This is a genomic window from Paraburkholderia sp. 31.1, assembly GCF_014397645.1.
Classification (GTDB): domain Bacteria; phylum Pseudomonadota; class Gammaproteobacteria; order Burkholderiales; family Burkholderiaceae; genus Paraburkholderia; species Paraburkholderia tuberum.
Genome location: NZ_VZQN01000002.1, coordinates 115019 through 172689 on the forward strand (window position 1 = coordinate 115019; position 57671 = coordinate 172689).

A 57671-nucleotide genomic window follows, 5' to 3' on the forward strand; every position below is an offset into this window, starting at 1 on the left:
AATCTCGCCGATGTACTCGACGTACGGCAGGTCGAGCAACGGCCGGATATCGCGCTCGAAGTACTCGCGATCGGCCGCATCGACCTTGGCGGCGATACGGATCGGCATGCCGCAGCGGCCGGCGATGCGGATCGCCGTATCGACGCGCTTTTCCGGCGAAATCCGGCCGAGAAACGCGAGGTACTTCTGCTCGACCGGTTGCGGCGTATAGAGCTGCGCCGGCAAGCCGTGATAGACCGTGGTGAGCCAGCGCGCCTGCGGCAGCGGATGACGCTGAGCGTTCGAAATGGAGATCACGGGCGCGGTGTTGAACGTGTCGAACACCGGCTGCTGCTCGGGCAGATCGAGCCGGCCGTGCATCGTCGTGACGAACGGCGTGTCCTGCCGCTTGAATACCGAGAACGAGTAGTAGTCGAGGTGGAAATGCAGCACGTCGAACTCTTCGGCCTGGCGGCGCACGAGTTCCATCAACAGCATATGCGGCGCGACGCGGTCGCGAATGCCCGGATCGAGCCGCAGCGCGCGCGGCCACACCGCTTCGAGCTTCGCGCTCGTGACGGAGTCGCCGCTCGCGAACAGCGTCACGTCGTGGCCTTGCTCGACCAGCGCTTCGGTGATGTACGACACGACGCGCTCCGTGCCGCCGTAGAGCTTCGGCGGCACCGATTCGGTCAGCGGGGCGATCTGCGCAATCTTCATATTGTGTCTCCGTGAGCCGGCGGCTGGCGCGCAATCGCGATGCCGTCGGCGACGCCGAGTATGACAGCGCCATGACGTCGGAACAATGCGCGCGGTCCCTAACGCGGTCCCTAAGCGTCGCATGCATCGTCGCTACGGGAAATTATTCCCTGACATCGGTCGAAAAGCCGCAGGTCTTGCAATTGCTCGGTGCTGTTACAAGCGGCTTACATCCGGTGACACGCGGCCACGCGCCGGGTTTGCGCGGGCTTTGGGCCGTCGCCGCGCCGTCATTTGTGGCCGCCGCCCTCGCCCGACCCGCGCACTGGCATGCTGCGCAAATCCCTGAGGAAGCTGTCGCGCCACACTCCGAGATCGTTCTTACGCAGCGCGGCCATGTCGATCTCGTGACGCCGCTGGCGCGCGTCGAGCGGCATTTGCAGCGCACGTTGCAAGGCCTCGCACATGCCGATCGCATCGTGCGGATTGACGAGCAGCGCGCCAGAGAGCTCGGCGGCCGCGCCCGCGAAAATCGACAGCACGAGCACGCCGGGATCGTCGGGATTCTGCGCGGCCACGTACTCCTTCGCGACGAGGTTCATGCCGTCGTGCAGCGGCGTGACGAAGCCGATCTGCGACTCCCGAAACAGCGACATCAGCTTCCAGCGGTCGTACTGCTGGTTCAGATAGCGGATCGGCGTGTAGTCGAGCCCCGAGTAGCGGCCGTTGATGCGCCCTGCCTCGTATTCGAGATCCTGGCGGATCTTCTGATAGGTCGCGACGTCCGAGCGCGTAGGCGGCGCGATCTGCACGAGCGTGACGTTGCCGCGCCATTCGGGCGAGCGTTCGAGCAGCAACTCGAACGCGCGAAAGCGCTCGACCAGTCCCTTCGAATAGTCGAGCCGGTCGACGCTCATGACCAGCTTGCGCCCCTCGAGGCTTTGCTTCAGTTCGAGCACGTGCTGGCGGCTTTCGTAGCGCTTGGCCTGCTCGGCGATTTCGTCGGGGAACACGCCGATCCGGTAGACGCCGGTGCGCAGCTTGCGCCCGAACGCCTCGACGACGCCGTCAGCGCTCACCGTGCCGCGCGCGTGACGCGTCACGTAGTCGTGGAATGCCTGCTGGTCGGTGGCGGTCTGGAAGCCGAGCAGGTCGTAGCACGACATCGACTTCACCAGTTCCTCGTGCGGCGGAATGTTGAGCAGGATCTGCGGCGCGGGAAACGGAATATGCAGGAAGAAACCGATGCGGTTCGTCACGCCCTCGCTGCGCAGCGCCTCGGCAAACGGGATCAGATGGTAGTCGTGAATCCAGATGATGTCGTCGGGTTGGAGCAGCTTGACCAGCTTGTGAGCGAGCCATGCGTTAACGCGCCGGTAGCCCGCGTACTCCTCGCGCTCGTAGCGCGCGAGGTCGTTGCGGTAGTGGAATACCGGCCACAGCGTCGCGTTCGAGAAGCCGCGGTAGTACTGGTCGTAGTCCTTGCGCGTGAGGCCGACGGTTGCGAAGGTCACCGCGCCGTCCTGCTCGAGCATCGGCCCCGCGTTGGCGACCGTTTCGCTGACTACGTCGCCGCTCCAGCCGAACCAGACGCCGCCTGCATCCTTCAGCGCGCCGAATACGCCGACCGCGAGTCCGCCCGCCGATCCCTTGGTCTCCGTCGGCGTCGCGACGCGATTCGACACGACGATCAATCGGCCCATAGTGCATGTCCTCCGTCATTCTTGCGATGCGCCGCGACGCCTGAGCAGGCGTGGCGCGCCCGTGAACAGCAATCTGCGTGCCCGCGCATCGCCGGGCTTGTCGAGGGCGGTCGCCGTTCGCCACGCGCGATTCGCGATCCGCAACGCCCGGCTAAGCCTGCTCCTTGGTCTTCTGCGCGACCTCGCCCGCGCCAGTGCGGCCGATGCGGCTCGCCACCGGATCGGCTTCGGTATGCGCGGCGGTGCTGCCGGCTGGCGCCTGCCGGCTGCGCGGCAGCCAGTCGCTCGGGCCAGCGCCACCGGTCTCCAGCTCCGCCGACACCTCGGCACGCGCCCGCGGCAGGTATTCCGGGTAATGCCGATGAACGAAATCGAGCAGCCCTTCGCGCACGCGGCAGCGCAGATCCCACGCAAGGCCGGAATCGGGCGCGCTGACGAGCGCGCGCAACTGCATCGCGCGCTCGGTGCAGTCCGTCACCTGCAGCACCTGCACGCGACGGTCCCACTCGGGCGCGTTCTCGACGATGCGCGCAAGCTCCTCGCGCAGCGGCGCGAGCGGCATCCGGTAATCGACGAACAGGAACACGGTGCCGATGATCTGCGAGCTGCTGCGGGTCCAGTTGGAGAACGGATTTTCGATAAACCATTGCAGCGGCACGATCAGACGGCGCTGATCCCACAGCCGCACCGAGACGTACGTGCCGGTGATCTCCTCGATGCGTCCCCACTCGTCCTGGATCACGACGACGTCGTCGAGGCGGATCGGTTGCGACAGCGCGATCTGCAAACCGGCGATCAGGTTGCCGAGCACCGGCCGCGCCGCGATACCGGCGACCAGACCGGCGACACCCGCCGACGCCAGCAGGCTCGCGCCGATCTGCCGCACGTTGGGCAGGGTCATTAGCGCACCGCCGACACCGATGATCACGATCACGATCATCACCGAGCGCGCGAGTACGCGCGCCTGCGTATGGATGCGGCGCGCCTGCAGGTTATCGGCGGAATCGAGCGGATGGGCGCGGATGATCGCTTCGCCGATCGCCGCGGCCGAGCGCACCGACAGCCACGTCAGCGCGGCGATCAGCGCGATGCCGGTGATGTCGCGCACCGGTTCGATGAAGTTGAGGGTGTCGGGTGCCTCGGACCAGACCCACGCGAACGCGAGGATCACGAGGGCGAACAGCGACGGCTTGTCGATGTAGCGCAGCACGACGCTCGTCAGCGCGTGCGGCCGCGCGAGACGCTTCACGACGCGCGCGCCGAAGCGGTGAATGCCGCTCGCCACGATCGCCACGATGGCCGTCACGATCAGCGTGCCGAGCCACGTATGCAGCGGCGCGGCCGCCACGCGGTAGAAGTCGTCGATAGTAGGCATAACGGGCATCTTCCTCCGGGCTCGATGAGCGGCGGCGCGCCTGCGCGACTACTGACATCCGGGGCGCACGACCGCGCCGGGGCGTTACAACGGGTTCTTCGATGCGCCGCGGTTATCGATCAGCCCCCGCTCTTGCAGGGAAACGCCTTGCCGAGACCCAGCGAAATCGCCGTGCTCGCGTTGTAGGCCGCGGCGTTCGGGTTCTCGGCGATGTACTTGCGCACCGCGTCGGTCAACTGCGCCGAGCGCGCATCCGGCGGCAGGCAGAAGTACTGGCCGACGCGCGGACCGGTGGTGCCGCCGATCGCGTCGATCGTGTTGAAGATGCCGTCGGCCGCGCCTTCGATGTAGGCCGCGCAGGCGCTACGCGAAGCCACGTCCGTCTTGGTGCACAGCTTGTTGAGGTCGCCTCCCGTAAACGCGGCTGCCGAAAGCGGCAAGGCAAGCGCGCCGGCGAAAATCAAAGCCCGCAGCATGGTGTTCCTTTCCAGGGTTGTTTATTCACGCGGTCTTTCTGCCGCGTCCGGACGGCGCGCTACGCGGCGCGCCGAAGTCGTCATTCTGCACTGTTTTACGCGGCTGCAGCAGGCCGGCAGCCGCGCAGCTCGGGCAAAACGGCTGCAAAGCGGCACGGCATGGCGAGGCGCCTGCCGACAAAACGTCATTGCTTCTGCTGCTGCGTCTGCTGCATGCGCGCCGTGAGCCCTTCGACGACGTCCGGCTCCTTGTAGGTCTTGGCGAAATCGAGCGCGGTCATGCCGATCTGGTTTTTCACCGACAGGTCCGCGCCGTTGTCGAGCAGCAGCTTGACGGTGGAAACGTGGCCGCCGCGCGCGGCCATCATCAGCGGCGTGGTGCCGTTCGGCGAGCCCGCGTCGACGTAGGCCGAGTGGTCGAGCAGCACCTTGACGATGTCGTCGTGGCCGTTCGCGGCTGCGTAGTGCAGCGGCGCCCAGCCCTTCTTGTTGACCTCGGCGCCCTTCGCGATCAGCAGATTCACGAAGTTCAGGTCGCCGACCAGCGACGCCATCATCAGCGCGTTTTCGCCGGCCTTGTCCTGAATCTCGATATCGGTTTTTGGATTCGCAAGCAACGCGGCCGCGACCTTGTCGGATTTCTCGCGCGCGGCAATCACGAGCAGCGGGATGCCCTGATTGTCGACGCTGTTCGGGTCCATGCCCTTCGCGAGCAGCTTGTTGACGCCGTCGACGTCGTCGAACTTGACCGACTTGATCAGCGAGTCGATCGGCGCCGCATGCGCGGGCACCGCGACGAGCGCCGCGCACGCGAGCGCGGCGGCGCACGCGAGACGGCGCGCCGGCGCGAGAGCCCGGGCGGCCGACCCGGCGGACAGCGGTTGGAAATCAGCGGACGACGTCGAAATATTTTTCATATGGTACTTTAGGAAATCTTCCTATCCCTTTGATGTTACGCAGCTTTTTGGTTCAGATTCCGGCCGGCGCGGCGAGTCCGAACAGTCTGAAGAAGTTTTGCGTGGTGACGGCGGCCAGCGCCTCGTCCGGCATCTCGCGTTGCTGCGCGATGAAGCGTCCGACATAACTGACGTACGCAGGTTCATTCGGTTTGCCGCGATACGGCACCGGCGCCAGGTACGGCGAGTCGGTTTCGATCAGCAGACGGTCGAGCGGCACGCGGCGCGCGACGTCCTGCACATCGGTCGCGCTCTTGAACGTGACGATGCCCGACAGCGAAATGTAAAAATTCTGCGCGAGCGCCTGCTCGGCGATGGCCCACGGTTCGGTGAAGCAATGCATGACGCCGCCCGGCACGCCGGCGCGCTCCTCGGCCATGATGCGCAACGTATCTTCCGACGCCGAGCGGGTGTGGATGATCAGCGGCTTGCTGGTCGCGTGCGCGGCGCGGATGTGGGTGCGAAAGCGCTCGCGCTGCCACTCCATGTCGGCGATCGAGCGGCCTTCGAGGCGGTAGTAATCGAGCCCGGTTTCGCCGATCGCGACGACCTTCGGGTGCCCGGCAAGCTCAACCAGCTCGGCTACGCTCGGCTCGCGCATGTGCTCGTGATCGGGATGCACGCCGACCGACGCGTACACGTTGTCATAGCGGCTGGCGATGTCCAGTACCGACGGCAGCGTTTCAAGATCCACCGACACGCACAACGCGTGCGAGACCGAATGGCTGCGCATGTTTTCGAGCACTTGCGGCAGACGGTCCGCGAGTCCTTCGAAGTTGATGTGGCAGTGTGAATCGACAAACATGGTCAGGTCCTGCGAAAAAGGGGCTTGCGGCTGGGCGATGGCGTGGCTGGGGCCGCTTGGGACAGCTCAGGTGGCGCTGCTTGCGCAGCGTGCTCAACCGGCGTGCGCAAGACGCTTGCCAAGAATCACCAGATCGCGCTCGACGCCATCCAGCACCGCGACGCGCGGTAGCGTGCCCCATGCATCGAAGCCGAAGCCGCGGAACAGCCGCACGCTCGCTTCATTGTGACCGAACACGAAGCCGAGCACCGTATCGATGCCAAGACCCGGTGCCGCGTCGAGCGACGCCGCCAGCAGTTGCTTGCCGAGTCCCTGGCCGCGCGCGCGCTCGTCGAGATAGATGCTGACTTCGGCGGTGCGCTGATAAGCCGGCCGGCCATAAAAATCGGAAAAGCTGAGCCACGCGATCACGCGGCCCGCCTGCTTCGGATCTTCGACCACCCACAGCGGCCGCTTCTGCGGGCTGTGCGCATGAAACCACCCATGCCGGCTCTCGACGCTGACCGGCTCGAGGTCCGCGGTGACCTGGCGCGACGGGATCGTCGAATTGTAGATGGCGACGATCGCGGGCAAATCGTCGAGCGTGGCGTCGCGGTAGGAAAGGCTCATGGCGGTTGGCTTGAATGAAAAAAAGACGGCAGGCTGTCCGGCTGCGGGCTCACGCAAACAGCGCGCGATAGCCGATGAACAGTTCCTCGAACACGAGCCGCGCGTTCAACGGATGGTTTTCGACCGCGCGCTGGCGCGTGACGGTGCGCAGAAAACGCGCGAATGCATTGGCGTCGGCCTGGGTGGCGCAGCGGGTGAGCGCGGCCGACGCCTGCGGGAAATAGCGCGGCGCGCCGGCGGTGCGCTGCGCGAGCAGATCGTACATCCAGCGCTGCAGCCAGCCGAGCACGAGCGGCACTGGGAGTTTCTGCAGCGCCTCGCCACACGCGAATGCGTCGCACCCGGCGCCGGCCGCGAGCTGCTTGAGCGTCCAGTCGCGCAGCGGACGGTTTTCGTCGCTGGCGAGCGCGAGCGCGGCGAGCGGCGCGCCACCCGCTTCGGCGAGCAGCGCGCGAGCGTCGTCGACGCCTTGCGCGGCCAGCCACTGCGCGGCGGTGTCCGGCGCGGGCACGCTCATCGGCCACTGACGGCAGCGGCTAATGATGGTCGGCAGCAAACGGTCGAGGCGCGCCGACACCATCAGGAACACGACGCCCGCGGGCGGCTCTTCCAGCGTCTTCAGCAACGCGTTGGCGGCCGCGACGTTGAGCGCCTCGGCCGGATACAGCACGACGACGCGCGCGCCGCCGCGATGCGAACCGATGCCGACGAAGTCGAGCAGACCGCGGATCTGTTCGATCTTGATTTCCTTGCTCGGCGTGCGGGTCTTCTTGCCTTCGTCGCCATCGGCTTTTTCGGCCTTGTCGTCGGCGCCGTTCGCGGCGTTCGCGAGGCCGGCTTCGGCGGCGAGTGCCTCCGGCACGACGATGCGGTAGTCGGGATGATTGCCCTGCGCGAACCAGTTGCAGGCCACGCACGCGCCGCACGGCTCGCCGTTCGGTTGCGGCGCCTCGCACAGCAGACCCTGCGCGAGGTGCTGCGCGAAACGCAGCTTGCCGATGCCCGCCTGGCCGTGCAGCAACAATGCGTGCGGCCAGTGGCCGTGCAGCTGCTGCAGGCGATTCCAGTCATCGGCTTGCCACGGATAGATCATCGTTTGTCTTTTTGAATCAATCGGTTGTAGGCGCTACTTCAGATGTCGAGTGAACTTGCACGAGATTATAAGAAGCAGTTATATCTATTTCGAATCAGAGGCTTGCAATCAACTCCTCAAGCTGCTTCTGAATTCGAACGATGCTCTGCGAAGAGTCGATGATAGCGAATCGATATGGCGCTTCTTCGGCGCGGCGCATGTATTCGGCGCGCGTGCGCTCGAAAAACGCCGCCGACTCGCTCTCGAAACGATCCGGATTGCGCACCGCGCTGCGCCGCTCGTTGGCGACGGCGGGCGGCAAATCGAACAGCACGGTCAAATCCGGCTGGAAACCGCCCTGCACCCAGCGCTCGAGCGTCTCCAGCTTGTCGCGCGGCAAGCCGCGGCCGCCGCCCTGGTAGGCGAAAGTGGCATCGGTAAAACGGTCGGACAGCACCCAATCGCCGCGCGCGAGCGCCGGCTCGATCACCTCGGCCAGATGCTGACGGCGCAGCGCGAACATCAACAGCGCCTCGGTTTCGAGATCCATCTTCTGATGCAGCACGATATCGCGGATCTGCTCACCGAGCGGCGTGCCGCCCGGCTCGCGTGTCATCACGACCGGGCGGCCGCTCGGCGCGAGCTTCGCCTCGAGCCGTTCGCGGAACCAGCCCAGATGGGTGGTCTTGCCCGCGCCGTCGATGCCTTCAAACGTAATGAATTTGCCGCGCGCCATCATTGCCCTCGAATGTATTTGTCCACGGCCTTGTTGTGTTCGCCGAGGGTGTCAGAAAAGATGCTGCTGCCGTCGCCGCGCGACACGAAGTACAGCGCGTTGCTTTGCGCCGGGTTCATCGCCGCCTGCAGCGACGCGACGCTCGGCAATGAGATCGGCGTCGGCGGTAGGCCCATCCGCGTGTAGGTATTGTATGGAGTGTCGGTCTGCAGGTCTTTCTTCCTGATGTGGCCGGCGTAGCTGTCGCCCATTCCGTAGATCACGGTCGGGTCGGTCTGTAGCGGCATGCCGGCGCGCAGACGGTTGGCGAACACCGCGGCGACGAGCGCCCGGTCGGACGCCTTGCCGGTTTCCTTTTCGACGATCGACGCCATCGTCAGCGCGTCGTACGGGGTCTTATACGGCAGGTTTGGCGCGCGCGAGAGCCACGCCTCGTCGAGACGCACGCGCATCAGACGGTAAGCGCGGCGATAGATGTCGAGGTCGCTGGTGCCCTTGTCGAACAGGTAGGTATCCGGGAAAAACAGCCCTTCGCCGTTGCCGATCGACGCCTCGGGCGCGCCGATTGCGCTCATCAGATCGGCGTCGCTCATGCCGAGCGTGTCGTGCTTCAGCGCGGGATTGGCGTCGAGTTCAGCGCGCATATGTTTGAAGGTCCAGCCTTCGATGACCGTCGCCACATATTCGTTGACGTCGCCGCGCGCGATTTTCTGCAGCACCTCGTAGGGCGTGATGCCGCTCTTGAACTCGTAATTGCCGGACTTCAGCTCGCTTTGCAGCCCGAGCAACCGCGTCATCGCGATGAACAGCTCGGGCTCGACCGGCACGCCGCCGCGATTGAGCTGCAGCGCGACGCTGCGCAGGCTGCTGTGCGGCTTGACGGTGACGTCGAGTTGCGCCGGGGTCAATTCGAGTGGGCGGGTGGCCCAGTAGTATCCAGCGGCGATGGCCGCCGCGGCCAGCACAACGACGAGCGCGCCGGCGACGAAACATTTCTTCAGAAGGGACACGACAGGAAAGAATTAGCGTTTAGATGGCAACGAACTGATTTTTAACGGGAAAGTCTTGCGTCGGTCAACATTGAGACTGTGCCGTATTGCAGCCCTTTCGGCCTTTTGCGACCTGTATTGTATAGATGCGGGCACCAGATGGTCACGGCCGGAAAAAACAATATGAAATCCGCTGGCGTCGGTCTGATGCTAGTCGAGGCGTGCGCTGTCACAACATAGGTCAGAGTTTCAAAGGTTCGACAATTCCCGACCAAACGCCTTTTCGGCTCCTGCCGCTTTTGGCCGTTGTTGACAGTTTCAAACGACGGTTCAAGGGCGACCTGCACGCCGCCGCGAAAGACCCGAGCACGAGTTGCGGCAATTGGGAGACTCCACGCCCCGTTCCGCTCTGAGAATTCTTGTGGTCGCCAAGGCGGTACGACAACAACAATAGGGTTCGCATCGGAATTCATTCTTTCGGAACGCACGATCGGGTCCCGGCCATAGGTATGCCGGCTGATCTGACGTTACAGACGGGGCGCATGGCGATCGACTTCAAAGTCGGAACCGACTGGGGCTGCATGCTCCACACGCGGCAGGAATATCGCGGCAACGCATTTAGCGACGAAGCGCGAGCCGGCCGGAAGCTCATTGCCTCGGCAAGCGCATGGGAGCTTACGCATGACACGCGCCAGCTACCGCGGCTCGTCGAGTTCATGCGCAATGTGCGCGGCGGCGCGTATGCGAGCGGGGCTGCATCGGATCAACTCGCCCAGGCGCTACGGGCCGCCCTTGAGCGTGGCGATGTGATTGCAGTCGCGCCGAAGCCGCGCGCCTCACGCGGAAGCGGCGCGCCTGTCCAACAGCAGATCCGGCCGTACTATCCAACCGTTACGCCGTCGCAGCTATTCCGGAGGGCGCTGCCCTTGGTGTGTGCCGCGCGCTCATTCGAGCGCCCCAAACTGCCGCGGCTGGCCGCCGACGATGGCCTCGCGATCTGGTACGCCCGCCCCGGCGACGTCTTGCCAGATGGAACCATCGCCACGCCAGTATCGACGCCGCTCGGCGATGTGCGGCCGTTTGAGTACACCGAGGATCCGCAGTTCGGCGATGTGCAGGAACTGGCAGCGCGTGCCGTCAGTGAGATGGATGAGGCTGAGTGTTTCGCGGACTACCATTCAGACATGGAGCAGTGTCAGGTGGCCCGAGCAATGTATCAAGATCCACGCACCTATGCGCTCTGCACACAGCGAGCATTCGATAAATTCCAGGCATGCAGGGGATATTGAGATGACTAAACCGGATCGGGCTAGCGTCATTTTTTATGACGCCGATACTCAGCAATTAAAGATGTGCACAGTTTCACGGGTTCACGTGCAAGCGGCGATTGATCGAGCGCTGGCAATCACTATCCCACCGGATGCTCCGGAAAATTCAATGTTGCCAGTGACAGACGAGGACGCTCGGAAGCTTGGAGGAATGGCGATTCTGATTCAGGCAATCGCGCATCCCGAATTGCGCGAACGGCTGAAAATCACGACTGAGCAGCCGATGGACTGGGCACCGGCCAAGCCGCCCACGGAATGACAGTGGCTCGTCCGCCTTACTCAGTGGCCCCGCCGCAGCCACCCCGGCGGCGGCTCGTCTGTGACCGCGGCAGCGGACAGCAGATCCGGCACGTCGGGTGCCCGCCCATCTTGCGCCGGACCCTCTCTGGCAGAACACCCCAACATGGTCACAATATGGGCACAGCCGCAGGGTGATAACGTGCAATCCTCTGCTGCGCAAGGCTCTCGGAAAGCCTTCATTCGCCAGGGACTTGCGAAACGCGACAGGGCTGGACTGAATATAATGACTGTTTGCCTTAGCCAAAGTCAGAATTGACTGTTCCCGGAATCCATGAACACACCGCTCGTGAACGCCTCAGGTAACGCTTCCGGTCTCACTCCCGCCGCGGCGGCGCCCGCCGCCCTGCCCATCCTGCCGCGCCCGTCGGCCGAAGAATTCACCGCCGTGCTCGAGCATGGCGCGTACATGCCGCTGCCGCAGTTCGGCGTGATCGACACGACCGGCGACGACGCGGCGAGCTTCCTGCACGCCCAGTTGACCAACGACGTCCAGCATCTCGACGCCGCGAACGCGCGCCTCTGCGGCTACTGCTCGGCCAAGGGCCGGCTGCTCGCGTCGCTCCTCAGCTGGCGCAGCGGCGATACGATCCGCCTGCTGGTATCGAAAGACGTGCAGGCCGCGGTACAAAAGCGGTTGTCGATGTTCGTGCTGCGCGCCAAGGCCAAGCTCGCCGACGCGAGCGGCGAGCTCGCGGTGGTCGGCCTCGCGGGCGACGTGCGCGGCGCGCTGTCCGGCGTGTTCGACGCGCTGCCCGACGGTGTGCACGTGCAGGTCGACGGCACAGCGGGCACGCTGATCCGCGTGCCTGATGCGTTGGCGCGCCTGCGCTATCTGTGGATCGGCCCGAAAGCGCAGATCGAAGCGCTGCTGCCGTCGCTCGACGGCAGGCTAAAGCGCGTGTCGCCGGCCGTGTGGGACTGGCTCGACATCCGCGCGGGCGAGCCGCGCATCACGCAGCCGGTCGTCGAGCAGTTCGTGCCGCAAATGGTCAACTTCGACGTGCTCGGCGCGGTCAATTTCCGCAAGGGTTGCTATCCGGGTCAGGAAGTGGTCGCGCGCAGCCAGTATCGCGGCACGATCAAGCGGCGCACGTCGCTCGCCAACGTCGCCGGCGAGCTGGACACGGTGCGGCCCGGCACCGAGCTGTTCCACTCGGACGATCCGGGCCAGCCGTGCGGGATGATCGTCAACGCGGCATCGGCGCAAGGCGGCGGCGTCGATCTGCTGGTCGAGATCAAGCTCACGGCGCTCGACAGCGGCAGCGTACATGTCGGCGCGGCCGACGGCCCCGCGCTGCGCTTCCTGGCGCTGCCCTACGGGCTGCCTGCCGAAGTCTGATCGTTGGAGAGGGTAAAAAAAAAGCGGCGCAATCTGGCGCCGTTTTTTATTGACTGCTTTATTCTCGTCTGTTTTTTGCCGCTTTCGTTTGCCGCCTGCGTCGCTGCATCAGGCGGCCGCCCCATGCTCTGAACGGGAGATGCTCCCCGATGTGCCTGATCGTTTTCGACTGGCGACCTGATGCGCTCGATGGTCCGCTGTTCACGCTCGCCGCGAATCGCGACGAGTTCTTCCGCCGCACGGCCGAGCCGATCGGCTGGTGGCGCGACGCGCCGGAGGTGCTGGGGGGCCGCGACCTCGTGGGCGGCGGCACGTGGCTCGGGTTATCGCGCGACGGCCGCTTCGCCGCGCTGACCAATTACCGCGCGCCGGGCGAAATGCGCGCCGATGCGCCGACCCGCGGCACGCTCGTCAGCGACTGGCTCACGAGCGCCGCGCGCGACGCCGACGGCAATCCGCACGAGACGCCGCTCGCGTATCTGCGGCACGTCGCGCAAAAAGGCGACATCTACAACGGCTTCAATCTGCTGGTCGGCGACTGGACGCGTCGCGAGCTCGCGTGGTACTGCAATCGCGGCGCCGTCGACGCAAACAGCGGTCCCGCGCTGCTCGCGCCGGGCACGCACGGCATCTCGAACGCGGTGCTCGATACCGCGTGGCCGAAGCTGGTCAAAAAGCGCGGCGAGCTCGGCACGCTGCTCGCGCGCGATCCGATGCCGCCGCTCGAACGCCTGATCGATCTGATGCGCGATCCGCGGCTCGCGCGCGACGACGAATTGCCGTCGACCGGTATTCCGCTCGAACGCGAACGCGTCCTGTCGGCGGCGTTCATCGAATCGCCGGACTATGGCACGCGCAGCACCACCGCGCTGCGCGTCGCCGCCTATGGCGACGTGATCGGCGTCGCGGTCGCCGAGCGCAGCGACGACAACGGCTCGCACCGGATCGTGCGGCCCGGCGATTTCGAGCGCAGCTTCGCGTTCAATGTCGAGCGCGACCGGATGAGCGTGGCGTGATCGTTTGAGCACCGCCTGGCCGGCGGGGCGCTCATCGCTTCGCGATCACCGCCCTCACCCGATGCCGAATGCCGCGCGCAACGCCGCCGCGGCGTCCGCATGCGCCTGCGCGACTTCGGGCACGAAGCCGCCCATCTTGAAGAACTCGTGGATCATGCCGGCGTAGCGTTTGAGCGTGACCGGATTGCCGAGCGCACGGAGTTTCTCCGCATAGGCATCGCCCTCGTCGCTGAGCGGATCGTATTCGGCGGTCGCGATCCACGCGGGCGCAACGCCGCGAAAATCCGGCGCACCGCGCTCGCCGTCGAGCGGCGCGAAACGCCAGTCGTCGCGATCGCCGCTATCTCGCACGTAGTGCTCGAAGAACCACTGGATCGTGTCGCCCGACAGCAGGAAGCCGTCGGCGAGGCGCGAGTGCGAGTCGGTCTGCTGATGGCCGGTCGTGCCCGGATAAATCAGCAATTGCAGCGCGAGCGCGAGGCCGGCGTCGCGCGCGAGCACCGCGCAAACCGTCGCGAGCGTGCCGCCCGCGCTATCGCCGCCCACCGCGAGCCGCGTGCCGTCGATGCCGAATTCGGCCGCGTGCGCGTGTAGCCAGCTGAGGGCGTCGAAGGCGTCGTCGACAGCGGTCGGAAACTTGTGCTCGGGCGCGAGCCGGTAATCGACCGACAGCACCGCGCACTGGCCGTCGCGCGCGAACATCCGGCACAGCGCATCGTGCGTATCGACGCTGCCAACCGTAAAGCCGCCGCCGTGGTAGTACACGAAGGCAGGCAGCGGCTCGGCCCAGCCCGGCTCGACCGGACAGTACAGGCGCGCGCGGATCGTCGCGCCGTCGCGCGTCGGCACGCGCAGATCTTCGACGGAGAACATCGGCGCGCTCGCGATCTCGAGGATCGGCGCGCTTTTCTCGTACGACGCGCGCGCCGCTTGCGCGCTCATCTGGTGGTACTGCGGGCGTTTGGCCCGCGCGATCATGTCGAGCACCTGCTCGATCGTGGGATTCAGCGGCATGGTTTCGGCAACGTGGTGCGCAGTGCGCCAAGGGTTGACAAAAGCCGGCGCACCGGCCGCGCAGCCGGCCGCTACTGCGCGTTCTTCACCTCAGGCTTCAGCGACATCGGATCGGACGGCTCGCGCAACTGCTCGATATCCTCGTGACGCAGCTTCACGGTCGCCATGATGCCCGGATGCGTGATGATATAGAAACGCCGCGCGGCGATCGCCTCGAACGCGATGTCGGCGACATCGTCGGCCGTGAGCTTGCCCGACTGCACCGCGCGCTGCAACTGCTTGCCGGCCGCGATCTGCGAGCGCGTCGGCCGGTCCGCGTTGCGCAACTCGTCGGGACGCACGCGCTCGGCCTCCGCGATGCCGGTCGGCACGAAGGCGGGACACAGCAGCGAACAGCCGACCTCGCCGCCCGTGCCGGCCTGCGCGAGCTTCAGGTCGTGATACAGCGTCTCGGTCAGCGCCACCACCGCATGCTTCGACGCGTTGTAGATGCCCATTGCCGGCGGCGCCAGCAGCCCCGCCACCGACGCCGTATTGACGATATGCGCGGGCTCCTTCTGCGCGAGCATGATCGGCGCGAACGCGCGCACGCCGTGCGCGACACCCATCACGTTGACGCCGAACACCCACGACCAGTCGTTCGCCGAGCTTTCCCACAGGAAGCCGCCGGTGCCGACGCCCGCGTTGTTGAACAGCACGTGGACCTTGCCGAACGCGGCGAGCGCCGCCTGCGCGAGCGCCTCGACCTGCGCGGCGTTCGATACGTCGGTCGGCACGCCGATCGCCTCGGCGCCGGTTTCGCGCAAGGCGTCGACGGTTTGCGCGAGCTGGTCGGCGTTGACGTCCGCGAGTACGAGCTTCATGCCGAGCGCCGCGCCCTTGTGCGCGAACGCGCGGCCAAAGCCGCTGCCCGCGCCGGTGATCACCGCCACCTTGCCCGCGAATTCGAACATTCTGTGACTCCCTGGTTGAGTGGCGGCTTGCCGTTGCATGATGACGTCGCGCTCAGATCAGCTTGACCAGTTGCTTGCCGAAGTTACGGCCCTTCAGCAAGCCGATGAATGCCTCGGGCGCGGCTTCGAGCCCTTGCGCGATCGTCTCGCGATACTGCAGCTTCTTCTGCGCGACGAGCGTGCCGAGCTGCCTGAGCGCCTCGGGCCACACGTCCATGTGTTCGCTGACGATGAAGCCCTGCACGAGCAGCCGCTGCGTCAGCATCAGCGACGGATGCTTGAGCGGCAGCGGCTGGCCGTCATAGCCCGCGATGAAGCCGCACAATGCGATGCGCCCGAACGCGTTCATGCGCGCGAGCGTCGCGTCGAGCACCTCGCCGCCGACGTTCTCGAAGTAGCCGTCGACACCGTCGGGCGTGACGGCCTTCAGGTCCTGGTACAGGTTACCGGCCTTGTAGTCGACGCACGCGTCGAAGCCGAGCGTCTCGACCACATAGCGGCACTTGTCCGCGCCGCCCGCGATGCCGACCGCGCGCGCGCCCGCCGCCTTCGCGAGCTGACCGACCACGCTGCCCACCGCGCCGCTCGCCGCGCTGACGACCACCGTCTCGCCGGCCTTCGGCGCGATGATGCGGTTCAGCCCGTACCATGCGGTGACGCCCGGCATGCCGACCGGCCCGAGATACGCCGACAGCGGCACATGCGTGTCGTCGACCTTCTGCATGCCCGTGCCATTGGAGGTGCCGTACTCCTGCCAGCCGAACATCGCGACGACCTTGTCGCCGACCGCGAACTTCGGATTCCTCGTCTCGACGACCTCGCCGACCGTGCCGCCGATCATCACTTCGTTCAGCGGCTGCGGCGCCGCGTATGACTTGCTGTCGTTCATGCGTCCGCGCATATACGGATCAAGCGACAGATAGTGGTTGCGCACCCGTACTTCGCCGTCGGCGAGCGGCGCGAGCGGCGTTTCGACGAGCTTGAAGTTATCGGGCGTGGCTTCGCCTTGGGGGCGCAAAACCAGCAGCAATTGGCGATTGATCCGGGCCATGCGGTCGTCTCCTTGGGTTGTTGGGTGCTCAGTCGCTCGGACCGGGCTTCGCCGCCGGGTCGCTGCGCAGACGCTGCCGCGTGACATCGCGGCCCACCGCGAGGCGGCGCATGTATTTGAAGGTGCCGAGCGCTTTCGCGACGAAGTGGCCTTCGCTGTCGCGGATCTCGCCTTCGCAATAGGCCATCGTCGTCGAGCGATGCAGCACGCGGCCGGTCGCGCGCAACTCGCCGCGTCCCGGCTGCATGAAGTTGACCTTCATCTCGACGGTGACGACGCCGACGCCGTCGCCGGCGAGACTGCGCGCGGCCATCGCGAGCGCGACGTCGGCGAGCGTCATCGTGACGCCGCCATGCGCGACGTCCCACGTGTTCATATGATCGCGTTGCAACGGCAGCACGACTTCGCTGACGCCGTCGGCGGCCGACAACAACTGTGCGCCGAGACGGTCGATGAAGGGGCTTTCGGGCAACGATGCATGGCCCGTTCTGGATGAGGTGGATGGATCGGTCATGGCTCAGATATCAGATTTCGTAGCCGACGGCGCGTGTCGAGCGTACGGCGGGAAATGATACCCGCTATCGCGTTGGGGCATGAGCTGCCATCCGTGCCGCGAGGCGCCCCAGTCTGCGCACCGCTTCGTCGGTCAGATCCAGATCCGCACTCGGACAGCTGAGCCGAATGAAGTGATCGAAACGCCCGGCGTTCGAAAATACCGTGCCCGGCATGATGCGAAGACCGTCATGCAACGCGGCGTCGAATAAAGCCGACGACGATACGTGACGCGGCAATTCGATCCAGAAAAACATCCCGCCGCGCGGCGGCGTGAACCGCGTGCCGTCGGGAAACGATGCCGCCATCGCCGCGGCCATCCGCTCGCGCCGCAGTTGCAAGCTCTCGCGCAATCGCCGCAAATGGCGCTCGTACGCGCTCGTCTCCAGGAACCCGGCGAGCACGACTTGCGACAACTGCTCGTTGTGGCGCGACTGCGCGAACTTCAGCATGCCGATGCGCGGATGCCACCGGCCACCGTTGATCCAGCCCACGCGCATGCCAGGCGCAAGCGTCTTGTTGAACGATGTGCAATGGATCACGGTGCCATCGGTGTCCCACGCCTTCAGCGAGCGGGGCGGCGGCGCGGCATCGACGAGCTCGCGGTAGGGATCGTCCTCGATCAGCGCGATGCCGGCGCGCGCGCACAGTTCGACGAGGCTCGCCTTGTGCGCGTCGGGCATCACGCTGCCGAGCGGGTTTTGCAGGTTCGGCACCACCACGACCGCCTTGATGTCGGGATGCGTGTGCAGCGCGAACGCCAGCGCCTCGATCGCGAGGCCGGTGCTCGGGCTGGTCGGAATTTCGAGCGCGCGCAGACCGAGACTTTCGAGCGCCTGCAGCAAACCGAAGAAGCACGGCGATTCGACCGCGACCGTGTCGCCCGGCTGCGTCACCGCGCGCAACGCGAGGTTCATCGCTTCGACGCCGCCGTGCGTCATGATGATGTCGTCCGCGCCGATCTGGCTGCCGGCCTCGAGCGCGCGCCGGGCGATGATCGCGCGCAACGCCGGATCACCCTGATCGGGCCCGACGGCGGTCAGCAAGGTGGGCCGCCGGCGCAACGCGCGCACCGCGGCCTTTTGCAACGCATCGGTCGGATAGAGATCGGGCGACGCGGTCGCGCCGCCGAGATTCAGCGCGTGCGGATAGCGCTGAAATTTCGACACGAGCGCCGAAATCTCCGAGTGAATGCCGACGAACTGCGCGGCGGCGCCGGGCTGCATCGCGAGATCGGGCTCGGCGGCGCAGGGCAACGCAGCCGTCGGCGGCACGCGCACGAAATAGCCGGCGCGCGGCCGCGCGTCGATCAGCGCGGCGCGTTCCAGTTCGCGATAGCTCTCGGTCGCCGTCGCGAGGCTCACGCCGTGGCGCTGCATGAACGCGCGCATCGACGGCATGCGGTCGCCCGGGCGCAGCGCGCCGTTGCCGATCGCGCGGCGGTATTGGTCGGCCAGTTGCCGGTAAAGCGGCTGGCGCTCGGCTGGCCGGTCCGTCGAGGGACCTTGCGGTGTGAAGAGGGGTTCGCTCATGAACCGATGGTGTGGATAGTCCGCGCGCGGCAACAGATACACATCGACGTGATTCGGACCGATACAGCGTGACGAAACGCACCACTGTACCGGTTCAGATTGTCGACAGCTGCGCCTGTTTTCATCCGGACGGATTCCCTAAGCTGTGTGACACGAAGACGGTTTAAAGGAATCGGTCATGCCTGTGCGTCCATACCACGATCGCTTGTTACCCGGTGCAGAAGTGGATTGCACCGCGGCGTCGCATCTTGCCGCCGGTCAGATGGCCCTGCACGACTTGCGCGCCCGCAGTTCGATCATCGCGGTCGAAGGTGCATTACAACTCGTCTTCCGCGATCATTCGCTGGCCTGGCTCGGCAACGACGCCCCGCTCACGTCGCTCACGTTGCACGAAGGCGAGCGGTTTGTGACCTCGCAACGTGGCGTCGTGTCGATCCGCGCGACGCAGGCCGATCGCGCTGCATTCATCGTGCTGCCTGCACACGCTGAACACAGCGCACGCGGTTTCGTTCTGCAAGCCGCTCGGCGTCTCGCTTGCGTCGTGCGCACACGGTGGCGGCGCGCCGCCTGAAACGTCGCTGCGCGCGCCACGTGGCCCGTTACAATGCATGACCAACCCGCTTCGTTCGAGGTGCAGGTCATGTCATTCTTTCGCGCGCTGCAGCCGGGCCGCGTCTCATGGGTGTGGCGCCTGTTCGCCGCCGTCGTCGCTGTCACGCTGACACTCGCTGGCTGCGCGGGCCTGTTCGGCGCCGACCCGTTGCGCGTCAATGTGGCGGGCATCGAGCCGATCGCTGGCCAGGGCATGGAGATGCGCTTCAACGTCAAGCTGCGCGTGCAGAATCCCAACGACTCCGCGGTCAGCTTCAACGGCGTGTCGCTCGATCTGGAACTGAACGGCAAGCCGTTCGCCACCGGCGTCAGCGACCAGAGCGGCACCGTGCCGCGCTTCGGTGAAACCGTCGTCACCGTGCCGCTGACCGTGCCGGCTTTCGCCGCGGTTCGTCAAGCCTTTGCGCTAGCCGGCGCCGCGCAGTCGGGACAGGTTCCGTACGTTCTGCGCGGCAAGCTCGCGGGTGGGGTGACCGGTACGACGCGATTCACCGATCAGGGGACGCTGAGCCTGCCGTCGTCGGACACGGGCTCGTAATGACGCCGGCCCACGCCCGCTCAAACCACTTCGAACAAACCCGCCGCGCCCTGCCCGCCGCCGATGCACATCGTCACGACGACGAACTTCACGCCGCGCCGCTTGCCTTCGATCAGCGCATGGCCGACGAGCCGCGCTCCCGACACGCCGTACGGATGGCCCACCGCGATCGCGCCGCCGTTCACGTTCAGGCGGTCGTGCGCAATGCCGAGCTGGTCGGCGCAATAGAGCACCTGCACCGCGAACGCTTCGTTCAGCTCCCACAGGCCGATGTCCTCGACCTTGAGGCCGGCCTTCTTCAACAGCTTCGGCACCGCGAACACCGGCCCGATGCCCATCTCGTCGGGCTCGCAGCCGGCCACCGCGAAGCCGCGGAAGATGCCGAGCGGCTGCAGCCCTTCGCGTTCGGCCAGCGTCGCGTTCATCACGACGCAAGCGGATGCGCCGTCCGAGAACTGGCTCGCATTGCCCGCGGTGATCACGCCGCCCGGCTGCGCGGTGCGGATCTTCGACACGCCTTCGAGCGTCGTGTCGGCGCGAATGCCTTCGTCGCTGCTGACGGTCACTTCTTTCGTGTAAAGACGGCCGCTCGCCTTGTCGGCGACGCCGGCGAGCACCGTCAACGGCACGATTTCGTCCTTGAATTTACCGGCTTCGAGCGCGGCCGCCGCGCGTTGCTGCGAGCGCACGCCGTATTCGTCCTGGCGTTCCTTCGAGATCGAGTAGCGCTTCGCGACGTTCTCGGCGGTCTGCAGCATCGACCAGTAGATTTCCGGCTTGTGCTCGGTGAGCCAGCCGTCGGTCATCATGTGGCGGTTCATCTCGTTCTGCACGCACGAGATCGACTCGACGCCACCCGCGACGTACACGTCGCCCTCGCCGGCGATCACGCGTTGCGACGCAAGCGCGATCGTCTGCAATCCCGACGAGCAGAAACGGTTCACGGTCATGCCCGGCACGCTGACCGGCAAGCCCGCGCGCAATGCGATCTGCCGCGCGATATTGCCGCCCGTCGCGCCTTCCGGATTCGCGCAACCCATGATCACGTCCTCGACGCGCGCCGGATCGAGCTTCGCGCGCTCGACCGCGGCCTGCGTCACGTGGCCGCCGAGCGTCGCGCCGTGCGTCATGTTGAACCCGCCGCGCCACGATTTGGCGAGACCCGTGCGGGCGGTGGATACGATTACGGCGTCAGTCATGCGTGTCTCCAATTGCAGTGTCAGTAGTGGCGCGCCGGCTCACTGCCGTGCGTTCAAAAGCGCATCACCGCGCCACCTCTGTCGTTTGATGCGAGCGATGCGAGGGATACCCGCACCGCTCAATTCGTGGGCTGAAGCCGGCCGCGCTCAGCCGTTGAACCCGCGACCTTCGGCCGCTAGCTTCGCGATGCTCGGCGCGAGCTTCCACGCGTCGCCGTTCGGCCGCGCCGCATAGCGGCGAATCGCGCGCTCGACGTTGTAGAGCCCCACCGTGTCCGCGTACAGCATCGGGCCGCCGCGATGCAAGGGGAAGCCGTAGCCGGTCAGATAGACCATGTCGATATCCGACGCCTTCGACGCGATGCCTTCCTCGAGAATCTTCGCGCCTTCGTTGACGAGCGCGAACACCAGACGCTCGACGATTTCCTCGTCGCTGATCTTGCGGCGCTCAGAGTGGGTTTCCTTCGAGTACTCGCCGATCATTTCGTTGACCACGCCCGAAGGGTATGCGGTGCGATCGCCCGCCATGTAGTCGTACCAGCCGCCGCCGGTCTTCTGGCCGAAGCGGCCCATCTCGCACAGACGGTCGGCGATCTTCGAGTAGTGCATGTCGGGGTGTTCGAGATAGCGGCGCTTGCGGATCGCCCAGCCGATGTCGTTGCCGGCGAGATCGCTCATGCGGAACGGCCCCATCGCGAAGCCGAACTTCTCGATGGCCTTGTCTACCTGCGCTGGCAACGCGCCCTCTTCGAGCAAGAAGAGCGCCTGACGAACGTATTGCTCGATCATCCGGTTGCCGATAAAGCCGTCGCACACGCCCGACACCACCGCGGTCTTCCTGATCTTCTTCGCGAGCTTCATCACGGTGGCGAGCACGTCCTTCGCGGTCTCCTTGCCACGCACGACTTCGAGCAGCTTCATCACGTTGGCCGGGCTGAAGAAGTGCATGCCGACCACATCCTGCGGACGCTTCGTGAACGCGGCGATCTTGTCGACGTCGAGCGTCGACGTGTTCGACGCGAGGATCGCACCGGGCTTCGCGACTTCATCGAGCCGGCGGAACACCTGCTCCTTCACGCCCAGCTCTTCGAACACGGCTTCGACGATCATGTCGGCGTGCTTCAGGTCGTCGTAGGAGAGCGTCGAGCTCAGCAGCGCGAGGCGCTGTTCCATCACCTCGGGCTTCAGCTTGCCTTTCCCGACGGTCGCCTCGTAGTTCTTGCGGATCGTCGCGAGACCGCGGTCGAGCGCTTCCTGCTTCGTTTCCAGCAGCGTGACCGGAATGCCCGCGTTCAGGAAGTTCATCGCGATGCCGCCGCCCATCGTGCCGGCGCCGATCACGGCCACCCGATCGATGTCGCGCACCGAAGTATCTGCCGGCACGTCGGGAATCTTGCTCGCCGCCCGCTCACCGAAGAACGCGTGACGCAGCGCGCGGCTCTCCGGCGTCTGCACGAGCGCGATGAAGCATTCGCGCTCGAATGCGAGGCCCTTGTCGAAGCCGTCCTTCACACCGGCTTCGACCGCGTCGATGCATTTATGCGGCGCCGGGAAGTTCTTCGCGATTGCCGCGACGCTATTGCGCGCGAACTGGATGAAACCGGCCGCATTCGGATGTTCGATCTTGCGCTCGCGCACCTTCGGATGCGGGCCGGCCTCGGCGCCGACCTTGCGCGCGAACGCGAGCGCGGCTTCGGCCAGTTCGGCGGGATTCGCGACGACTTCGTCGAACAGCCCCGAATCGGCGAGCTTTTCCGAGAGCACCGGCGCGCCCGACACGATCATGTTCAGCGACGCTTCCAGACCGATGGCGCGCGGCAGACGCTGCGTGCCGCCCGCGCCCGGCAGGATGCCGAGCTTCACTTCGGGCAGCGCGATCTGCGCGCCGGCCGCGGCGACGCGGTAATGCGCGCCGAGGGCAAGTTCGAGGCCGCCGCCCATCGCGACGCTGTGGATCGCCGCGACGACCGGCTTCGCGCTGCCTTCCACGGCCTTGATGACGGTCGCGAGCGTCGGCTCCTGGGTCGCCTTCGGCGTATTGAATTCGGTGATGTCGGCGCCGCCCGAAAAGGCCTTGCCCGCGCCCGTCAGCACGATGGCCTTGATGGCCGGATCGTTCTGCGCGCGCTCGAGCCCTTCGACGATACCCGCGCGCGTCGACAGACCGAGTCCATTGACGGGCGGATTGTTCAGCGTGAGGACGGCCACGCCGTCATGAGTTATGTAGTCCACTGCCATCTGCGTGCCTCCGTGCGATCCATGCATTGAGGCGGCGCATGATGCGCCGCCCGTCCGGTTCATCGAGCCTGCTTATGGTCAGACTTTTTCAAGCGACGGTTCCGGGGTCAGCAGGCACGATACACCAAAAAAGAACGAACGTTCAATTTATTCCCGAGTGGGGTTTCCCCTGGACTCGGGGGTCAGCGGACAGCTGCGGCCGTCTTCGAGCGCGGACGGCAGCACGTGGTCGCGGAACAGATCGCGCAGCTTCAGCTTCTGCAGCTTGCCGGTCGCCGTGTGCGGTAGGTCGTCGACGAACACGACGTCGTCGGGGATCCACCACTTCGCGACCTTGCCGTCGTAGTACGCGAGCAGTTCGTCGCGGGTGACCTCTTGCCCCGCGCGTTTGACGACGACGAGCAACGGGCGCTCGGTCCACTTCGGATGCGCGCACGCGATGCACGCGGCTTCCGCGACCGCCGGATGCGCGAGCGCGACGTTCTCGACGTCGATCGAGCTGATCCATTCGCCGCCCGACTTGATCACGTCCTTCGAGCGATCGGTGATGTGCAGGAAGCTGTCGGGGTCGATCGTCGCGACGTCGCCGGTCGGGAACCAGCCGTCGATGAGCGGCGAGTCTTCCTTGCGGAAATACCGGTCGATGACCCACGGCCCGCGCACGTGCAGATCGCCGAACGCGGCGCCATCCCAAGGCAGCTCGCGGCCATCCTCGCCGACGATCTTCATGTCGACGCCGTAGATCGCATGACCCTGCTTTTCGAGCAGTTTGCGCTGATCGGCGAGCGGCCGCTGGCTCTGCTCCCAGGTCAGCTTCGACAAGGTACCGAGCGGCGACATCTCCGTCATGCCCCATGCATGGATCACCTGCACGCCGTAGTCGTCCTCGAGTATCCGCAGCATCGAGGGCGGACAGGCGGAACCGCCGATCACCGTGCGCTCGAGCGACGAAAACCTCGCGCCCGTTTCGCGCAGGTGGTTCAGCAGACCGAGCCACACGGTCGGCACGCCGGCCGAGAACGTGACGCGTTCGCTCTCCATCAGTTCGTACAGCGACTTGCCGTCGAGATCCTTGCCGGGGAACACGAGCTTCGCGCCGGTCAGCGGCCCCGCGTGCGCGAGGCCCCATGCGTTGACATGGAACATCGGCACGATGGGCAGCACCGAGTCGCGCGCCGACAGGTTCATTGCGTCGGGCAACGCCGCGCCGAACGCGTGCAGTACCGTCGAGCGATGGCTATACAGCGCGCCTTTCGGATTGCCGGTCGTGCCCGACGTATAGCAGAGATACGACGCCTGGCGCTCGTCGAGCGCGGGCCAGTCGAAGCGGCCGTCCTGCCCGTCCATCAGCGTTTCGTAGCACAGCACCGACGTTTGCATCGGCGGCCGATGCGCTTCATCGCACAGTGCGATCCAGCCGCGCACGCGCGGGCATTGCGGCGCGAGCGTGTCGACCAGCGCGGCGAACGTCGTGTCGAACAGCACGTACGCATCGTCGGCATGATTGACGATGTAGGCGATCTGGTCGGGGAAAAGCCGCGGGTTGATCGTGTGACACACGGCGCCGAACCCGGTGGTGCCGTAATACGCTTCGAGATGCCGGTAGCCGTTCCACGCGAGCGTCGCGACGCGTTCGCCCGGTTCGACTCCGAGCGCGATGAGCGCCTGCGCGAGTTGCTTCGCGCGCTGCTCGCAATCGCGATAGGTGTAGCGATGCAGGTCGCCTTCGATGCGCCGCGACACGATCCCGGTGCTGCCGAAATGCCGCGCGGCATGCGCGAGCAACGATGACACGGTGAGCGGCACGTCCATCATCTGGCCCAGCAGCGGCGTCGTCATAAGGCGGGGTCTCCTCGGCTTGTCAGTGGGTCGATGGATTGGCGCAAGATCGTGGCGGCGTCGAGCGCAGCAGCATGGTCCGAACGATGAAGGCGGCCGCCCAGCAGCGCCGCGGGCGCGGACTTACAATATCGGCTAATCCAGAGGCGCTCAACATGTCGTTTTCCCCAAGCTTTGCAGGGCTATCCGCAGCTTTGACGGATCTTTCCAACACACTCGCCACTCCCCCAGCCAACGCGTTCGCGCGGCTCGGCGGCACGTTCCTCACGCGCCTGCCCGCCGCGCCGCTCGACGCACCCTATCTCGTCGGCTTCTCGGCCGAGACCGCCGCGCGGCTCGGGATGCCCGAGGGTATCGAGCGCGATCCGGGCTTTATCGAGCTGTTCTGCGGCAACGCGACGCGCGACTGGCCGGCCGACACGCTGCCTTATGCGTCGGTGTACTCGGGGCATCAGTTCGGCGTGTGGGCCGGCCAGCTCGGCGACGGCCGCGCGCTCGGTCTGGGCGAGCTCGAACACGACGGCGAGCGCAACGAACTGCAGCTCAAAGGCGCGGGCCGCACGCCCTATTCGCGCATGGGCGACGGCCGCGCGGTGCTGCGCTCGTCGATCCGCGAATATCTGTGCTCGGAGGCGATGCATCATCTCGGCATTCCGACCACGCGCGCATTGTCCGTGATCGGCTCCGACCAGCCGGTGCGGCGCGAGACGATCGAAACCGCCGCGGTGGTCACGCGCGTCGCGCCGAGCTTCGTGCGCTTCGGCCACTTCGAGCACTTCTACGCGAACGATCGTGTCGACGCGTTGCGCGCGCTCGCCGATCACGTCATCGAGCGCTTCTATCCGCATTGCAAGGAGGCCGACGATCCGTATCTGGCGCTGCTCGCCGAGGCGGTGCGCTCCAGCGCGGATCTGATGGTCGACTGGCAGGCGGTCGGTTTCTGTCACGGCGTGATGAATACCGACAACATGTCGATCCTGGGCCTGACGATCGACTACGGCCCGTTCGGTTTCATGGATGGCTTCGATGCCGGCCACATCTGCAATCACTCCGATACGCAGGGCCGCTACGCCTACCGGCTGCAGCCGCAAATCGCGTACTGGAACCTGTTCTGCCTCGCGCAGGGACTACTGCCGTTGTTCGGCGAGAAGCACGACGAAAGCGTGCGCGCCGACAAGGCGGTCGAAGATGCGCAGCACGTGCTCGCCGGCTTCAAGGACCGTTTCGCGCCGGCGCTCGAAAACCGCATGCGCGCAAAGCTCGGCCTCGAACAGGCGCGCGACGGCGACGACGCGCTGGTCAACCGGCTGTTCGAAGTGATGCACGCGAACCGCGCCGATTTCACGCTGACGTTCCGCAATCTCGCGCGCCTGTCGAAACACGAAGCGAGCGGCGACACGCCGGTGCGCGACCTGTTCCTCGATCGCGTCGCCTTCGACGCATGGGCGAACGACTATCGCGCGCGGCTCGCCGAAGAGTCACGCGACGACGTTGCGCGCGCCATTGCAATGAATCGCGTGAACCCCAAATTCGTACTTCGCAACCATCTGGCGGAAACGGCGATCCAACGCGCGAAGGAGAAGGATTTCTCCGAGGTGGAACGGCTCGCGGCCGTGTTGCGTCACCCGTTCGACGAGCAGCCCGAATACGCGTCGTATGCGGGCCTGCCGCCCGACTGGGCGAACTCACTGGAAGTGAGCTGTTCGTCATGACGCGCCGGCGCGGTTGAATCGCCACGGCCGTGCCTCCAGAAAACACCGGCACGAACCAGCACAAACCCGCGAGACAAACCCGAGACAGGAACCCGACCATGAGCAACCCCGACGATCTCAAGCATGACGCCCCAGCCGTACAGAAAAGCGACGCCGAGTGGCGCAAGCAGCTGACCGACATGGAATACCAGGTGACGCGCCATGCGGCCACCGAGCGCCCGTTCACGGGCCGCTACGACGATCACTGGGAACGCGGCGTCTACGACTGCGTGTGCTGCGGCGCGCCGCTGTTCGAATCGGACACCAAGTTCGACGCCGGCTGCGGCTGGCCGAGCTATTTCCGCCCCATCAACGGCGAGGTGATCGCCGAGAAGACCGACCGCTCACACGGCATGCTGCGCATCGAGGTGCAGTGCAAGAACTGCGGCGCGCATCTGGGCCACGTGTTCGAGGACGGACCGGCGCCGACCGGTCTGCGTTACTGCATCAATTCAGCTGCGTTACAATTCGAGCCCAAGTAACGCGGCGCGGCAGCATCCCTGCCCGCCTTCGGCGCCGCATTGGAAGTGCGCGCGGCGCCCTTCCAATGCGGCAGTCCCGCTCGCCAGCGGGCACCGCGCACCTTGCACGCCAGGCGGGCGCGCTTCAACGTTCGACTCACTCTCCGACTTCCCGATCAGATAATGAAATTCCTGTTCGATCTGTTCCCGATCATCCTGTTCTTCGTCGCCTTCAAGATCTGGGGCATTTTCACGGCGACGGCAGTGGCGATCGTCGCCACGCTGGTGCAGATCGCGTGGGTGGCGTTCCGCCACCGCAAGGTTGACCCGATGCTGTGGGTGAGCCTCGGCGTCGTCGTCGTATTTGGCGGCGCGACGCTCGTGCTGCACAACGACACCTTTATCAAATGGAAGCCGACCGTGCTGTACTGGGCGTTTTCCGTCGCGCTGATCGTGTCGCAGCTCGGCTTCAACAAGAACCTCATCGAAGCGATGATGGGCAAGCAGATCACGCTGCCGCACGCGATCTGGGGCAAGCTGAACCTGATCTGGGCGGCGTTTTTCGTGCTGCTCGGTCTGCTGAACCTGTTCGTCGCGTATCACTATACGACCGATCAGTGGGTCAATTTCAAGCTGTTCGGCGCGACCGGCTGCCTGCTCGTGTTCATCGTCGGGCAAAGCCTGTGGCTGTCGAAGTACATGAAGGAGGAATGACATGAGCGACCTGTTCATGCACGCCACCACCGCCGAGCGCGCCGCGCTCATCGAGGCGCGCCTCGCGGCCGCGCTCGCGCCCGTCGAATCGATCCGCATCACCGACGACAGCGCGCAGCACGCGGGCCACGCTGGTGCCGCCGCCGGCGGTCATTTCAGTGTCACGATCGTGGCCGTCGCGTTTGCCGGCAAGCCCCGCGTGGCGCGGCATCGCATGGTGTATGATGCGCTGGCCGATGCCATGCAGCGCGGCATTCATGCCCTTGCCATCACGGCGTATACGCCCGAAGAATTTGCTTTGTTGCCCCGCTAGGAACCTTTCGATGACCTTGAAGAAAACCCGCCACTGGGTATTGCTGGCTGCGTTCGCGGCCGCACCTGCATTCGCACAGAACATCGCCGTGGTGAACGGCACGCCGATTCCGAAGTCGCGCGCCGACGCATTGATCCAGCAACTGGTTCACCAGGGACAGCAGGACACGCCGCAACTGCAGCAGGCCGTGCGCGAAGAGCTCGTGAATCGCGAAATCCTGATGCAGGAAGCGCTGCGTCGCGGGCTGCCGAACCGTCCGGACGTCAAGGCGCAAATCGCGGTCGCGCAGCAAACTGTCGTGCTGCGCGCGCTGATCGAAGACTTCGTAAAGAACAATCAGCCGACCGACGCCGAAATCACCGCGCGCTACAACGCGCTCGTCAAGGATGCGGGCGGCAAGGAATATCACCTGCACCATATCCTCGTCGACAACGAGCAACAGGCGAAGGAGCTGATCGCGAAGATCAAGGCCGGCGCGAGCTTCGAGGCCCTGGCCAAGCAGTACTCGAAGGACCCGGGATCGGGCAAGAACGGCGGCGATCTCGACTGGTCGGATCCGAAGGCCTACGTGCCTGAATTCGCAGACGCGGCCACGCATCTGCAGAAAGGCCAGATGACCGACACGCCGGTGCATACGCAATTCGGCTGGCACATCATCCGTGTCGACGACATCCGCGCCGTCACGCCGCCGCCGCTCGAGCAGGTGCGCACGCAGATCGTGCAGCAGATCCAGCAGGAAAAGCTGCAGGCGTTCGAAGAGAATCTGCGCAAGAACGCGAAGATTCAGTAAGGGTCGGCGGGCAGATTGTCTTCGGATAGTCCGCCTGGCTCAGAAGCCTGAATGCGATAAAGCCGCCCGTGGGCGGCTTTTTTGTTGCTGCAAGATTTGCAGCGGCGGCGTGCGTGGCTGCCGCAAACAGGAGCCGCCGCACGCGGGCGGCAGCCCCTCGACTCGTCAACCGAGCCAGCGACGCGCGTTCTGGAACGCGCGCAGCCACGGGCTCGCGTCCGTGCCGATCTCGCCCCAGCCCTGCGGATGCCAGCTCATCTGCACCGCGCGATGCACGCGCTCCATGTGCGGCATCAGCACCGTGAAGCGGCCATCGGCCGTCGTGACCGACGTGATGCCCTCGGGCGAACCGTTCGGGTTGAACGGATACTGCTCGGTCGCCTGACCACGGTGATCGACATAGCGCATCGCGACCGCGACCTTCGACTTGTCGCCCTGCTGCGAGAAGTCCGCAAAGCCTTCGCCGTGCGCGACCGCGACCGGAATGCGCGAGCCTTCCATGCCGGCGAAAAAGAGCGACGGCGATGCCTGCACCTCGACGAGCGAGAAGCGTGCCTCGAACTGCTCCGACTTGTTGCGCGTGAACTTCGGCCATGCTTCGGCGCCGGGGATCATCGACGCGAGGCTGCTCATCATCTGGCAGCCGTTGCAGATGCCGAGCGCGAACGTGTCGCCACGACTGAAGAACGCGGCGAACATGTCGGCCAGTTGCGCGTTGAAGCGGATCGTCTTCGCCCAGCCTTCGCCGGCGCCCAGCGTATCGCCGTACGAGAAGCCGCCGCACGCGACCGCACCCGCGAAATCGGCGAGGTTCGCGCGGCCCGCGAGCAGGTCGCTCATATGCACGTCGTGCGCGTCGAAGCCGGCGCGATCGAATGCATAGGCCGTCTCCAGATGCGAGTTCACGCCCTGCTCGCGCAGGATCGCGACGCGCGGACGCGCGCCCTTGCCAACGCCCCGAAGGAAGTCCCCTTGGGGGACGCCCCGAAGGAAGTCCCCTTGGGGGACGAACGGGGCGGCGACATCGTCGGCCGGATCGAAGCTCAGCACCGGCGTGATGCCCGGGTCGGCCGCGTCGAGCAGCGCGTCGTATTCGGCGTCGGCGCAAGCCGGGTTGTCGCGCAGACGCGCGATGCGCCAGCTCACTTCGCTCCACGTGCGATGCAGTTCGGCACGCGGCGCCTCGTAGAGCTTCTTCGCGTCGCGATAGATCTCGATCACGTCGCGCTCGTTGGTCTTGCCGATCACGTGCGAGCACGCCGACAGATCATGCTCGCGCAGCGCGGCGAGCACCGCGTCGCGATCGGCCGCGCGCACTTGCACGACGGCGCCGAGCTCTTCGTTGAAAAGCGCGCGCAGCGTGCGGTCGTCGCGGCGGCCGCTGGTCTGCTTCACCCAGTCCTTCGCGTCGCCGTAATCGGATTCGTGATGCGCGTCGAGCACGAGCATGTCGACGTTCAGCGACACGCCCGCGTGACCCGCGAACGCCATTTCGCAAACCGTCGCCCACAGGCCGCCGTCCGAGCGGTCGTGGTACGCGAGCAGCTTGCCGTCGCTATTGAGCGCCTGGATCGCGTTGAAGAAGCGCTTCAGATCTTCCGGATCGTCGACGTCCGGCACCGTGTCGCCGACCTGCTGCGTGACCTGCGCGAGAATGCTGCCGCCCAGACGCTGCTTGCCGCGGCCGAGATCGATCGCGATCAGCACCGACTCGCCGACTTCGCTCACGCGCTGCAGTTGTGGCGTCAGATGCTTGCGGACGTCTTCAACCGGCGCGAACGCGGAGATGATCAGCGACACCGGCGCGACCACTTCCTTCGCGACGCCGCTCTCTTCCCAGCGGGTGCGCATCGACAGCGAATCCTTGCCGACCGGAATGCCGATACCGAGCGCCGGGCACAGTTCCATACCGATCGCCTTGACCGTGTCGTAGAGCGCGGCGTCTTCGCCAGGCGCGCCGCACGCGGCCATCCAGTTGGCCGACAGCTTGAGTTTGTCGAGCGACGCGATCGGCGCCGCCGCGATGTTGGTGATCGCCTCGCCGACTGCCATACGGCCGGAGGCCGGTGCGTTGATGACGGCGAGCGGCGTGCGCTCGGACATCGTCATCGCTTCGCCGCTGAAGCCTGCGTAATCCATCGTCGTGATCGCGACGTCGGCCACCGGCACCTGCCACGGACCGACCATCTGATCGCGCGCGGTCGTGCCGCCGACCGAGCGGTCGCCGATCGTGATCAGGAACGACTTGCTCGCGACCGTCGGATGACGCAGCACGCTCTGCGCGACGTCCTGCAGCGCGAGGCCGGTCACGTCGACCGGTTCGAGCCTGCGCTCGGCACGCTTTACGTCGCGGTGCATACGCGGCGCCTTGCCGAGCAGCACTTCCATCGGCATATCGACTGGCTGGTGCGCGCCTTCCTGCAGTTCGGAATCAATGAGCTTCAGTTGACGCTCGGCGGTGGCCGTGCCGATCACCGCGAACGGGCAGCGCTCGCGCTTGCACATCGCCTCGAACGCCGGCAGATCGGCCGGCGCAATGGCGAGCACGTAGCGCTCCTGCGCTTCGTTCGACCAGATTTCGCGCGGCGACAGACCGCTCTCTTCGAGCTGGATCTTGCGCAGTTCGAACAGTGCGCCCTTGCCCGCACCGTCCACCACTTCGGGGAACGCGTTCGACAGACCGCCCGCGCCGACATCGTGAATACTAAGGATCGGGTTCTTGTCGCCGAGTTGCCAGCACGCGTTGATCACTTCCTGCGCGCGTCGCTCGATTTCCGGGTTGCCGCGCTGCACCGAGTCGAAGTCGAGCTCGGCGGTGTTGGTGCCGGTCGCCATCGAGCTCGCGGCGCCGCCGCCCATGCCGATGCGCATGCCCGGGCCGCCGATCTGGATCAGCAGCGAGCCTTCCGGCAGATCGTGCTTGTGCGTGTGCTGGTCGGAGATATTGCCGATGCCGCCCGCGATCATGATCGGCTTGTGATAGCCGCGCACGAGACCCGCGACGTTCTGCTCGTAGGTGCGGAAGTAGCCGCCGAGGTTCGGCCGGCCGAATTCGTTGTTGAACGCGGCGGCGCCGAGCGGGCCGTCGATCATGATCTGCAGCGGCGAGGCGATGCGGTCCGGGCGGCCGTACGCTTCGTGCTGGTCGGCCGGATTGCGCTGCGCGAGCGGCTGAGCGGTGTCGCGGGCGTTTTCCCACGCCTCGACGCCGTCCGGCAGTTCGAGGTTCGATACCGTGAAGCCCGCGAGGCCCGCCTTCGGACGCGCGCCGCGGCCGGTCGCGCCTTCGTCGCGGATTTCGCCACCTGCGCCGGTCGCGGCGCCCGGGAACGGCGAGATCGCGGTCGGATGATTGTGCGTTTCGACCTTCATCAGCGTGTGCGTGAGCTCGACGCTGCGGCCATAGTGCTCGGGCAATTCGCTCGCGCCGCGGTCGGCCGGCGTGCGCGGGAACCAGCGCTCGGCCATGCCGCCGACCATGATCGCCGAGTTGTCCGAATACGCGACGATCGTGCCCTGCGGGTTCAGCTTCTCGGTGTTGCGGATCATGTTGAACAGCGACATGTCCTGCTTCTCGCCGTCGATCGTCCAGTCCGCGTTGAAGATCTTGTGGCGGCAGTGCTCGCTGTTGGCCTGCGCGAACATCATCAGCTCGACGTCGGTCGGATTGCGGCCGAGCTTCGTGAATGCGTCGACCAGATAGTCGATTTCGTCGTCGGCGAGCGCGAGGCCCAGTTCCGCGTTGGCGGTTTCGAGCGCGGCGCGGCCGCTCGCGAGCACGTCGACGGTTTGCAGCGGCTTGGCCGGCAATTCGTCGAACAGATGCAACGCATGGTCGCGCGACGGCGCGACGCTCTCGGTCATGCGATCGTGCAGCGCGGCGGCGACGGCCGCGCGCGCTTCGTCCGACAGCGTCTTCTTGCCGCCGAGCAGGCCGCTTTTCAGCGTCACCGAGTACTCGACGCCGCGCTCGATGCGGCGCACCCGCGTGAGCCCGCACAGATGCGCGATGTCGGTTGCCTTGCTGGCCCACGGCGACACGGTGCCAAAGCGCGGCACGACGAGGAAGGTCTCGACCGCGCCACGCTCCTTGCCTTCTTCGAACGGATTGCCGTAGTGCATCAGCGCCTCGATCTTCGCGCTGTCTTCAGCGGACAGTTCGGTCTGCGCATTGACGAAGTGCAGATACTGCCCGCGCACGCCGGTGATATTCGGGTCGATGCGCGTGAGCGTGTCGAGCAGGCGGGTTTGACGAAAATCGGAGAGGGCCGAAGCGCCGGGGAAACACGAGAAGTGGGCCATGGGACTTGACGTTGCGTCGCTCATTGATGCCGGGGAGCCGCGCATGCAGGCGACGTGAGGCGGAAAGGAAGTCCGGGATTATACCCCGGGAACGGGCTTCCAGCGGGCTCCGGGGTGCGTGGGCGGCGGGCCGCGCCTGCCCGCTTAGGGCGTCGCCGCGGTGCCCGTCGCGTCGCCGCGCGGGTGTTTTGACTGCTATCATTCGCGTTTCACCAGATCGGCGCACGCGACCCGGGTTTCACCCGGCGGCGCGCCGCATGTCACAGCCAACGGGACCGCGCGCGAGCCGCCCGTCGGCACATCGAATCAGAGCATGGATGTCATCGTCATTGGCGGCGGGGTAGCGGGCGTCGCCACCGCTTATCACCTGCGCGCGGCCGGCCACCGGGTATGCGTCGTCGAGCGTCACGCGACCGTCGCGCAAGGCGCCACCTACGGACAAGGCGGCAACGTGCTGCCGACGCCGCTCGACGTCTGGTTCGGCCCGACCTTCATGGCGAGCCGCTACAACGCGAAAAATGGCGTGATCAGCAAGACCGGCTTCAACGGCGCCGCGCGGCAGTTCATCAAGCAGCTCGGAGCATGGCAGGCGCCCGAGGCGTTCGCGCGCCAGTACGCGCTGCTGCGGCCGCTGATCGAATCCTCGCGCGATGCGATGGCCGACGTCGAAGCCCGCTTCGGCCTCGAATTCGAACAGGCGAGCGGTCTGCTGTACCTCGTGCGCAGCGCGCACGAATGGGAGCTGAACGCAGCCGCGCTCGATCTGCTGCACCGGTTCGAGGTGCCGCATCACGTGCTGAGCCCGGCCGAATGCGCGGCGTTCGAGCATGCGGTCCCCACAGATCCTGAATTCGCCGGCGGCGTGCTGTTCGAGCACGAGCGCACCGCGAACTGTCCGCTTTTTACCAAGCTCGTCAAACAGGTGCTCGATACCCAAGGCGGCGTGCAGTTCATGCCGAACTGCGAGGTGACCGGCATTCGTCTCGACAGTCAGCGCGCGGCGGTCGAACTGGCGCCGCGCGACGGCGCGCCCCGCTCGCGCGAGATCGACGTGGTCCAGGCCGACGCGGTCGTGGTCGCCGCCGGTTACGGCAGCCTCGCGCTGCTCGAACGCGCGGGGCTCAGGCTGCCGCTGCATCCGCTGCGGCTGCATTCGCTGGTCGCGCCGATCGCGCACGAGGAATGCGCGCCGCACGTCGCGATCGTCGATGCGGTCAAGCGCATCGGCATCAGCCGCATGAACCATCGGCTGCGGATCGCGGGCGGCGCGGTGCTGCAAAGCGCGAGCCGGATCGACAAGCCGCTCGGCGAAGCGCTGACCAAGGAGGCGCTCGCGTTGCTCGGCCAGGCGACGCACGACTGGATTCCGGGCGCCGCGCGCATTTCGGCGGCGCTGCCGTGGGAAGGCGTGAAACTGCTGTCGCCCGATGGCTTGCCGGTGATCGGCAACGCGCTGCATCCGCGGCTGTTCATCAACGTCGGGCATGGCCCGGCCGGCTGGGGTCTCGCCTGCGGCGCGGGCAAGCTCGTTGCACAGCTGATGTCGGGACAGACGCCGACGTTGCCGCAAGACACGCTCGCTGCATTGAGGCCGGAGCGGTTCCAGTAAGGTTTCGTGCGGTTCCAGGCGGGTATGGCGGGCTGACAGCCCGCTGTCGATACCCCGCGTTCATCGCGCCGCTTGCGCCGCGCGCACCGAAACAGCCGCACGCCGTGCGCCTATCGGCACTAACATAGCGATTCCAAAGTCTGCCCGCCGCGCCGCGGGCGCACCGCCAGGTTTCGCCATGACAGACGCAGAAAACTCGCTGCTCTCCCTTTTCGATCCGCTGACCGACTCGCAGCCGCTTGCGCTGCCGCTGCTGACGCTGACCGACTTGCGGATCGCCGAATCCCAGGCCGCCACGGCCCTGCCCGAGCACACGCTGATGGCGCGCGCCGGTCATGCGGCCGCGCGCTGGCTGCTCGAACGGATCGCCGCGGATACGTCGGTGACGAAGTCGCAGCAGCGCGCGTGGCTGGTCGCCGGCCCCGGCAACAATGGCGGCGACGCGCTGGTCGTCGCGACGGAACTGCACAAGGCCGGCATCGCAGTCGAAGTCTGTATGCCGGTTGAAGTGAAGCCCGCCGACGCGCGCTGGGCGCTCGACGCCGCGCGCGCCGCCGGCGTGCCGATCGATGCGGCGCCGCCCGCCTCGCTCGACGGCTATGGCTGGCTCGTCGACGGTATGTTCGGCATCGGTCTCGCGCGGCCGCTCGACGGCGTCTTCGCGACGCTCGCGCGGCAGTTGTCGCAGCGCACGAAGGCGCGCCCGACACAAGGCGCCGTGCTCGCGCTCGATGTGCCCAGCGGGCTCGACAGCGACACCGGCGCGGTGATCGGCGGCAACGGCGCGGCGGCGGTCCATGCGACGCACACGATCACGTTCATCGGCGCGAAGCCGGGGCTGTTCACCGCGCAAGGCCGCGATCTCGCCGGGCGAGTGACGGTCGCACCGATCGGGCTCGTGGCAGGGATCAACGACAGGGGCAGCCAGGACGCTGCCACCAGCGCCTCACGTGCGGCGATCCAGCTCAGCGCGCCCGATCTCTTCGGCCCCTTCATGCCCCCACGCAACTTCGCGACCAACAAGGGCACCTTCGGCAGCCTCGCGGTGGTCGGCGGCGACACCGGCATGTGCGGCGCGCCGATTCTCGCGGCGCGCGCGGCGCTCTACACCGGCGCGGGCAAGGTCCACGTCGCGCTGCTCGGCGAAGGCGCCCCGCCCTACGATCCGCCGCACCCCGAACTGATGCTGCATCCGATCGACACGCTGCCGCTCGATTCGATGGACGCACTCGCGATCGGCTGCGGCATGGGGCACGGCGAACGCGCGACGCGGGTACTGCACGACGTGCTGCAACTCGACGTGCCCAAGCTGTTCGATGCCGACGCGCTGAACCTGGTCGCCAAGGATCCCGCGCTCGCCGCGGAAGTCACCGCGCGCGGCGTGCAAGGCGATCCGTGCATTTTCACTCCGCATCCGCTCGAAGCGGCGCGCCTGCTTGGCAGCGATGCGGCGAGCGTGCAACGCGACCGTCTCGCGGCCGCGCGTGCGCTCGCGGCGCGTTTTGCGAGCGTCGTCGTGCTGAAGGGCGTCGGCACGATCATCGCCGCGCCCGACGGCCGCCTCGCGCTGAACCCGACCGGCAACGCCGCGCTCGCGACGGGCGGCACCGGCGACGTGCTCGGCGGCATCATCGGCGCGCTGCTCGCGCAGCATCTGCCACGCTTCGAGGCGGCGCTCGCGGGCGTCTATCTGCACGGCCTTGCCGCCGATACGCTGACCGCGCAGGGCCACGGCCCCGCCGGGCTGACGGCCGGCGAGCTGGCACCGATGGTGCGTACCTTGTTGAACCGGCTGTTCTATTCGGCGCCGGTTGCTTGACGCGCGCGATTGCTCTGAATACGAATCGCGTCCGCGGCGCTCGTTCACACCGATGAAACATCGCGATCCCAATCATTGCGAGCGCGCGCAACGCCCTGCTGCCCGTCGCGCATCCCCGCTATACTGATTGCCTGCGCCGCGCGTCGGATCGATCGCGGGTCGCGGCGATACTCCAGCGGGCGCGGGCGCCGCCTCGCGTGTTCGCGAAGTTCACCCGCTTCGCGAAGTATCGTCGGCACCTGTCCCGATCCGGGCCGCGTGGCATCGCTCTGACTGCATCGCCGCATCATTCTCGGCCACGCTTCATGCGCGCGCCTTCCTTCGTGCCCCTTGGTTAGACGGACGCTATGACCCAGAACTCGCTCCCCTCCTGGTCCTCGCTGCAGACGCATTACGACACGATTCGCGATGCGCATCTGCGCGACTGGTTCGCCCCCGAGAACGATCCCGCTCCCACGCGCGCCGAACGCTTCACGTTCGCGGGCGGCGGTCTCTCAGCCGATTTCTCGAAGCACCGCATCACCGCCGAAACCCTGCAACTGCTCGTGCAACTCGCCCGCGAAGCCGGCGTCGAAAAGCGCCGCGACGCGATGTTCGCGGGCGAGGTCGTCAACCCGACCGAAGGCCGCGCCGCGCTGCACACGGCCTTGCGCGCAACCGACCCGAAGGCGCCGTTCTTCGCCGAAGTGCAGACCGAGCGCAAGAAAATGGCCGCGTTCGCCGAGCAGGTCCGCAGCGGCGCATGGACCGGCTACACTGGCAAGCGGATCCGTCATGTCGTAAACATCGGCATCGGCGGCTCGGATCTAGGGCCGAAGATGGTCGTGCACGCGTTGCATCATCTCGCGACGCCCGAGATCTCGACGCACTTCGTGTCGAACGTGGACGGCGCCGATCTGTACAGCGTGATGCAGCAGATCGATCCCGAAGAGACGCTCGCGATCATCGTGTCGAAGACTTTCACGACGCTGGAGACGATGACCAACGCGCGCTCGCTGCGCGACTTTTTCATCCAGAAAGGCTGCCCGGAAAGCGCGCTGGCGAAGCACTTCGTCGGTGTGTCGGCCAATACGGCCGAAGTCGTCAAGTTCGGCATCGCGCAAGAGAACGTGTTCTCGATGTGGGACTGGGTCGGCGGACGCTACTCGCTGTGGTCGGCCGTCGGTCTATCGATCATGATCGCGGTAGGTCCGCAACAGTTCGACGAGCTGCTCGCCGGCGCCAACGAGATGGACCAGCACTTCCGCACCGCGCCGCTCGACAGGAACCTGCCGGTGCTGCTCGGCATGATCGGCATCTGGTATCGCAACTTCTTCGGCTCGCAGAGCTATCTGGTCGCGCCGTATTCGCAGGCGCTGCATTTCCTGCCGTCGTATCTGCAGCAGCTCGAAATGGAGAGCAATGGCAAGTCCGCACGTCTCGACGGCGCGTTCGTCGACTATGCGACTTCCGCAGTCACGTGGGGCGAGCCGGGCACGAACGGTCAGCACGCGTTTTTCCAGATGCTGCACCAGGGCCCGACGATCGTGCCGATCGATTTCATCGCGCTGCTGACGCCCGAGCATCCGCTCGCGAGCCATCATCCGAAGCTGCTCGCGAACTGCTTCGCGCAGAGCGAAGCGTTGATGCTCGGTCGCACGCTCGAGGAAGCGAAGAAAGTGGCCGGCCCCGACAAGCCGGAACTCGCACCGCACCTGACGTTCCCGGGCAACCGCCCCACCGCGACGCTGCTGCTCGACGCGTTGACCGCGCGCACCCTCGGCGCGCTGATCGCGCTTTATGAGCACAAGGTGCTGGTGCAGGCGTCGGTGTGGAACATCAACCCGTTCGATCAGTGGGGCGTCGAACTCGGCAAGATTCTCGGCAAGGTGGTCGAGGCCGATCTGGGCGCGGCGAGTGCCGACGTGAAGAAGCATGACTCGTCGACGTCGGCGCTGATCGCGCGGGCCCGGGCTGCGTTGAAGCGCTGAATGGAAGTCTGGAGCGCACGATAGCGGGCGATAACGCGCCACAAACAGAACGAAGCGGGCTACGGCCCGCTTTGTTTTTGCTTCGACGACGACATGCTCGAGGTACCCGAGCGCAAGCCCGCGATCGGCCGGACCATCAAGCGAGCCGCCCCGCTTCGATCGTCACCGTCGTATCGCAACGCCGCGCGAGTTCGATGTCGTGTGTCACGAGCACGAGCGTCGCGCCGTGCGCGCGATTCATCTCGAACATCAGATCGATCACCGCGTGGCCGGTGGCCGCGTCGAGACTGCCGGTGGGTTCGTCGGCGAACAGGATCGCCGGGCGCGTGACGAACGCGCGCGCGAGCGCGACGCGCTGCTGCTCGCCGCCCGACAGCAGCTTCGGATAATGACCGGTACGCTGCCCGAGCCCAACCTGTTCGAGCAGTTCACGCGCACGCGCGGCGGCCTCGCGTGTGCCGATGCCGCCTTGCAGTTCGAGCGGCAACGTGACGTTTTCGAGCGCGGTCAGATGCGGCATCAACTGAAACGACTGGAACACGAAGCCGACCGCGCCGCTGCGCAACGCGGCGCGGCCGTCTTCGTCGAGCTCGCCGAGTTCACGCCCGAGCAACCGAACCGAGCCCGCGCTAGCACTGTCCAATCCCGCGAGCAAGCCGAGCAGCGTAGACTTGCCCGACCCGGATGCACCGACGATCGCGACGCTGCTGCCGGCATCGACGGCAAGATCGATGTGATCGAGAATCGTCAGTTCGCCCGCAGCATCCTTAACCCTCTTGCACAAACCCCGCACTTCAATGACTGGATCAGTTCTGTTTGGCATGGTGAAGCGTAGGTTGAAAGTGCGCGCCATCGCCCCTCGCGCCGCGGCGCTGTCTGCGGCATTCGGCGCGACCATGATGGCCGCCGCGCTGGTTTCGTTACCGTTGCGGGCTCACGCGGCGAATACGCCCGAACCCGCGAAGCCGGTGATCGTCGTGCTCGGCGACAGCATCTCCGCTGAGTACGGGCTGCCCCGCGATACGGGCTGGGTCGCGTTGATGCGTCAGCGTCTGGCCGAAGAGCGCATCGATTATAGCGTCGCCAATGCGAGCATCAGCGGCGACACGACGAGCGGCGGACGCGCGCGTCTGCCCGCGCTGATGGAACGGCTCAAACCGAGCATCGTGATCGTCGAGCTCGGCGCCAACGACGCGTTGCGCGGCGTGCCGCTCTCGACGACCGAGGACAACCTGCGCACGATCATCGAACAGGCGCAGCAAGGCCACGCGAAGGTCGTGCTCGTCGGCATGTACGTGCCGCCCAATTACGGCCCCGACTATACGCAAAAGTTCCACGGCCTCTACGGCCAACTCTCGAAGGAGTTCCATGTGCCGCTCGTGCCGTTTCTTCTCGCCGGCATCGCAGATAAACCGGACATGTTCCAGGCCGATCAGCTCCACCCGACGCAGCAGGCACAGCCGCTGCTACTCAACAACGTGTGGCCCGCTGTCAAGCCACTTCTTCACGCAAGTTCGCCGCACTGAAAGACCTGCTAACGACTTGTTTCCGGAACCTGGGGAACACGGATCGCCGAGCCGTTCGACATATGGGCAATCCCTGCCACCCGGCTCATTCTTGAGCGACTTCTGAGGAGATAACGTTGAAATATTTACCGTTAATCGCTTTGACCATTGCCATCTCGGCTTGCGCGGCTCAACCGCCGGCCGGCGTTCAGTCGGTGGGTCAAAGCCAGCAGCCGCCTCGCGCCGTCGCAACCTGCATCGCGCAGAAATGGGCGGATAGTTCGCAACAACAGGTGATCTCGCAAAACATCCTCGCCAACGATCAGGCCATGGACGTCTACGTCCCGGGCCAGCAGCCGCCCAACGGCGCGGCCGCGGTGGTCCGTCCTTCGTATAGCGGTAAGGGCACGTGGGTCGGCTTTCGCGCCGGCGGCGCTGGCGGCGGCAACGCCACCGGCGCGATCAGCGGCTGTCTGTAAAGCTGCCACCTGGCTGTAGATAAAAAAAGCCCCGCAAATGCGGGGCTTGCTTTTGGACGAGCAGGTAATGCTTACTGCGGCTTACTGATCGGCCGGCTGGGCGGCGCTGTCGAGCGTACCGTAGATCTTCACCTTCGAGCGCTCGCGCAGCGCTTTCAGATAGGCTTCGGTCTCCGACTGCGCGTCCACCTGCGCGATCTGCTGCTGCGCGACAGCGAGATGCTGCGCGTCGGTGGCCGCGGGCTGCACGATCTGGTTCACGCGATAGATCGCATAGCCGTCGTCGCCGAGATCGACACCGACGTAGGCCGGCAACTTTTGCGCATCGACCTTGTAGATTGCGCTCAGTGCGGCAGGTGGCACGCCCTGCGCGTCATTGCGCGACACCTTCAGCGGCGACGAGAAACCAGCAGTCGCCTTCGACTTCTCGAACTCGGCCAGTTTCGCGACGCCGTCCTTGTGCGCTGCTTCGTTCGCCTGCACGGCGATCACCTTCTGACGCACCGCGTCCTTCACCGCGTCGAATGCGGGCACGGCAGCGGGCTTGTAGTCGGTCACACGCGCGGCGATCAGCGTGTTGTTGCCGACGTCGATGGCCTGCGTATTGTTGTGCGCCGATACCGAGTCGTTCGCGAACACGGCTGCGAGGAACTTCGGGTTGTTCAGCGGGCTGTCGGGCGGCAGCTTCGGATCCGGCTGCGGCGTGACCGTCGCGGTCTGGATCTGCAGCTTGAATTTGTCAGCAGCCGGCTGCAGGCTCTTGGCCTTTTCATAGACGAGCGACGTGAAACCTTCCGAACTGTCGGTGAATGCCTTGCTCGCCAGTTGCGTCTTCAGCTCCCTGGCGATCTGGTCTTTCACTTCGTCGAACGACTTCGTGACCGCCGGCTTTACATCGGTGACCTTGATGATGTGGAAACCGAAGTCGGTCTGGACGATGCCGCTGATTTCGTCCTTCTTCAGCGCGAACACCGCGTCGTCGAACGCCTGGCCGCCCGCGATCATGCCGCGGCCGAAGTAACCGAGATCGCCACCCTTCGATGCCGAACCCGGATCCTGCGAGTTCTGCCGCGCGATCTGCGCGAACTGGTCCGGATGCGCCTTGAGCTGCGCGAGCAACTCCTCGGCCTTCTGCTTCGCTTTGGCCTTGTCGGCCGCGCTCGCGTCCTTCGGTGCCGCAATCAGGATATGGCTCGCGCGCACTTCGCCTTCGGTGCGGAAGTGGGCGATGTTGTCGTCGTAGTACTTCTTCAGGTCCGCGTCGCTCGGCTGCACCGATGCGCTCAGCGCGGCCGGCGACATCACCAGGTACTGGATCGTCGCCGTAGCGGGCGTCGCGAAGTCGTTGCGATGCGCGTCGTAGTACGCTTGCAGTTGCGCATCGGTCGGCTGGATCTTCGCCGCGTAATCGTGCGGATGGAACGCAATGCCCTGCACTTCACGCTGCTGCTGCGCGAGCTCGGTCAAGTGCTGCGCGAGCGTCTTCGACGTGAACGCGCTCGCCTCGATGCTCGCGGGCAGTTGTTGCATAGCGAGGTTGTAGCGCACGCGCTCGTCGTACTGATCGGGCGTCATGCCCTGCATCGCGAGCAGTTGCTTGTAGCGGTCGAGGTCGATCGACCCGTCGGGATTCTTCAGCGACGAGATCACCGGATCGGACAGCAGCGCGCGGCGCACCGCTTCGTCCGATGCGCTCAGATGCAGACGCTGCGTTTCGTCGGCAAGCACACGCTGCTCGATCATGCCGTCGAGCATCTGGCGACGGCGCTCCGGCGTGTCGAACGACTTCATGTCGAACTTCGCGCCGAGCATCTGACGCCCGCGGTCGATCTGCTGGCGCATCGCGTCGTCGTATTCGACACGGGTGATCTTGTGACCGTTGACACTCGCGACGTTTGCACTTTCGTCAAAGAAGCCGCGGAAACCCTGAATACCCACGAAACCCAACCCCGGCAAAATGACGAGGATGAGCATGAACATCATCAGGCGTTGGTGATTGCGGAAAAAATCGAGCATGCGTGAGGGGTGCCAAAAACAGAACGCCCGATCTTACAACAGCGGGCAACAAAAAAGGCGAACCGGAGTTCGCCTTTCGTGGATACTGGCGGAGTGGACGGGACTCGAACCCGCGACCCCCGGCGTGACAGGCCGGTATTCTAACCGACTGAACTACCACTCCTTATACTGCACTTTTGCGACTGGAAACACTGCAGCCGAATCTGAAACTGGTGGGTGCTGAGAGGCTCGAACTCCCGACCTACGCCTTGTAAGGGCGCCGCTCTACCAACTGAGCTAAGCACCCGTTTCGTGATTCAGTGCTTGATGTGTTTTCTGCCTTGCCGCTGCCCTCCCAGTGAATCGTTCATGCAGTCGGGTTAAGCAATTCCTCAAGCAGCAAGCGCACTAGTTTAGCGCATCCTTCAGAGCTTTGCCAGGCCTAAATTTAGGAACTTTTGCTGCCTTGATTTTGATCGCGGCGCCCGTGCGCGGATTGCGTCCGGTGCGCGCGGTGCGCTTGCCGACCGCGAACGTGCCAAAGCCGACCAACGTCACAGATCCGCCCTTCTTCAACGTGTTTTTGACGCCCGCGATGACCGCATCGAGCGCACGGCCCGCCGCGGCCTTCGAAATGTCGGCTTGCTGTGCGATGTGATCGATCAATTCCGTCTTGTTCATTCAAACCCCCGTGAATATTTATTGGCAATCGTGACAGTGCTTTCCAGCACCTCCCGCCACGCGGCCGGCGCGAACGCCAGGCCGCCTCATTAGAAGCGGCCGAAACCCTTGTGTCAACCGGGGTTGAGCCTGATCGACGTTATTTTAGAGGGGCGCTTTTGTCACAGTATGTTGCAGCGGAAAGACTGGCGATGCGGCCTGGCGACGAAGCCGCGCGGGCAAAAAAAACCCGCGGCTCTTGACCGCGGGTTTTCTGCTTCAGCGAACAACACCGCTGCAGAATGCTTTGGCGTCAGCGCATTCTGATGCGCATCGAACCTTAGTGCTTGACGACGTCCGTCGCGGCATCCTTGCCCGGCTCAGCCCCAACCGGCGCCGAGGGCTTCGGTTCTTCTTCCGGTAACGCCTGCGGTACACGCTCGAGCGCAAGTTCGAGCACCTTGTCGATCCAGCGGACCGGCACGATTTCGATCGCGTTCTTCACGTTGTCCGGAATCTCCGTCAAGTCCTTGACGTTTTCTTCCGGAATCAGCACCAGCTTGATGCCACCGCGATGCGCCGCCAGCAGCTTTTCCTTCAGGCCGCCGATCGGCAGAACTTCGCCACGCAGCGTGATTTCGCCCGTCATCGCGACATCGGCGCGCACCGGAATACCGGTCAACACCGACACCAGCGCGGTCGTCATCGCGATACCAGCCGAAGGACCATCTTTCGGCGTTGCGCCTTCCGGCACGTGGATGTGAATGTCCTGCTTCTCGAACGCTTCGTCCTTGATGCCAAGACGACGCGAACGCGAACGCACGACCGAGCGCGCCGCTTCGACGGATTCCTTCATCACGTCGCCGAGCGAACCCGTGCGGATCACATTGCCCTTGCCCGGCATCACCGCGGCTTCGATGGTCAGCAGATCGCCGCCCACTTCCGTCCACGCGAGACCCGTGACCTGGCCCACCTGATTTTCCTTCGCGGCCAGACCGAAGTCGTACTTGCGCACGCCGAGGAACGTGTCGAGGTTGCTGCCGTCGACCTTCACCGCGCCTTCCGCCTTCTTCAGCAGAAGCATCTTCACGACCTTGCGGCAGATCTTCGAAATTTCACGCTCGAGCGAGCGGACGCCCGCTTCGCGCGTGTAGTAACGAATGATGTCGCGGATCGCAGTTTCCGTCACATCGACCTCGCCATCCTTGAGGCCGTTGTTCTTCTTCTGCTTCGGCAGCAGATAACGCTGCGCGATGCTGACCTTCTCGTCTTCCGTATAACCGGACAGACGAATCACTTCCATCCGGTCGAGCAGCGGCGGCGGAATGTTCAGCGAGTTCGACGTCGCCACGAACATCACGTCCGACAGATCGAAGTCGACTTCGACGTAGTGGTCGGCGAACGTATGGTTCTGTTCCGGATCGAGCACTTCCAGCAGGGCCGACGACGGATCGCCGCGGAAATCCTGACCCATCTTGTCGACTTCGTCGAGCAGGAAGAGCGGATTGCGCACGCCGACCTTGGTCAGGCTTTGCAGGATCTTACCCGGCATCGAACCGATGTACGTGCGACGGTGGCCACGAATCTCGGCTTCGTCACGCACGCCGCCCAATGCCATGCGCACGAACTTGCGGTTCGTCGCGCGCGCGATCGACTGACCGAGCGAAGTCTTACCGACGCCCGGAGGCCCCACGAGGCATAAGATCGGCGCCTTGACCTTGTCGACACGTTGCTGGACCGCGAGATACTCGAGAATACGTTCCTTCACTTTCTCGAGACCGAAGTGGTCTTCGTCGAGCACGCGCTCCGCATTCGACAGGTCGTTGTTGACCTTGCTCTTCTTGCGCCATGGCAAGCCGATCAGCGTGTCGATGTAGTTGCGCACGACCGTCGCTTCCGCCGACATCGGCGACATCAGCTTGAGCTTCTTCAGCTCGGCGTCGGCCTTCTTCTTCGCTTCCTTCGGCATGCGGGCGGCCGTGATGCGCTTCTCGAGTTCTTCGAGATCCGCACCTTCTTCGCCTTCGCCGAGTTCCTTCTGGATCGCCTTGACCTGTTCGTTCAGGTAGTACTCGCGCTGACTCTTCTCCATCTGACGCTTCACGCGCCCGCGGATACGCTTTTCGACCTGCAGGATGTCGATCTCGGCTTCGAGTTGCGCGAGCAGATGCTCGAGCCGCTCGATCACCGGGAACATCTCGAGGATGTGTTGCTTCTGGTCGAGCTTGAGCGGCAAATGCGCCGCGATCGTGTCGGCGAGACGCCCTGCCTCGTCGATACCCGACAGCGAGGTCAGGATCTCCGGCGGGATCTTCTTGTTCAGCTTCACATACTGGTCGAACTGCGACACGATCGCGCGACGCAGCGCTTCGGTTTCAGCGCTGTCGGCGTGGTCAGGTTCGAGCGGCATGACTTCGCACGAGAACTGCGTTTCCTGTTCTTCGATGGAAAGCGTCTTCGCGCGCTGCAAGCCTTCGACGAGCACCTTCACGGTACCGTCGGGCAGCTTCAGCATCTGCAGGATGTTGGCGATACACCCTACTTCGTACATGTCCTTTTCGGTCGGCTCATCTTTCGCAGCCGTCTTCTGGGCGACGAGCATGATGTGCTTGCCGCCTTCCATCGCTGCTTCGAGAGCCTTGATCGACTTCGGGCGGCCTACGAAGAGCGGAATCACCATGTGCGGGAAAACGACTACGTCGCGCAGCGGGAGCAGCGGCAGCGTAATGCGTTCCGGCGGGAGGAGTTGGGTTCCTGACATTTCATTTCCCCATGAGTGGAATCAGTTCGTTCGATAGGTGAGGCCAGCAGAAAATATTGCAAGCCTCCGCGTGTGGGAAAAGTTCAGTGACTCCGAAGGTTCAGTGACTCCATAGTTGAGAACAACCAGCCTGACCACACGATAAACGAAAAAGCCGTTCACGTCGCCATGAACGGCCTTTTTGCAGAACTCGAAAGCCGATCAGTTCGAACCCGCGACCTTCGGCGCGTCTTCGTAGATCAGCAGCGGTTTGCCGTCGCCGTCGATAACGTTGTCGTCGATGATGACCTTGCTGACACCTTTCATTTGCGGAAGGTCGTACATGACATCAAGCAACGCCTGTTCCAGAATCGAACGCAGGCCCCGCGCGCCCGTCTTGCGGCGGATCGCCTTGCGCGCCACGGCCTGCAACGCGGCCGGACGGATTTCGAGCTCGACGCGCTCCATGCTGAACAGCTTGTGATACTGCTTGACCAGCGCATTCTTCGGTTCGACGAGAATCTTCATCAGCGCCGCTTCGTCGAGCTTGCCGAGCGTGGCGACCACCGGCAGACGGCCGATCAGCTCCGGAATCAGGCCGAATTTGATCAGATCTTCCGGCTCCACTTCGCGCAGCACTTCGCCGGCGTCGCGGTCCTGCTTGCTCTTCACGCTCGCGCCGAAACCGATGCCGGTCTTCTCGGTGCGATCGACGATGACCTTCTCGAGGCCGTCGAACGCACCGCCGCAGATGAACAGGATGTTCGTCGTATCGACCTGGATGAAGTCCTGGTTCGGATGCTTACGGCCACCTTGCGGCGGCACCGACGCCATCGTGCCTTCGACCAGCTTCAGCAGAGCCTGCTGCACACCCTCGCCCGACACGTCGCGCGTGATGGACGGGTTGTCGGACTTGCGACTGATCTTGTCGATTTCGTCGATGTAGACGATGCCGCGCTGGGCCTTGTCCACCTCGTAATTACAATTCTGCAGCAGCTTCTGAATGATGTTCTCGACGTCTTCGCCGACATAGCCGGCTTCCGTCAGCGTGGTCGCGTCGGCAATCACGAATGGCACGTTCAGAAGGCGCGCGAGCGTCTGCGCAAGCAGCGTCTTGCCGGAGCCGGTCGGGCCGATCAGCAGGATGTTGCTCTTGGACAGCTCGATTTCGTCCTTCTTGTCGAGATGCTTGAGGCGTTTGTAGTGGTTGTAGACCGCGACCGCGAGGATCTTTTTCGCGCGCTCCTGACCGATCACGTACTGGTCGAGAATTTCGCGGATTTCCTGCGGGGTCGGCAGATCGGACTTGGACAAGCCGGCCTCGATGCCCGCGCCTGCAGCCTCGTCACGAATGATTTCGTTGCACAGATCGATACATTCATCGCAGATGAATACCGACGGGCCAGCAATCAGTTTCTTGACCTCATGCTGGCTCTTGCCGCAAAACGAGCAATACAACAGCTTTTCGCTGTTAGAACCTTTCTTGTCCGCCATAGATGTGTGAGCCTCCGGACACCGGATTAGATAATACGCCGTTTGCCCCCGCCACGCAGTTTGGGCGCGGCAGGGCTAGTGAGCACGATAACGGCGCTTGCCGCAGACGCCCGGACGGAAGTTGAACATTCACAACCGACCCGATGACGGTTTTGCCGCAACAGTGGGCAAAACAGCATGGCAAAACCGTACCAGATCAGGGACGCTTGTGCGCCACCTGGTCGACGAGGCCGTACGCCTGCGCGTCATCGCCGGACATGAAATTGTCACGGTCGGTGTCACGCGCGATACGTTCGACCGGCTGACCGGTGTGGTGCGCGAGCAGATGATTCAGCCGATCCTTCAGGTACAGGATTTCACGCGCCTGGATTTCAATGTCCGATGCCTGGCCGCGCGCGCCGCCGAGCGGCTGATGAATCATCACGCGCGAATTCGGCAGCGCGAAACGCTTGCCCTTAGCACCGGCCGCGAGCAGGAACGCGCCCATGCTCGCCGCAAGCCCCATGCACAGCGTCGAGACGTCCGGCTTGATGAACTGCATCGTATCGTAGATCGCCATACCGGCAGACACGGAGCCGCCCGGACTGTTGATGTAGAAGTAGATGTCCTTGTCCGGATTCTCGCTTTCCAGAAACAGCATCTGCGCAACCACCAGATTGGCCGTCTGGTCGTTCACTTCGCCCACGAGGAACACGATGCGTTCCTTCAGCAGACGCGAATAAATATCATAGGAGCGCTCGCCCCGGCCGCTCGTTTCCACGACGATCGGCACCAGACCGAGTGCCTGCGCTTCGAGATCCCGGGACGACTGGGAGGTCAACGTGTCCAGCATTTGGGCGCGAAAGGTCATGCAATGGATCCTTGTCTGGAAATATTCTGAATATTAGCTGCTGGACACAGGTTGGTGCGACGAGCCCGTATTCAAGTGCCGTCTTCGTGTGCGCCGCACGACCGGATCCGGTACGTCACACAGATTCATGGCACAAAAAAACGGCGTGCGGGCCGTCGGTCGCTCCGACAGCCGGCACGCCGTTGCAGCGACGCTTACGCTTGCGCCGTTGCGCTTGCCAGTTCCTCGAAGCTCACTTCCTTGTCCGTCACCTTGGCCTTGCTGAGGACGAAGTCGACGACGTTGGCTTCAACGACATACGCTTCCATTTCAGCAAGACGTTGCTGGTTGGAATAATACCAGCGGACGACTTCCTTCGGGTCTTCGTAGCTTTTCGCGAATTCATCGACTTCGGCACGGATCTGCTCCGGCTTCGCCTGCAGTTCGTTCGCCTTCACCAGTTCGGCCAGCACGAGACCCAGCTTGACGCGGCGCTCGGCCTGCTCCTTGAACATCGCGGCCGGGATCGGCGCGTCCTTCGCGTTCGGCACGCCGCGCTGTTCCAGATCCTGGCGAGCCATCGCGACGAGGCGCTCCTGATCCTGCTCGATCAGCGCGTTCGGGACGTCGAGCTCCGAGATTTTCAGCAGTGCGTCCATCACCTGGTTCTTGACGATGGCTTGCGTGCGGCGCTTCGCTTCGCGCTCGAGGTTGTCCTTGATTTCAGCGCGCATCTTGGTCAGATCGCCGTCTTCGATGCCGAGCGATTTCGCGAATTCGCCGTCGACTTCCGGCAAATGCGGCCATTCGATCTTCTTCATCGTGATCGTAAATTGCGCCGTCTTGCCCGCCACTTCCTTGCCGTGGTAGTCGTCCGGGAACTTCAGGTCGAATTCCTTCGCTTCGCCGACCTTCAAGCCGAGCGCCGCTTTTTCGAATTCCGGCAGCATGCGGCCTTCGCCGAGGATGAAGCCGAAGTCTTCGGCGCTACCGCCCTGGAATGCTTCACCGTCGATCTTGCCGACGAAGTCGACCGTCACGCGGTCGCCGTCTTTGGCGGCCGTGTCCGCGCCGCCGTCGCCGTGCTCGCCTGCCTCGCCGCGAGCGAGGAAGTGCACGCGCTGTTTGCGCAGGATGTCCAGCGTGCGGTCGATTTCCGCTTCGCTGATGCTGGTCATGGTGCGCTCGATTTCAGCCGTGGCGACGTCGCCCAGCTTCACTTCCGGATACACCTCGAAGGTCGCGTCGAACGCGTAGCTGCCTTCACCAGCGTCGGTCTTCGGCGCGAAGCTCGGCTGACCCGCGACACGCAGGTTTTCGGTGCGGCTGATGTCGAAAAATTCCTTGCCGACCTTGTCGCTCAGCACTTCGGCTTCCACCTGGCCCGAATACTGTTGCGTCACCATCTTGAGCGGCACCTTGCCCGGGCGGAAACCCGGCATGCGCACGTTCTTCGCGAGTTGACGGATACGCGAATCCACTTCCTTCTGCACGGCATCCTTCGGCAGGGAAATCGTCACGCGGCGTTCGAGCTTGCCGAGGTTTTCAACAACGTTAGCCATGGCTTCAATCGTCCTAAAATTATTCGAGCGAATCAGTTATCTTCTCCGTGCTGCCCGTCGATGTCGCTTCGCATCGATTTGCGCCGATTGCATCGATCACGCACCTGCGCCGCGGGCTTGCAGGCCGTCGGCAGCACGGTTGAGTCCAAAGAGCCGAATATTTTAGCAAACTATTTGCGCGCCTAGCCGGGATTCGATGATTGCATCGAGTTTTCCCTGCATTCCGGGCGTTTTGAGCGCCATTTTCGGTTAGTTTTGACACAGCGAGCGCGATTTGCCGCTGGCATCACTATCCGGTTAGCGTCGTGCGTTCCTCGGCGCTCTTTCGTCATGCAACAGAACGTTCGCGTGGACGCTCGCACCCGCTCGCACCCGCTCGCGGCCGACGGGTCGTGGCCGCGATCCCGCCTATGCCTTTCGACATATTCAGCCGACGCCCCCATGCTGATAAGCTAACGCACTCGCTCGGGCCGCCACCGCCGGTCACCGGCAGCCGGTCGCTTCATCCGCTCCGGCAACCGCTTACAACGACTCAAACCTCTCAGAGACACCATGCCGAATTCGTCGTCCTCGCCTGTCGTCGTCATCGCTCCCGATTCATTCAAAGGCTCGCTCAGCGCGGAACAGGTCGCGCAAGCGATCGCATCCGGCGTCCAGCGCGCACGCCCCGACGCGAGCGTGCGCATCTGTCCGATGGCCGACGGCGGCGAAGGCACGCTCGACGCAATGCTCACGAGCGGCGGCGAGCGCCGCACGCTTAGCGTGCGCGGCGCGGCCGGTCCGACGCGCGCAGCGCTGACGGGCCTGCTCACGGACGGCGGCGCCATCATCGAAACGGCGGAAATCGTCGGCATTACGGACCCCGTCGGCATGGGCGTGCCGGTCGAGGCGCGCAGCACGCGCGGCATGGGCGAAGCGATTCGCGCGCTGCTTGATGCCGGCGTGCGGCGCTTTTTCGTCGCGCTCGGCGGCAGCAGCACGAACGACGGCGGCGCCGGCCTGCTGACCGGGCTCGGCTTGCAACTGTTCGACGCGCACGGCAACGTACTCGAAGGCACACCCGAGCAGCTTGCGCGCGTGGCGCGGGTCGATGCGTCGCTGCTCGACGCGCGGCTTGCCGACACGCAGTTCGTCGGCATGTCGGACGTCGACAATCCATTGACCGGCGAGCACGGCGCGACCGCGATCTTCGGTCCGCAAAAAGGCGTGAAGCCAGAACAGGTAGCGCCGATCGACGCGGCGCTCGCGCGCTTCGCCGATCTGCTCGAAGCCGCGCTCGGCCGCACGGCGCGTGACCTGCCGGGCGCGGGCGCGGCGGGCGGCCTCGGCTTCGCATTGCACATGCTCGGCGCGCAGTTCGAGCCGGGCGCGGAAACCGTCGCGCGGCAAATCGGCCTCGACGCCGCGCTCACGGGCGCCAACTGGCTGATCACCGGTGAAGGCCGTTCCGACGTACAGACGCTGCACGGCAAGGCGCCGTTCATCGCCTGCGCGCATGCGCGCGCCGCGGGCGTGCCCGCCACGCTGCTGTCCGGCGCGATCGACCCCGCCGCGCTGCCGCGTCTTGCCGAATACTTCGGCGGCTGCTTTTCTCCGGCGCCGGGGCCGATCACGCTCGACGTCGCGATTCGCGACGCGGCGCGCCTGCTCACCAACGAAGCCGAGCAGCTGACGCGCCTGAAATACGGCGTGCGTTGACCCGCGAAACGGTTGCCGCAACAATCACAGCGCCACGACCGTTCCACTCATCACGGGGTGACCATGAAGGACTCCGCCAAAGCCGGGCTCGAGCAGTTCCTCACGTATCGTCTGCATGTACTGAACAAACTGGCCGAGCGCGGCATCAGCGCGCGCTACGCGGCGAAGCTCGACGTGACGCTGCCCGAAGCGCGGGTGATTGCGACGGTGGGATCGTTCGGACCGTTCTCGATCATGGAGTTGGCACGCCATGCCAATCTCGACAAAAGCCAGGCGAGTCGCGCGGCCGAAGCGCTGATCCGGCAGGGACTCGTGCAGCGCGAAGCGAGCGCCGCGGACGGCCGCGTCGTGCTGGTCTCGCTGACGCAGGAAGGCCGCGCGCTGTATCGCAAAGTGATGCCGATCGCGCGCAAGTGGAACGGCGATATGTTCGAGTGCCTCGACGAAGAGGAAAGGGCCGCGTTCGGCGCGGCGCTCGACAAGGTGATCCGTGCCATGAACGCGCGGGAGTGATAGCGCGCGGCGAACCGGCCGTGTTTGAAAAGCGCCGTTTCACGGCATTGGGCGGCGCGTGTCAAAATTGAGCCTCGGCCGACGCGCCTTCACCCTCTTTTTCATCCAGGGACGCTTTAGTGGACATCAACAAACAGGTCGCGGCACTCACCGCGTCGGAACTCCAGACCGCCGGCGCGAGCCAGGCGAGCGCGATCGCGGTCAGTGTCGTGCTGCGTCATCTTCGTTCGCCGGAACTGGCGAAACTGCTGTCGTCGGCATTTGAAAATCATCAGGCGGTGATGCTGCAAACGCCGTGGCCGGACCAGATGCTGCAGGCGTTCGAGTCGACGCGCCGTTTCCTCGAAGGCGCCGCGCAAGCGGAATTGCCGGGCTCGCAGGAAGCGCCGGGAACGCCGGGTGCCTGAGTCGCGCGGTCGCGATGAAAGGCAGCGGAGCAACACTGAGGCCTTTCAGAAGACCGCGCAAAAAAGAAAAAAACCCGTCGGTCCAAAGACTTGACGGGGTTTTTCTTGACTACCAATAAGTGGTGCGAGGGAGGGGACTCGAACCCCTACACCCTTGCGGGCGTCAGGACCTAAACCTGGTGCGTCTACCAATTTCGCCACCCTCGCAGCCGGGTACGCCGCGATGCGTCGCGCCCGATTGTCCTGTGCACTCCCAAGCGCGCTGAACACGTGCCCGAAAGCGTAAGCGCGAGATTCTAACCGATTGATTCGCGCTTGTCTGCACCCGGCGGTATCTGCGCGCGCGACGCCGATGCTACAATTTTCGGCTCGTCGAGACGGGCGCCGCGACGGACGTCGGCGCCCTTCTCGCCAGTCCTTCCCCACACTCTCATCCCGTGAATTTCGACGACTATTGCCAGCAGAAAGCGGCGCCCCCAGGATCGAGCACCTACTATGCGCTTCGCCAGGCGCGCGCCGCCAGTCAGCCGCTGTTGACGGCGCTCTTCGCATTGCGTCGCGAGTTCGAGGAAACGGTCAAGGAGACGAGCGATCCGGCGGTCGGCCGCACGAAGCTCGCGTGGTGGCAGAAAGAAATTGCCGCGCTGGCCGCGGGCTCGCCGTCGCATCCGGTGTCCAAGGCACTCGCGGCCTATCTGCCCGACGCGCAGGCCGAATATCGGGCTCTGCAGGAACTGCTCGCGGGCTTCGAGATGGATCTCGACCAGGCACGCTATCTCGACTATCCGAACCTGCGGCGCTATGTGCATGGTGTCGGTGGCAATTTTGCGTCGCTGGTGTCGCGCGCGGCTGCAACCGGATCGGCCGACGATGCCGCGCATGCGTCGGCGTGGGCCGCTCCGCTCGGCGAGGCGCTGATGCTCGCGCAGTTCGTCGCCGAAACCGGCAACGATGCCCGGCACGGCCGCATCTACGTTCCGATCGACGAGATGCAACGCTACAACGTCACCGCCGCCGATCTGATCAACCGCAAATACACCGACGCTTTCACCGATCTGATGCGGTTCGAAACGAATCGCGCGCGCGACGCGGTGCAGACCGCGCTCGCCGCGGTGCCCGCCAGCGCGCGGCGCGCGCAGCGCACGCTGCTCGCGCTCGCGGCGCTCGCGTTGGCGTTGCTCGATGAAATCGAGCGCGACGGTTATCACGTGCTGCATCAACGCATCGCGTTGACGCCGATCCGCAAGCTATGGATCGCGTGGCGCGCGAAGTAGCCTGAGCGCTGGGCGCGTCGATTCGCGCCCAGCGCCCAGCGCTCACGCCCGCAGCAACGGCAGCGGCTCGAACCGCTGCTGCAGAGTCGCAGGCGCGTCCAACCCCCACCAGGCCCGAGCACCGTCGCATAAAGCTGGCGAAAATCCACGCCGACCGGCAGGTTGCCATTCCCATCGAGCCGCGCAAGCATCGGCGGCACGCCAAACAAACCGCCCTGCACGCGACCGCCCGTCACGAAGTGCGGCGCCACCGTGCCGTGATCGGTGCCGTTGCTCTGGTTCTCGCGCGGACGGCGCCCGAATTCCGCGTACGTCATCACGAGCGTATCGTTCCACCGGCCCAACTCGACGAGCGCGGCCTGCATCGCCACCATCCCTTGCGCGAACTGTTTGAGCAACTCGGCCTGTTGTCCCGGCTGGTTCTGGTGCGTATCGAAACCGTTCAGCGTTAGCCGGATCACGGCCACGCCCTGCCCGCTCAACGGCTGCTCCAGTGGCGCGCGTCCGGCGCCAGCTATCTTCAGCGTGTCCGACGCGGCCAGCACCTGCGTTGCCGTTTTGATCGAACTGCCGAACGCGCCGCCCGGAAACGCGGTCTTCAACTGAGGCTGCCCTTGCGTCGCACGCAGACGACCGGCCGGTTTCACGATGTCGTTTTCGACGTCGAGAATAGGCGCGAGCGCGGGATTGACCAGCGCGATCGCGCGCGCGCCGTTTGCGAGCGGCCCCATTGCGGCGCGGCCGATCACGACGCCGTCGGCCGCGAAACCGATGGGCACCGGCCTCATCGCGAACGCGCGCGTGAGCCAGCCGTCGCGCAGATATTGGTCGGAGCGTGACGCGGTATCCCAGATCCCGATCGAACGGAAATGCGACAGGTTCGGCTGCGCATAGCTGACGCCCTGCACGATGGCGAGCTGCCGGCTGCGCCAGAGCGGCATCAGCGGCTCCAACGCGGGATGCAGCGCGATGCGCTCGTCGAGCTGGATCATCTGTTCGCGTTTGATGCCGATGTTTTTGCGCAGCACGAGGTACGCAGGATCGGCGAACGGGATCACGGTGTTCAAACCGTCGTTGCCGCCTTTCAGCGTCGAACTGTTGATCCAGGACGCGCCGCCCGGCCATCCTTTGAGGTTCGGCGGATAGAACAGGTTCTCGCCGAGCGCGCGTATCTGCGCGGCGAACGGCGCCGTGTCGTCGTAGCCGACAGCGAATGCGCGCAGCGCGCCGATCACGAACTCGACCGGCGACTTCACCAGCACCCCGCGATTGCCATCGCTCCAGAACGCATCGCTGAGAAAAGAGCGCGCGTAGCGTCACCTCGATGTCATAACCGCTCGCGCGAAACTGCATGGCGATCGGCTCGACGCGTGCCGGGTCCGGCGTGTCGGAGATGTGACGCTGATCCGGCGTCCATGCGTTGCGCTCGGCGCGCGTTGGGATCGGCTCGAATACAGTCGGGAGGTCGCGATATCGCTTCGCGGCGCGCTCGTGAGTAGCGTGACATCGTGAGCCGAGGCGCCTGTATGCACGAAGACGCGCACAAAAACGCGCCGGCGCTGGCGACTCAACGGAGCAGCGGATCAGAAAGTGGACGATGAAGATGCAACGGGATTTTTCACGCGGCAATGCGCGCGCTGGGATTAACGCTTGTACAACTCGCGCACGGCGTCTTCGATGTGCTGCCGCAACAGCCGACGCTCTTCGGGCGTCATATGCCCGTCGCGGCGACGTTGATCGAGATCGGGGGGAACCGCGGTGCGCAGCATCGCGTCAGAGGCAGGGCGATCGATGCTCGGGTTGTGGCGGCTGGTTCTGCCATTACCCGAGCGGGGCGCATGCTCGCTCGCCGCTCTATCCGCGGACGGCTGCGCATGAGCGAGCGTCGGGCCCAGTGTGCCTGCCAGCGTACCGGCAACCGCCAGTGCAATCACGCTCAGGCGCACGTTTGGCCAAACCCCTCCCTTCATGTTGTTCCCTTCGTGGCGCGGCAACCGGCTACCTCAGATGCGTATACAAACCCCGGTAACAGCCGGGTGCGAGAGTTTTGTCGAGTGAAGTATCCACCGAACAGCCGCATTCAGTAAAGCAGTCTAAACGCGCATACTTTACGTCGCGCCACACTGCGGGTAAATTTTGTAACCGACTGTAACCCCAGAAATGGTGTAACCGCGCACCACTTTCTAATCGCGCTAAGATGCCGACCATGGAAACCAAAAACCCTTCGAAAATCCTCGTCGTCGACGACGATCCACGCCTGCGCGATCTTCTGCGCCGCTACCTCGGCGAACAAGGCTTCAACGTCTACGTCGCCGAAAATGCGCCGTCAATGAACAAGCTCTGGGTGCGCGAGCGCTTCGATCTGCTGGTGCTCGATCTGATGCTGCCCGGTGAGGACGGCCTGTCGATCTGCCGGCGACTGCGCGGCAGCAACGATCGCACGCCGATCATCATGCTGACGGCCAAGGGTGAGGATGTCGATCGCATCGTCGGCCTCGAGATGGGTGCCGACGACTATCTGCCCAAGCCGTTCAATCCACGCGAACTGGTCGCGCGCATTCACGCGGTGCTGCGTCGCCAGTCGCCGTCCGAGTTGCCGGGCGCTCCGTCCGAGACCACCGAGGTCTTCGAGTTCGGCGAGTTCGCGCTGAATCTCGCCACCCGCACGCTGACCAAGGCCGGCCAGGAAATTCCGCTCACCACCGGTGAGTTCTCGGTGCTGAAGGTATTCGCGCGTCATCCGCGTCAGCCGCTGTCGCGCGAAAAGCTGATGGAACTCGCACGCGGCCGTGAATACGAGGTCTTCGACCGCAGCCTCGACGTGCAGATCTCGCGTCTGCGCAAGCTGATCGAGCCGGATCCGGGCAGCCCGCGCTTCATTCAGACCGTGTGGGGCCTCGGCTACGTCTTCATCCCCGACGGTGCAGCCTGAGTTTGTGCTCCGTTTTCGTTTCTGTGTCACATAAGAAGGGCCCATGCGGATCGACCGGCGCCTCCTGACGCTCGCGTTCGGCGGCCTTTTCTGGCGGACCTTTCTGCTGATCGCGCTGTTGATCGCAGTCAGTCTCGCCGCGTGGTTCCAGAGCTTTCGCGTGATCGAGCGTGAGCCGCGCGCGCAGCGCGTGGCTCTGCAACTCGTCGCGATCGTCAAGCTCACGCGCACCGCACTCCTCTATTCCGATCCCGACCTGCGGCGCGCGCTGCTGCAGGATCTGGAGAGCAACGAAGGGGTGCGCGTGTACCCGCGCGAAGCCACCGACAAATACAAACTCCAGCCCGACGAATCGTTGAATCGCCTGATCGAGCACGACATCCGCGGCCGTCTCGGCGACGACACCATAATCGCGCAGAGCGTCAACGATATCAACGGAGTATGGATCAGCTTCAAGATCGACGACGACGATTACTGGGTCGCGCTCGACCGCGATCAGCTCGACAACGCCACCGGCCTGCAATGGGCCGGCTGGGGCGTGTTCGCGCTCGCGCTGTCGCTGTTCGGCGCGGCGTTCATCACGAGTCTGGTGAACCGGCCGTTCGCGCGTCTGGCGATGGCCGCGCGCCGGGTCGGCTCGGGGCAATCGCCCGAGCCGCTGCCCGAGCGCGGCATGGGTGTGGCCGCCGAAACCAATCGAAGCTTCAACCAGATGGTGCGCGACCTCGAACAGCTCGAGGCGGACCGCGCGCTGATGCTCGCGGGCATCTCGCACGATCTGCGCACGCCGCTCGCACGGCTGCGGCTCGAGACCGAAATGAGCCCGTCCGATCAGGCCACCAAGGACGCGATGGTCGACGACATCGAGCAAATGGACATGATCATCGGCCGCTTCCTCGACTACGCGCGTCCCGTGCAGCGTGTGCCGGAACCGGTGGACCTCT

At 65.0% G+C, this 57671-nt stretch carries 49 protein-coding genes, 3 tRNA genes and 1 pseudogene (2 of these 53 running past the window's edge); 22 read left to right on the forward strand and 31 right to left on the reverse strand.

Features of this window, described 5'->3' with window-relative positions; all coding sequences use genetic code 11:
* The 10 genes from F6X37_RS01710 to mltG form a co-directional block, all read right to left on the reverse strand.
* On the reverse strand, positions 1-699 hold the 5' portion of the coding sequence (locus tag F6X37_RS01710) for a glycosyltransferase family 4 protein (RefSeq protein WP_184066675.1). Its footprint begins 369 nt before the window's first position; only the first 699 of its 1068 coding nucleotides appear in the window; it begins with the start codon at positions 697-699; the stop codon falls past the left edge of the window.
* A 269-nt stretch (positions 700-968) separates the two neighbouring features.
* Positions 969-2381: an alpha,alpha-trehalose-phosphate synthase (UDP-forming) gene (gene otsA, locus F6X37_RS01715; RefSeq protein ID WP_187610097.1), complete on the reverse strand. Its 1413-nt coding sequence runs from the start codon at positions 2379-2381 to the stop codon at positions 969-971.
* Positions 2382-2532: 151 nt separating this feature from the next.
* Positions 2533-3756, reverse strand: a complete 1224-nt coding sequence (locus F6X37_RS01720; protein WP_187610098.1) for a mechanosensitive ion channel family protein — start codon at positions 3754-3756, stop codon at positions 2533-2535.
* Positions 3757-3875: 119 nt separating this feature from the next.
* Positions 3876-4232 carry a Rap1a/Tai family immunity protein gene (locus F6X37_RS01725; RefSeq protein ID WP_187610099.1) on the reverse strand — a complete coding sequence of 119 codons (357 nt, stop codon included), beginning with the start codon at positions 4230-4232 and terminating at the stop codon, positions 3876-3878.
* Positions 4233-4417: 185 nt separating this feature from the next.
* On the reverse strand, positions 4418-5149 hold the full coding sequence (locus F6X37_RS01730) for an ankyrin repeat domain-containing protein (protein ID WP_090804793.1): 732 nt from the start codon (positions 5147-5149) through the stop codon (positions 4418-4420).
* Between the two features lie 52 nt (positions 5150-5201).
* Positions 5202-5993, reverse strand: a complete 792-nt coding sequence (locus tag F6X37_RS01735) for a TatD family hydrolase (RefSeq protein ID WP_184066684.1) — start codon at positions 5991-5993, stop codon at positions 5202-5204.
* Positions 5994-6086: 93 nt separating this feature from the next.
* Positions 6087-6602 carry a GNAT family N-acetyltransferase gene (locus F6X37_RS01740; RefSeq protein WP_187610100.1) on the reverse strand — a complete coding sequence of 172 codons (516 nt, stop codon included), beginning with the start codon at positions 6600-6602 and terminating at the stop codon, positions 6087-6089.
* A 49-nt stretch (positions 6603-6651) separates the two neighbouring features.
* Positions 6652-7695 carry a DNA polymerase III subunit delta' gene (locus F6X37_RS01745; RefSeq protein ID WP_090804783.1) on the reverse strand — a complete coding sequence of 348 codons (1044 nt, stop codon included), beginning with the start codon at positions 7693-7695 and terminating at the stop codon, positions 6652-6654.
* Positions 7696-7789: 94 nt separating this feature from the next.
* Positions 7790-8410, reverse strand: a complete 621-nt coding sequence (tmk, locus tag F6X37_RS01750; protein ID WP_187610101.1) for a dTMP kinase — start codon at positions 8408-8410, stop codon at positions 7790-7792.
* Positions 8410-9420, reverse strand: a complete 1011-nt coding sequence (gene mltG / locus F6X37_RS01755; protein ID WP_090804779.1) for an endolytic transglycosylase MltG — start codon at positions 9418-9420, stop codon at positions 8410-8412. Before mltG ends, tmk begins: the two co-directional genes overlap by 1 nt.
* 521 nt (positions 9421-9941) lie before the next feature.
* Between mltG and F6X37_RS01760 the strand changes: the two genes are divergently transcribed.
* From F6X37_RS01760 to F6X37_RS01775, 4 genes are all read left to right on the forward strand, one after another.
* The gene (locus tag F6X37_RS01760; protein WP_187610102.1) at positions 9942-10688 is read left to right on the forward strand and encodes a hypothetical protein; all 747 of its coding nucleotides are present in this window, start codon (positions 9942-9944) and stop codon (positions 10686-10688) included.
* A gap of 1 nt (position 10689) precedes the next feature.
* On the forward strand, positions 10690-10986 hold the full coding sequence (locus tag F6X37_RS01765) for a hypothetical protein (protein WP_090804775.1): 297 nt from the start codon (positions 10690-10692) through the stop codon (positions 10984-10986).
* A 312-nt stretch (positions 10987-11298) separates the two neighbouring features.
* On the forward strand, positions 11299-12366 hold the full coding sequence (locus F6X37_RS01770) for a YgfZ/GcvT domain-containing protein (RefSeq protein ID WP_187610103.1): 1068 nt from the start codon (positions 11299-11301) through the stop codon (positions 12364-12366).
* A 149-nt stretch (positions 12367-12515) separates the two neighbouring features.
* Entirely contained in the window at positions 12516-13382 is an 867-nt protein-coding gene (locus F6X37_RS01775; protein ID WP_018418053.1) for an NRDE family protein, read from the forward strand.
* Between the two features lie 54 nt (positions 13383-13436).
* On the opposite strand, the gene F6X37_RS01780 is transcribed toward F6X37_RS01775, so the two are convergent.
* The 5 genes from F6X37_RS01780 to F6X37_RS01800 all read right to left on the reverse strand — a co-directional run bounded on the left by F6X37_RS01780 (position 13437) and on the right by F6X37_RS01800 (position 18484).
* On the reverse strand, positions 13437-14396 hold the full coding sequence (locus F6X37_RS01780) for an alpha/beta hydrolase (RefSeq protein WP_187610104.1): 960 nt from the start codon (positions 14394-14396) through the stop codon (positions 13437-13439).
* A gap of 71 nt (positions 14397-14467) precedes the next feature.
* Positions 14468-15349 (reverse strand): SDR family oxidoreductase, encoded by an 882-nt coding sequence (locus F6X37_RS01785; protein WP_187610105.1) that lies wholly within the window; start codon positions 15347-15349, stop codon positions 14468-14470.
* Positions 15350-15401: 52 nt separating this feature from the next.
* Entirely contained in the window at positions 15402-16400 is a 999-nt protein-coding gene (locus tag F6X37_RS01790) for an NADP-dependent oxidoreductase (protein ID WP_187610106.1), read from the reverse strand.
* A gap of 28 nt (positions 16401-16428) precedes the next feature.
* The gene (locus tag F6X37_RS01795) at positions 16429-16914 is read right to left on the reverse strand and encodes a PaaI family thioesterase (protein WP_026225390.1); all 486 of its coding nucleotides are present in this window, start codon (positions 16912-16914) and stop codon (positions 16429-16431) included.
* 64 nt (positions 16915-16978) lie between these two features.
* Positions 16979-18484 (reverse strand): PLP-dependent aminotransferase family protein, encoded by a 1506-nt coding sequence (locus F6X37_RS01800; RefSeq protein WP_187610107.1) that lies wholly within the window; start codon positions 18482-18484, stop codon positions 16979-16981.
* 178 nt (positions 18485-18662) lie between these two features.
* Between F6X37_RS01800 and F6X37_RS01805 the strand changes: the two genes are divergently transcribed.
* Both F6X37_RS01805 and F6X37_RS01810 read left to right on the forward strand, forming a co-directional pair.
* A complete protein-coding gene (locus F6X37_RS01805; protein ID WP_018418059.1) occupies positions 18663-19055 on the forward strand; it encodes a hypothetical protein in 393 nt (130 codons plus the stop codon).
* A gap of 69 nt (positions 19056-19124) precedes the next feature.
* Positions 19125-19634 carry an LEA type 2 family protein gene (locus F6X37_RS01810; RefSeq protein ID WP_187610108.1) on the forward strand — a complete coding sequence of 170 codons (510 nt, stop codon included), beginning with the start codon at positions 19125-19127 and terminating at the stop codon, positions 19632-19634.
* A gap of 20 nt (positions 19635-19654) precedes the next feature.
* On the opposite strand, the gene F6X37_RS01815 is transcribed toward F6X37_RS01810, so the two are convergent.
* From F6X37_RS01815 to F6X37_RS01825, 3 genes are all read right to left on the reverse strand, one after another.
* A complete protein-coding gene (locus F6X37_RS01815) occupies positions 19655-20833 on the reverse strand; it encodes an acetyl-CoA C-acyltransferase (protein ID WP_018418061.1) in 1179 nt (392 codons plus the stop codon).
* A 147-nt stretch (positions 20834-20980) separates the two neighbouring features.
* Positions 20981-23071 carry a 3-hydroxyacyl-CoA dehydrogenase NAD-binding domain-containing protein gene (locus tag F6X37_RS01820; protein ID WP_187610109.1) on the reverse strand — a complete coding sequence of 697 codons (2091 nt, stop codon included), beginning with the start codon at positions 23069-23071 and terminating at the stop codon, positions 20981-20983.
* A 147-nt stretch (positions 23072-23218) separates the two neighbouring features.
* Positions 23219-24910, reverse strand: a complete 1692-nt coding sequence (locus F6X37_RS01825; RefSeq protein WP_187610110.1) for a 3-(methylthio)propionyl-CoA ligase — start codon at positions 24908-24910, stop codon at positions 23219-23221.
* Positions 24911-25065: 155 nt separating this feature from the next.
* On the opposite strand from F6X37_RS01825, the gene F6X37_RS01830 reads away from it, so the two are divergent.
* The 5 genes from F6X37_RS01830 (at position 25066) to F6X37_RS01850 (ending at position 28939) form a co-directional block, all read left to right on the forward strand.
* A complete protein-coding gene (locus tag F6X37_RS01830) occupies positions 25066-26622 on the forward strand; it encodes a protein adenylyltransferase SelO (protein WP_187610111.1) in 1557 nt (518 codons plus the stop codon).
* A gap of 98 nt (positions 26623-26720) precedes the next feature.
* Positions 26721-27143, forward strand: coding sequence for a peptide-methionine (R)-S-oxide reductase MsrB (gene msrB, locus F6X37_RS01835; RefSeq protein ID WP_090804758.1), 423 nt, complete (start codon positions 26721-26723; stop codon positions 27141-27143).
* A 162-nt stretch (positions 27144-27305) separates the two neighbouring features.
* Complete coding sequence (locus tag F6X37_RS01840; RefSeq protein WP_090804756.1) at positions 27306-27836, forward strand: septation protein A; 531 nt, start codon at positions 27306-27308, stop codon at positions 27834-27836.
* A gap of 1 nt (position 27837) precedes the next feature.
* Positions 27838-28149, forward strand: a complete 312-nt coding sequence (locus F6X37_RS01845; protein ID WP_013089413.1) for a BolA family protein — start codon at positions 27838-27840, stop codon at positions 28147-28149.
* A gap of 10 nt (positions 28150-28159) precedes the next feature.
* The gene (locus F6X37_RS01850; protein WP_187610112.1) at positions 28160-28939 is read left to right on the forward strand and encodes a peptidylprolyl isomerase; all 780 of its coding nucleotides are present in this window, start codon (positions 28160-28162) and stop codon (positions 28937-28939) included.
* A 165-nt stretch (positions 28940-29104) separates the two neighbouring features.
* On the opposite strand, the gene purL is transcribed toward F6X37_RS01850, so the two are convergent.
* Positions 29105-33241 (reverse strand): phosphoribosylformylglycinamidine synthase, encoded by a 4137-nt coding sequence (gene purL, locus F6X37_RS01855; RefSeq protein WP_187610113.1) that lies wholly within the window; start codon positions 33239-33241, stop codon positions 29105-29107.
* 313 nt (positions 33242-33554) lie between these two features.
* On the opposite strand from purL, the gene F6X37_RS01860 reads away from it, so the two are divergent.
* The 3 genes from F6X37_RS01860 (at position 33555) to pgi (ending at position 38639) form a co-directional block, all read left to right on the forward strand.
* Positions 33555-34850, forward strand: a complete 1296-nt coding sequence (locus F6X37_RS01860; protein WP_187610114.1) for an FAD-dependent oxidoreductase — start codon at positions 33555-33557, stop codon at positions 34848-34850.
* Between the two features lie 178 nt (positions 34851-35028).
* Positions 35029-36669, forward strand: coding sequence for an NAD(P)H-hydrate dehydratase (locus F6X37_RS01865; protein ID WP_187610115.1), 1641 nt, complete (start codon positions 35029-35031; stop codon positions 36667-36669).
* Positions 36670-37016: 347 nt separating this feature from the next.
* Entirely contained in the window at positions 37017-38639 is a 1623-nt protein-coding gene (gene pgi / locus F6X37_RS01870; RefSeq protein ID WP_187610116.1) for a glucose-6-phosphate isomerase, read from the forward strand.
* Between the two features lie 136 nt (positions 38640-38775).
* Here pgi and F6X37_RS01875 read toward each other — a convergent pair whose 3' ends face one another.
* Positions 38776-39462 (reverse strand): ABC transporter ATP-binding protein, encoded by a 687-nt coding sequence (locus tag F6X37_RS01875; RefSeq protein WP_187610117.1) that lies wholly within the window; start codon positions 39460-39462, stop codon positions 38776-38778.
* Between F6X37_RS01875 and F6X37_RS01880 the strand changes: the two genes are divergently transcribed.
* The gene (locus tag F6X37_RS01880; RefSeq protein ID WP_187610118.1) at positions 39461-40165 is read left to right on the forward strand and encodes an arylesterase; all 705 of its coding nucleotides are present in this window, start codon (positions 39461-39463) and stop codon (positions 40163-40165) included. The genes F6X37_RS01875 and F6X37_RS01880 overlap by 2 nt on opposite strands.
* A gap of 116 nt (positions 40166-40281) precedes the next feature.
* Positions 40282-40623 carry a hypothetical protein gene (locus tag F6X37_RS01885; RefSeq protein ID WP_090804745.1) on the forward strand — a complete coding sequence of 114 codons (342 nt, stop codon included), beginning with the start codon at positions 40282-40284 and terminating at the stop codon, positions 40621-40623.
* Between the two features lie 81 nt (positions 40624-40704).
* On the opposite strand, the gene F6X37_RS01890 is transcribed toward F6X37_RS01885, so the two are convergent.
* The 8 genes from F6X37_RS01890 to tig all read right to left on the reverse strand — a co-directional run bounded on the left by F6X37_RS01890 (position 40705) and on the right by tig (position 49903).
* A complete protein-coding gene (locus F6X37_RS01890; protein WP_090804744.1) occupies positions 40705-42639 on the reverse strand; it encodes a SurA N-terminal domain-containing protein in 1935 nt (644 codons plus the stop codon).
* Between the two features lie 86 nt (positions 42640-42725).
* Positions 42726-42802 (reverse strand) — tRNA-Asp (locus tag F6X37_RS01895).
* A gap of 47 nt (positions 42803-42849) precedes the next feature.
* A tRNA-Val gene (locus tag F6X37_RS01900) sits at positions 42850-42925 on the reverse strand.
* A 101-nt stretch (positions 42926-43026) separates the two neighbouring features.
* On the reverse strand, positions 43027-43299 hold the full coding sequence (locus tag F6X37_RS01905; protein ID WP_018418077.1) for an HU family DNA-binding protein: 273 nt from the start codon (positions 43297-43299) through the stop codon (positions 43027-43029).
* Positions 43300-43618: 319 nt separating this feature from the next.
* A complete protein-coding gene (lon, locus tag F6X37_RS01910; RefSeq protein WP_018418078.1) occupies positions 43619-46039 on the reverse strand; it encodes an endopeptidase La in 2421 nt (806 codons plus the stop codon).
* 201 nt (positions 46040-46240) lie between these two features.
* On the reverse strand, positions 46241-47512 hold the full coding sequence (gene clpX, locus F6X37_RS01915; RefSeq protein ID WP_013089402.1) for an ATP-dependent Clp protease ATP-binding subunit ClpX: 1272 nt from the start codon (positions 47510-47512) through the stop codon (positions 46241-46243).
* Between the two features lie 196 nt (positions 47513-47708).
* Positions 47709-48362, reverse strand: coding sequence for an ATP-dependent Clp endopeptidase proteolytic subunit ClpP (clpP, locus tag F6X37_RS01920; protein ID WP_013089401.1), 654 nt, complete (start codon positions 48360-48362; stop codon positions 47709-47711).
* A gap of 194 nt (positions 48363-48556) precedes the next feature.
* Entirely contained in the window at positions 48557-49903 is a 1347-nt protein-coding gene (gene tig / locus F6X37_RS01925) for a trigger factor (RefSeq protein WP_187610119.1), read from the reverse strand.
* A gap of 552 nt (positions 49904-50455) precedes the next feature.
* Between tig and F6X37_RS01930 the strand changes: the two genes are divergently transcribed.
* From F6X37_RS01930 to F6X37_RS01940, 3 genes are all read left to right on the forward strand, one after another.
* Complete coding sequence (locus F6X37_RS01930; RefSeq protein WP_187610120.1) at positions 50456-51601, forward strand: glycerate kinase; 1146 nt, start codon at positions 50456-50458, stop codon at positions 51599-51601.
* A 63-nt stretch (positions 51602-51664) separates the two neighbouring features.
* Entirely contained in the window at positions 51665-52114 is a 450-nt protein-coding gene (locus tag F6X37_RS01935; protein WP_184063596.1) for a MarR family winged helix-turn-helix transcriptional regulator, read from the forward strand.
* A gap of 119 nt (positions 52115-52233) precedes the next feature.
* Positions 52234-52521, forward strand: coding sequence for a hypothetical protein (locus F6X37_RS01940; protein WP_184065023.1), 288 nt, complete (start codon positions 52234-52236; stop codon positions 52519-52521).
* Positions 52522-52641: 120 nt separating this feature from the next.
* On the opposite strand, the gene F6X37_RS01945 is transcribed toward F6X37_RS01940, so the two are convergent.
* Positions 52642-52728: transfer RNA gene (locus F6X37_RS01945), tRNA-Leu, on the reverse strand.
* Positions 52729-52958: 230 nt separating this feature from the next.
* On the opposite strand from F6X37_RS01945, the gene F6X37_RS01950 reads away from it, so the two are divergent.
* On the forward strand, positions 52959-53795 hold the full coding sequence (locus F6X37_RS01950) for a squalene/phytoene synthase family protein (protein ID WP_187610121.1): 837 nt from the start codon (positions 52959-52961) through the stop codon (positions 53793-53795).
* Positions 53796-53837: 42 nt separating this feature from the next.
* On the opposite strand, the pseudogene F6X37_RS01955 reads toward F6X37_RS01950, so the two are convergent.
* Positions 53838-55051, reverse strand: a pseudogene (locus F6X37_RS01955) (DUF1800 family protein).
* A gap of 387 nt (positions 55052-55438) precedes the next feature.
* Positions 55439-55765 carry a hypothetical protein gene (locus F6X37_RS01960; RefSeq protein WP_187610122.1) on the reverse strand — a complete coding sequence of 109 codons (327 nt, stop codon included), beginning with the start codon at positions 55763-55765 and terminating at the stop codon, positions 55439-55441.
* Positions 55766-55992: 227 nt separating this feature from the next.
* Here F6X37_RS01960 and ompR point away from each other — a divergent pair, with 227 nt between their 5' ends.
* Positions 55993-56727 (forward strand): two-component system response regulator OmpR, encoded by a 735-nt coding sequence (gene ompR / locus F6X37_RS01965; RefSeq protein ID WP_006048917.1) that lies wholly within the window; start codon positions 55993-55995, stop codon positions 56725-56727.
* A gap of 43 nt (positions 56728-56770) precedes the next feature.
* Positions 56771-57671: the 5' portion of an ATP-binding protein gene (locus F6X37_RS01970; protein ID WP_090804732.1), read on the forward strand. Its footprint extends 449 nt past the window's final position; the window shows 901 of its 1350 coding nt (coding positions 1-901); the start codon lies at positions 56771-56773; the stop codon falls past the right edge of the window.

Coding starts and splice junctions, on each gene's coding strand:
- F6X37_RS01785 (WP_187610105.1), bottom strand. CDS start 15,349: ATGTTCGAATTCGCGGGCAAGGTGGCGGTGATCACCGGCGCGGGCAGC.
- F6X37_RS01775 (WP_018418053.1), top strand. CDS start 12,516: ATGTGCCTGATCGTTTTCGACTGGCGACCTGATGCGCTCGATGGTCCG.
- F6X37_RS01725 (WP_187610099.1), bottom strand. CDS start 4,232: ATGCTGCGGGCTTTGATTTTCGCCGGCGCGCTTGCCTTGCCGCTTTCG.
- pgi (WP_187610116.1), top strand. CDS start 37,017: ATGACCCAGAACTCGCTCCCCTCCTGGTCCTCGCTGCAGACGCATTAC.
- F6X37_RS01730 (WP_090804793.1), bottom strand. CDS start 5,149: ATGAAAAATATTTCGACGTCGTCCGCTGATTTCCAACCGCTGTCCGCC.
- F6X37_RS01860 (WP_187610114.1), top strand. CDS start 33,555: ATGGATGTCATCGTCATTGGCGGCGGGGTAGCGGGCGTCGCCACCGCT.
- F6X37_RS01745 (WP_090804783.1), bottom strand. CDS start 7,695: ATGATCTATCCGTGGCAAGCCGATGACTGGAATCGCCTGCAGCAGCTG.
- F6X37_RS01890 (WP_090804744.1), bottom strand. CDS start 42,639: ATGCTCGATTTTTTCCGCAATCACCAACGCCTGATGATGTTCATGCTC.
- F6X37_RS01795 (WP_026225390.1), bottom strand. CDS start 16,914: ATGACCGATCCATCCACCTCATCCAGAACGGGCCATGCATCGTTGCCC.
- tig (WP_187610119.1), bottom strand. CDS start 49,903: ATGGCTAACGTTGTTGAAAACCTCGGCAAGCTCGAACGCCGCGTGACG.
- F6X37_RS01780 (WP_187610104.1), bottom strand. CDS start 14,396: ATGCCGCTGAATCCCACGATCGAGCAGGTGCTCGACATGATCGCGCGG.
- F6X37_RS01845 (WP_013089413.1), top strand. CDS start 27,838: ATGAGCGACCTGTTCATGCACGCCACCACCGCCGAGCGCGCCGCGCTC.
- F6X37_RS01760 (WP_187610102.1), top strand. CDS start 9,942: ATGGCGATCGACTTCAAAGTCGGAACCGACTGGGGCTGCATGCTCCAC.
- F6X37_RS01720 (WP_187610098.1), bottom strand. CDS start 3,756: ATGCCTACTATCGACGACTTCTACCGCGTGGCGGCCGCGCCGCTGCAT.
- tmk (WP_187610101.1), bottom strand. CDS start 8,410: ATGGCGCGCGGCAAATTCATTACGTTTGAAGGCATCGACGGCGCGGGC.
- F6X37_RS01770 (WP_187610103.1), top strand. CDS start 11,299: ATGAACACACCGCTCGTGAACGCCTCAGGTAACGCTTCCGGTCTCACT.
- F6X37_RS01930 (WP_187610120.1), top strand. CDS start 50,456: ATGCCGAATTCGTCGTCCTCGCCTGTCGTCGTCATCGCTCCCGATTCA.
- F6X37_RS01880 (WP_187610118.1), top strand. CDS start 39,461: ATGGTGAAGCGTAGGTTGAAAGTGCGCGCCATCGCCCCTCGCGCCGCG.
- lon (WP_018418078.1), bottom strand. CDS start 46,039: ATGTCAGGAACCCAACTCCTCCCGCCGGAACGCATTACGCTGCCGCTG.
- F6X37_RS01765 (WP_090804775.1), top strand. CDS start 10,690: ATGACTAAACCGGATCGGGCTAGCGTCATTTTTTATGACGCCGATACT.
- ompR (WP_006048917.1), top strand. CDS start 55,993: ATGCCGACCATGGAAACCAAAAACCCTTCGAAAATCCTCGTCGTCGAC.
- F6X37_RS01840 (WP_090804756.1), top strand. CDS start 27,306: ATGAAATTCCTGTTCGATCTGTTCCCGATCATCCTGTTCTTCGTCGCC.
- F6X37_RS01865 (WP_187610115.1), top strand. CDS start 35,029: ATGACAGACGCAGAAAACTCGCTGCTCTCCCTTTTCGATCCGCTGACC.
- F6X37_RS01800 (WP_187610107.1), bottom strand. CDS start 18,484: ATGAGCGAACCCCTCTTCACACCGCAAGGTCCCTCGACGGACCGGCCA.
- F6X37_RS01905 (WP_018418077.1), bottom strand. CDS start 43,299: ATGAACAAGACGGAATTGATCGATCACATCGCACAGCAAGCCGACATT.
- F6X37_RS01960 (WP_187610122.1), bottom strand. CDS start 55,765: ATGAAGGGAGGGGTTTGGCCAAACGTGCGCCTGAGCGTGATTGCACTG.
- F6X37_RS01790 (WP_187610106.1), bottom strand. CDS start 16,400: ATGGCCCGGATCAATCGCCAATTGCTGCTGGTTTTGCGCCCCCAAGGC.
- F6X37_RS01810 (WP_187610108.1), top strand. CDS start 19,125: ATGTCATTCTTTCGCGCGCTGCAGCCGGGCCGCGTCTCATGGGTGTGG.
- F6X37_RS01875 (WP_187610117.1), bottom strand. CDS start 39,462: ATGCCAAACAGAACTGATCCAGTCATTGAAGTGCGGGGTTTGTGCAAG.
- otsA (WP_187610097.1), bottom strand. CDS start 2,381: ATGGGCCGATTGATCGTCGTGTCGAATCGCGTCGCGACGCCGACGGAG.
- F6X37_RS01935 (WP_184063596.1), top strand. CDS start 51,665: ATGAAGGACTCCGCCAAAGCCGGGCTCGAGCAGTTCCTCACGTATCGT.
- F6X37_RS01825 (WP_187610110.1), bottom strand. CDS start 24,910: ATGACGACGCCGCTGCTGGGCCAGATGATGGACGTGCCGCTCACCGTG.
- F6X37_RS01850 (WP_187610112.1), top strand. CDS start 28,160: ATGACCTTGAAGAAAACCCGCCACTGGGTATTGCTGGCTGCGTTCGCG.
- F6X37_RS01815 (WP_018418061.1), bottom strand. CDS start 20,833: ATGACTGACGCCGTAATCGTATCCACCGCCCGCACGGGTCTCGCCAAA.
- F6X37_RS01805 (WP_018418059.1), top strand. CDS start 18,663: ATGCCTGTGCGTCCATACCACGATCGCTTGTTACCCGGTGCAGAAGTG.
- F6X37_RS01820 (WP_187610109.1), bottom strand. CDS start 23,071: ATGGCAGTGGACTACATAACTCATGACGGCGTGGCCGTCCTCACGCTG.
- purL (WP_187610113.1), bottom strand. CDS start 33,241: ATGGCCCACTTCTCGTGTTTCCCCGGCGCTTCGGCCCTCTCCGATTTT.
- clpP (WP_013089401.1), bottom strand. CDS start 48,362: ATGACCTTTCGCGCCCAAATGCTGGACACGTTGACCTCCCAGTCGTCC.
- msrB (WP_090804758.1), top strand. CDS start 26,721: ATGAGCAACCCCGACGATCTCAAGCATGACGCCCCAGCCGTACAGAAA.
- F6X37_RS01740 (WP_187610100.1), bottom strand. CDS start 6,602: ATGAGCCTTTCCTACCGCGACGCCACGCTCGACGATTTGCCCGCGATC.
- F6X37_RS01735 (WP_184066684.1), bottom strand. CDS start 5,993: ATGTTTGTCGATTCACACTGCCACATCAACTTCGAAGGACTCGCGGAC.
- F6X37_RS01830 (WP_187610111.1), top strand. CDS start 25,066: ATGTCGTTTTCCCCAAGCTTTGCAGGGCTATCCGCAGCTTTGACGGAT.
- clpX (WP_013089402.1), bottom strand. CDS start 47,512: ATGGCGGACAAGAAAGGTTCTAACAGCGAAAAGCTGTTGTATTGCTCG.